General features: G+C 62.6%; 54 protein-coding genes and 2 tRNA genes (1 of these 56 running past the window's edge). 36 read left to right on the top strand and 20 right to left on the bottom strand.

The window, feature by feature from the left end; genetic code table 11:
• Positions 1-384: 384 nt before the first annotated feature.
• The 5 genes from Q0248_RS07065 (at position 385) to serS (ending at position 4,112) form a co-directional block, all read left to right on the top strand.
• The gene (locus Q0248_RS07065) at positions 385-1,128 is read left to right on the top strand and encodes a hypothetical protein (RefSeq protein ID WP_299321043.1); all 744 of its coding nucleotides are present in this window, start codon (positions 385-387) and stop codon (positions 1,126-1,128) included.
• A gap of 176 nt (positions 1,129-1,304) precedes the next feature.
• Positions 1,305-1,958, top strand: a complete 654-nt coding sequence (locus Q0248_RS07070) for a hypothetical protein (RefSeq protein WP_299321045.1) — start codon at positions 1,305-1,307, stop codon at positions 1,956-1,958.
• 105 nt (positions 1,959-2,063) lie between these two features.
• A complete protein-coding gene (rplU, locus tag Q0248_RS07075) occupies positions 2,064-2,381 on the top strand; it encodes a 50S ribosomal protein L21 (protein WP_211788446.1) in 318 nt (105 codons plus the stop codon).
• A gap of 35 nt (positions 2,382-2,416) precedes the next feature.
• The gene (rpmA, locus tag Q0248_RS07080) at positions 2,417-2,674 is read left to right on the top strand and encodes a 50S ribosomal protein L27 (protein ID WP_211788445.1); all 258 of its coding nucleotides are present in this window, start codon (positions 2,417-2,419) and stop codon (positions 2,672-2,674) included.
• A 154-nt stretch (positions 2,675-2,828) separates the two neighbouring features.
• Positions 2,829-4,112: a serine--tRNA ligase gene (serS, locus tag Q0248_RS07085; RefSeq protein ID WP_299321047.1), complete on the top strand. Its 1,284-nt coding sequence runs from the start codon at positions 2,829-2,831 to the stop codon at positions 4,110-4,112.
• 227 nt (positions 4,113-4,339) lie between these two features.
• On the opposite strand, the gene rpoN is transcribed toward serS, so the two are convergent.
• The 4 genes from rpoN to Q0248_RS07105 form a co-directional block, all read right to left on the bottom strand.
• Positions 4,340-5,794 (bottom strand): RNA polymerase factor sigma-54, encoded by a 1,455-nt coding sequence (rpoN, locus tag Q0248_RS07090; protein WP_299321048.1) that lies wholly within the window; start codon positions 5,792-5,794, stop codon positions 4,340-4,342.
• Positions 5,795-6,373 carry a cob(I)yrinic acid a,c-diamide adenosyltransferase gene (locus Q0248_RS07095; protein ID WP_211788442.1) on the bottom strand — a complete coding sequence of 193 codons (579 nt, stop codon included), beginning with the start codon at positions 6,371-6,373 and terminating at the stop codon, positions 5,795-5,797.
• 322 nt (positions 6,374-6,695) lie between these two features.
• Complete coding sequence (locus Q0248_RS07100) at positions 6,696-7,496, bottom strand: MBL fold metallo-hydrolase (RefSeq protein ID WP_211789578.1); 801 nt, start codon at positions 7,494-7,496, stop codon at positions 6,696-6,698.
• Positions 7,497-7,524: 28 nt separating this feature from the next.
• Entirely contained in the window at positions 7,525-8,613 is a 1,089-nt protein-coding gene (locus Q0248_RS07105; protein WP_299321049.1) for an asparaginase, read from the bottom strand.
• A 934-nt stretch (positions 8,614-9,547) separates the two neighbouring features.
• On the opposite strand from Q0248_RS07105, the gene Q0248_RS07110 reads away from it, so the two are divergent.
• From Q0248_RS07110 to Q0248_RS07140, 7 genes are all read left to right on the top strand, one after another.
• A complete protein-coding gene (locus tag Q0248_RS07110; protein WP_299321050.1) occupies positions 9,548-11,617 on the top strand; it encodes an HDIG domain-containing metalloprotein in 2,070 nt (689 codons plus the stop codon).
• A gap of 33 nt (positions 11,618-11,650) precedes the next feature.
• Positions 11,651-12,202 (top strand): shikimate kinase, encoded by a 552-nt coding sequence (locus Q0248_RS07115; protein WP_299321051.1) that lies wholly within the window; start codon positions 11,651-11,653, stop codon positions 12,200-12,202.
• Between the two features lie 167 nt (positions 12,203-12,369).
• Entirely contained in the window at positions 12,370-12,891 is a 522-nt protein-coding gene (locus Q0248_RS07120) for a DNA-binding protein (protein ID WP_299321052.1), read from the top strand.
• 280 nt (positions 12,892-13,171) lie between these two features.
• Positions 13,172-13,630, top strand: coding sequence for a hypothetical protein (locus tag Q0248_RS07125; RefSeq protein ID WP_299321053.1), 459 nt, complete (start codon positions 13,172-13,174; stop codon positions 13,628-13,630).
• A complete protein-coding gene (locus Q0248_RS07130; protein WP_299321054.1) occupies positions 13,627-14,091 on the top strand; it encodes an N-acetylmuramoyl-L-alanine amidase in 465 nt (154 codons plus the stop codon). The genes Q0248_RS07125 and Q0248_RS07130 overlap by 4 nt, the downstream gene beginning before the upstream one ends.
• Positions 14,092-14,093: 2 nt before the next feature.
• On the top strand, positions 14,094-14,303 hold the full coding sequence (locus Q0248_RS07135; protein ID WP_299321055.1) for a hypothetical protein: 210 nt from the start codon (positions 14,094-14,096) through the stop codon (positions 14,301-14,303).
• An 82-nt stretch (positions 14,304-14,385) separates the two neighbouring features.
• Positions 14,386-16,890, top strand: a complete 2,505-nt coding sequence (locus Q0248_RS07140; protein WP_299321056.1) for a glycoside hydrolase family 2 TIM barrel-domain containing protein — start codon at positions 14,386-14,388, stop codon at positions 16,888-16,890.
• Between the two features lie 195 nt (positions 16,891-17,085).
• Here Q0248_RS07140 and mnmD read toward each other — a convergent pair whose 3' ends face one another.
• Genes mnmD through Q0248_RS07155 form a run of 3 tightly spaced genes read right to left on the bottom strand, consistent with a single transcriptional unit; the run spans position 17,086 to position 19,824 of the window.
• Positions 17,086-17,802 carry a tRNA (5-methylaminomethyl-2-thiouridine)(34)-methyltransferase MnmD gene (gene mnmD, locus Q0248_RS07145; RefSeq protein WP_299321057.1) on the bottom strand — a complete coding sequence of 239 codons (717 nt, stop codon included), beginning with the start codon at positions 17,800-17,802 and terminating at the stop codon, positions 17,086-17,088.
• Positions 17,799-18,341, bottom strand: a complete 543-nt coding sequence (locus Q0248_RS07150) for an RNA methyltransferase (protein ID WP_299321058.1) — start codon at positions 18,339-18,341, stop codon at positions 17,799-17,801. Before Q0248_RS07150 ends, mnmD begins: the two co-directional genes overlap by 4 nt.
• Positions 18,342-18,381: 40 nt before the next feature.
• On the bottom strand, positions 18,382-19,824 hold the full coding sequence (locus tag Q0248_RS07155) for an AAA family ATPase (protein WP_299321059.1): 1,443 nt from the start codon (positions 19,822-19,824) through the stop codon (positions 18,382-18,384).
• Positions 19,825-19,968: 144 nt separating this feature from the next.
• Here Q0248_RS07155 and Q0248_RS07160 point away from each other — a divergent pair, with 144 nt between their 5' ends.
• From Q0248_RS07160 to mutS, 5 genes are all read left to right on the top strand, one after another.
• Positions 19,969-20,604, top strand: a complete 636-nt coding sequence (locus tag Q0248_RS07160) for a hypothetical protein (protein ID WP_299321060.1) — start codon at positions 19,969-19,971, stop codon at positions 20,602-20,604.
• Positions 20,604-21,461: a DUF3822 family protein gene (locus tag Q0248_RS07165; protein WP_299321061.1), complete on the top strand. Its 858-nt coding sequence runs from the start codon at positions 20,604-20,606 to the stop codon at positions 21,459-21,461. Before Q0248_RS07160 ends, Q0248_RS07165 begins: the two co-directional genes overlap by 1 nt.
• An 11-nt stretch (positions 21,462-21,472) precedes the next feature.
• Positions 21,473-22,057: an RsmD family RNA methyltransferase gene (locus Q0248_RS07170; RefSeq protein WP_299321062.1), complete on the top strand. Its 585-nt coding sequence runs from the start codon at positions 21,473-21,475 to the stop codon at positions 22,055-22,057.
• 255 nt (positions 22,058-22,312) lie between these two features.
• On the top strand, positions 22,313-22,687 hold the full coding sequence (locus Q0248_RS07175; RefSeq protein WP_299321094.1) for an acyl-CoA thioesterase: 375 nt from the start codon (positions 22,313-22,315) through the stop codon (positions 22,685-22,687).
• Between the two features lie 64 nt (positions 22,688-22,751).
• Positions 22,752-25,415 carry a DNA mismatch repair protein MutS gene (gene mutS, locus Q0248_RS07180; RefSeq protein WP_299321063.1) on the top strand — a complete coding sequence of 888 codons (2,664 nt, stop codon included), beginning with the start codon at positions 22,752-22,754 and terminating at the stop codon, positions 25,413-25,415.
• A gap of 196 nt (positions 25,416-25,611) precedes the next feature.
• On the opposite strand, the gene Q0248_RS07185 is transcribed toward mutS, so the two are convergent.
• The 8 genes from Q0248_RS07185 to murC form a co-directional block, all read right to left on the bottom strand.
• Positions 25,612-26,283, bottom strand: a complete 672-nt coding sequence (locus Q0248_RS07185; RefSeq protein ID WP_299321064.1) for a hypothetical protein — start codon at positions 26,281-26,283, stop codon at positions 25,612-25,614.
• Positions 26,284-26,317: 34 nt separating this feature from the next.
• Positions 26,318-26,974: a hypothetical protein gene (locus Q0248_RS07190; protein WP_299321065.1), complete on the bottom strand. Its 657-nt coding sequence runs from the start codon at positions 26,972-26,974 to the stop codon at positions 26,318-26,320.
• 802 nt (positions 26,975-27,776) lie between these two features.
• Positions 27,777-28,274: a MoaF N-terminal domain-containing protein gene (locus Q0248_RS07195; protein WP_299321066.1), complete on the bottom strand. Its 498-nt coding sequence runs from the start codon at positions 28,272-28,274 to the stop codon at positions 27,777-27,779.
• Between the two features lie 36 nt (positions 28,275-28,310).
• A complete protein-coding gene (locus tag Q0248_RS07200; protein WP_299321068.1) occupies positions 28,311-28,745 on the bottom strand; it encodes a BT0820 family HAD-type phosphatase in 435 nt (144 codons plus the stop codon).
• 57 nt (positions 28,746-28,802) lie between these two features.
• A complete protein-coding gene (ftsZ, locus tag Q0248_RS07205) occupies positions 28,803-30,251 on the bottom strand; it encodes a cell division protein FtsZ (RefSeq protein ID WP_299321069.1) in 1,449 nt (482 codons plus the stop codon).
• A 14-nt stretch (positions 30,252-30,265) separates the two neighbouring features.
• Complete coding sequence (locus tag Q0248_RS07210; protein ID WP_299321070.1) at positions 30,266-31,777, bottom strand: cell division FtsA domain-containing protein; 1,512 nt, start codon at positions 31,775-31,777, stop codon at positions 30,266-30,268.
• Between the two features lie 6 nt (positions 31,778-31,783).
• Positions 31,784-32,962 (bottom strand): hypothetical protein, encoded by a 1,179-nt coding sequence (locus tag Q0248_RS07215; RefSeq protein ID WP_299321071.1) that lies wholly within the window; start codon positions 32,960-32,962, stop codon positions 31,784-31,786.
• Entirely contained in the window at positions 32,959-34,341 is a 1,383-nt protein-coding gene (murC, locus tag Q0248_RS07220; RefSeq protein WP_299321072.1) for a UDP-N-acetylmuramate--L-alanine ligase, read from the bottom strand. Before murC ends, Q0248_RS07215 begins: the two co-directional genes overlap by 4 nt.
• 887 nt (positions 34,342-35,228) lie before the next feature.
• On the opposite strand from murC, the gene Q0248_RS07225 reads away from it, so the two are divergent.
• From Q0248_RS07225 to Q0248_RS07260, 8 genes are all read left to right on the top strand, one after another.
• Positions 35,229-35,318: transfer RNA gene (locus Q0248_RS07225), tRNA-Ser, on the top strand.
• Between the two features lie 20 nt (positions 35,319-35,338).
• Positions 35,339-35,411: transfer RNA gene (locus Q0248_RS07230), tRNA-Phe, on the top strand.
• 193 nt (positions 35,412-35,604) lie between these two features.
• A complete protein-coding gene (gene proS / locus Q0248_RS07235; RefSeq protein WP_299321073.1) occupies positions 35,605-37,083 on the top strand; it encodes a proline--tRNA ligase in 1,479 nt (492 codons plus the stop codon).
• 18 nt (positions 37,084-37,101) lie between these two features.
• A complete protein-coding gene (gene queF, locus Q0248_RS07240; protein WP_211788420.1) occupies positions 37,102-37,575 on the top strand; it encodes a preQ(1) synthase in 474 nt (157 codons plus the stop codon).
• Entirely contained in the window at positions 37,572-38,456 is an 885-nt protein-coding gene (locus Q0248_RS07245) for a diacylglycerol kinase family protein (protein WP_299321074.1), read from the top strand. Before queF ends, Q0248_RS07245 begins: the two co-directional genes overlap by 4 nt.
• A gap of 64 nt (positions 38,457-38,520) precedes the next feature.
• Positions 38,521-38,730: a hypothetical protein gene (locus tag Q0248_RS07250; RefSeq protein ID WP_211788418.1), complete on the top strand. Its 210-nt coding sequence runs from the start codon at positions 38,521-38,523 to the stop codon at positions 38,728-38,730.
• Positions 38,727-39,167 (top strand): nucleoside deaminase, encoded by a 441-nt coding sequence (locus tag Q0248_RS07255; RefSeq protein ID WP_299321076.1) that lies wholly within the window; start codon positions 38,727-38,729, stop codon positions 39,165-39,167. Before Q0248_RS07250 ends, Q0248_RS07255 begins: the two co-directional genes overlap by 4 nt.
• A 143-nt stretch (positions 39,168-39,310) precedes the next feature.
• Positions 39,311-39,868, top strand: a complete 558-nt coding sequence (locus tag Q0248_RS07260) for an HD domain-containing protein (RefSeq protein ID WP_299321078.1) — start codon at positions 39,311-39,313, stop codon at positions 39,866-39,868.
• 768 nt (positions 39,869-40,636) lie between these two features.
• Here the strand turns inward: Q0248_RS07260 and Q0248_RS07265 are convergent.
• From Q0248_RS07265 to yihA, 5 genes are all read right to left on the bottom strand, one after another.
• Complete coding sequence (locus Q0248_RS07265) at positions 40,637-41,317, bottom strand: hypothetical protein (RefSeq protein WP_299321079.1); 681 nt, start codon at positions 41,315-41,317, stop codon at positions 40,637-40,639.
• Positions 41,318-41,419: 102 nt separating this feature from the next.
• Positions 41,420-43,201, bottom strand: a complete 1,782-nt coding sequence (locus Q0248_RS07270) for a 5'-nucleotidase C-terminal domain-containing protein (protein WP_299321080.1) — start codon at positions 43,199-43,201, stop codon at positions 41,420-41,422.
• Between the two features lie 5 nt (positions 43,202-43,206).
• A complete protein-coding gene (gene metG, locus Q0248_RS07275) occupies positions 43,207-45,264 on the bottom strand; it encodes a methionine--tRNA ligase (RefSeq protein WP_299321081.1) in 2,058 nt (685 codons plus the stop codon).
• Positions 45,265-45,342: 78 nt separating this feature from the next.
• Positions 45,343-46,386: a UDP-glucose 4-epimerase GalE gene (galE, locus tag Q0248_RS07280; protein ID WP_299321082.1), complete on the bottom strand. Its 1,044-nt coding sequence runs from the start codon at positions 46,384-46,386 to the stop codon at positions 45,343-45,345.
• Positions 46,387-46,400: 14 nt separating this feature from the next.
• A complete protein-coding gene (gene yihA / locus Q0248_RS07285; RefSeq protein ID WP_299321083.1) occupies positions 46,401-47,000 on the bottom strand; it encodes a ribosome biogenesis GTP-binding protein YihA/YsxC in 600 nt (199 codons plus the stop codon).
• 225 nt (positions 47,001-47,225) lie between these two features.
• Here yihA and Q0248_RS07290 point away from each other — a divergent pair, with 225 nt between their 5' ends.
• From Q0248_RS07290 to Q0248_RS07340, 11 genes are all read left to right on the top strand, one after another.
• Complete coding sequence (locus Q0248_RS07290; protein WP_299321084.1) at positions 47,226-47,783, top strand: AraC family transcriptional regulator; 558 nt, start codon at positions 47,226-47,228, stop codon at positions 47,781-47,783.
• A 92-nt stretch (positions 47,784-47,875) separates the two neighbouring features.
• Positions 47,876-50,107, top strand: coding sequence for a heavy metal translocating P-type ATPase (locus tag Q0248_RS07295; protein WP_299321085.1), 2,232 nt, complete (start codon positions 47,876-47,878; stop codon positions 50,105-50,107).
• 410 nt (positions 50,108-50,517) lie between these two features.
• On the top strand, positions 50,518-50,847 hold the full coding sequence (gene rpsF / locus Q0248_RS07300; protein WP_211788408.1) for a 30S ribosomal protein S6: 330 nt from the start codon (positions 50,518-50,520) through the stop codon (positions 50,845-50,847).
• Positions 50,848-50,872: 25 nt separating this feature from the next.
• Positions 50,873-51,142, top strand: a complete 270-nt coding sequence (gene rpsR / locus Q0248_RS07305; RefSeq protein WP_299321086.1) for a 30S ribosomal protein S18 — start codon at positions 50,873-50,875, stop codon at positions 51,140-51,142.
• A 61-nt stretch (positions 51,143-51,203) separates the two neighbouring features.
• A complete protein-coding gene (rplI, locus tag Q0248_RS07310; protein ID WP_299321087.1) occupies positions 51,204-51,725 on the top strand; it encodes a 50S ribosomal protein L9 in 522 nt (173 codons plus the stop codon).
• A gap of 179 nt (positions 51,726-51,904) precedes the next feature.
• Positions 51,905-53,212, top strand: coding sequence for a sigma-54 dependent transcriptional regulator (locus Q0248_RS07315; protein ID WP_299321088.1), 1,308 nt, complete (start codon positions 51,905-51,907; stop codon positions 53,210-53,212).
• The gene (gene lptE / locus Q0248_RS07320) at positions 53,199-53,732 is read left to right on the top strand and encodes an LPS assembly lipoprotein LptE (RefSeq protein ID WP_299321089.1); all 534 of its coding nucleotides are present in this window, start codon (positions 53,199-53,201) and stop codon (positions 53,730-53,732) included. The genes Q0248_RS07315 and lptE overlap by 14 nt, the downstream gene beginning before the upstream one ends.
• Before the next feature lies 1 nt (position 53,733).
• Positions 53,734-54,579 (top strand): hypothetical protein, encoded by an 846-nt coding sequence (locus Q0248_RS07325; protein ID WP_299321090.1) that lies wholly within the window; start codon positions 53,734-53,736, stop codon positions 54,577-54,579.
• Positions 54,580-54,597: 18 nt separating this feature from the next.
• A complete protein-coding gene (gene secG, locus Q0248_RS07330) occupies positions 54,598-54,969 on the top strand; it encodes a preprotein translocase subunit SecG (RefSeq protein ID WP_299321091.1) in 372 nt (123 codons plus the stop codon).
• Between the two features lie 168 nt (positions 54,970-55,137).
• Positions 55,138-55,497 carry a 50S ribosomal protein L19 gene (rplS, locus tag Q0248_RS07335; RefSeq protein WP_211788401.1) on the top strand — a complete coding sequence of 120 codons (360 nt, stop codon included), beginning with the start codon at positions 55,138-55,140 and terminating at the stop codon, positions 55,495-55,497.
• Between the two features lie 184 nt (positions 55,498-55,681).
• Positions 55,682-55,790, top strand: partial view of a PCMD domain-containing protein gene (locus tag Q0248_RS07340; protein ID WP_299321092.1) — the 5' end (the start) only. The gene runs 788 nt beyond the window's last position; the window shows 109 of its 897 coding nt (coding positions 1-109); the start codon lies at positions 55,682-55,684; its stop codon lies off the right edge, out of view.

The raw sequence follows: 55,790 nt of genomic DNA on the forward strand, positions 1-55,790 counted from the left end.
CCCGCCGCCTCCCCCCCCCAAGCCCTTCGCCCTTAGTCCCTAATACCCGCGGACACTCCCCGCCCAGCTCCCCGCTGCTCCTCCCCTTACGCCCAAACCCTCCCTCCTCGTACGCCCAAGGCCTCCCGCCCCTTATCCCTTAGCCATCCTTAGGGATATCCCTCAGGGCGCTGACTGATATCCTTCACGCCGCTGAGTGACGTCCGTCAGCGCCCTGACTGCTATCCATCAGCGAGCCCCGCCCCTAGGTGGTAAGGCGCAGAGCGTAGCCGTACAGTGCACTTAGGAATGGCCGTGTACATAGGTTATATGGATGTGTTCGGTAAATTGTACCTTTGCTTTTAACCATTTCGGATGTATTATTTTGGCCTAATAGATTAAGGTATGAATGAAGATATGAGCCAAGCTTTTATAGTCAGAGCATCAGAGGTGCTAGGAGATACAGCTAGCGGGTTGTCCTTGCCTGAGATATGCAAGCTTTGTCGAGGGTATGCGGTGAAATATAACCGAAATATCCCGTACCCTGTGCCTACTAGTAATGATGGAGAAGCTCGCCTCCCAAATAAGAGGACAGCTCTTCAAAAGAACTTGGAGAGCTTTTTGCCTAGGGAACAATACGTTATTATTCGTGATTTGTGTAATCTCAAGAAGTTTGAGACTAATGAAGCCGTACGAGAGCTGAGGAGCTTGTTAGGTAATGACTATAAACACCTAGCTCCTGATGATGAAGATACCGTTGAGGTTATTCAAGAGGCCCAGCATTGGTTAAAGAAGTACTCTGACGCATTTAGACACTACGATGCAGCCTCTTGGAAGTATCGGAGTCAAGATAGAGAGCTCTATCGTAATGCCCTAGATGACTTAAGGCTGTCATTAGAAGTGCTTCTCAAAGAAGTCCTGGAAAATGAGAAGTCATTGGAGAATCAAGCGTCTCCTCTAGGGTCGTTCGTTCTGGCTAAGGGTGGATCAAAAGAATTCTCTAACGGGCTATGGAAGGTGCTTGAGTGGTTTTCCAAGTACCAGAATGATCGGGTCAAGCACCGCCAGAACTTCGTGGAAGGAGAAGTTGCTTTTATTTTTGAACTTACTGTGGCTTGTATGAGGCAAATTGTTCGACTCGATTCATAGCGAATCTTAGAGCTTCAAGGAGGCTTTGCCTAATAAACCGAGTGCTATATCGAGGAGCATAAGGTTAAAGCCTGATGACCCGTGTGAAAGGGCTGGATGTGCTTAGTAATAATCTCCAGCGTAGTGCTGTGGGGTGCGGTAGGAGTATAAAGAATGGAGATCTTGATAGTAGAGCGATGGAACTAGCTTGTATTATGGAGCTAGCTCGGGCCTTAGCCGAGGAGAGCGATCGGGTAGAGCTGTACCCGCAGTATGGACGGCTCGTTATCCTCAGGAACATCGGGAAGATCCTCGGCGCCTGCGATAGGCAGTACGTCGATTTCCTCTGCCTCAGCAATGGCATGAGGGCCTTTGGTCATGAGTTCTACGGCTTCAAGTCGCAGGAGCTGCGGCCCTATCTGCACGATCATATGTGCGACCTTTGGGCCTGGGACTTTATGCTGAGCTCGTCCTTTTGGGGCTTCTCGTCCTCCCCTTACGGGTTCAAGTGGGGCTACCTAGCCAAGGTCGACAGCGCGGGCAACCATTATATCGGGGCGTACGACCTCGCTCGGCCTAGGGAGGTCCTCCTCGTCGCCTCGTCCTTCAATATCTTCCTATGGAAGTTCCTCTCGGGGCTCCAGGCGGCGCTCCGTAGGGGCGAGGAGCCCCCTCGCTTCGAGGCCTCGTGGTTCCGTGAGGAGGGCGAGACCTATGTCCATGACGCGGAGCTCTTTGCCTCCGAGGAGGCAAAGAGGGATTTCGCTACCTTCGGTGAGTGGCGCTGCGGCTGGCTTTGGTCCTTGCTGAAGGATAGCTGTGGGCGTGTGTCTTGTGTATCTGTGCGATAATGTGTATCTTTGTGCGCATTTCCTATGCAAGGTACACGGACGAAGCACGTCACCGAGATCGGGGGCGACACCTTGCGGGGCTAATCTTAATTAGTATAAAGTACAATGTACGTCATCGTAGACATCCAGGGACAGCAGTTCAATCTTCAGGAAGGCCGTCGCCTGTTCATCCATCACGTCAAGGGCGCCGAGGCCGGTGCTACTGTAGAGTTCGACAAGGTCCTGCTCATCGAGAAGGACGGTCAGTTCACCGTAGGTACGCCTACCGTAGCCGGTGCTAAGGTCGTGTGCGAAGTACTGACGCCGCTCGTCAAGGGCGACAAGGTGCTCGTCTTCCACAAGAAGCGTCGCAAGGGCTATCGCAAGCTCAATGGCCACCGCCAGCAGTTCAGCGAAGTCGTCGTGAAGGAAATCGTAGGCTAGTAAATAAGTATCACCGCATTAGTTAGACAAGGACAATGGCACATAAAAAAGGTGTAGGTAGCTCCAAGAACGGACGCGAATCAGAAAGCAAGCGACTTGGTGTAAAGCTCTTCGGTGGTCAGCATGCCAAGGCTGGTAACATCATCGTGCGCCAGCGCGGCACGCAGCATCACCCCGGCGCAGGCGTGGGTATCGGTAAGGACCACACGCTCTACGCCCTCGTAGATGGTACGGTCGTCTTCACGCGCAAGAAGAACGATCGCTCCTACGTCTCGATCCAGGCAGAGGCCTAAGGACGAGACCCCGACGTCCCCCAGGGGACGACCAGCTACCCTCCCGAGGTGGGATCATCCCGCCTACAGAGAGATATAGGTAACGAGAGAGCTTGCTCCGAGGGCCATAGTCCTTGAGGGCAAGCTCTCCTCCTTTAATAGACCCAAGAGAGAGATGCTTACCATCAAGCGAATCAAGGAGCAGACGGAGGACGTCCTCCGCCTCCTACAGAAGAAGCACTTCGAGGCACGCGAGTACATCACTGAGGTGCTCGACCTCGACGAGCTGCGCCGCCGCACCCAGCAGGAGCTCGACGCGAGCCTGGCGCAGCAGAATGCCATCGCCAAGGAGATCGGTGCCCTGATGAAGCAGGGACTGAAGGATCAGGCCGAGAAGATACGCGCCCAGGTCGCCGACCTCAAGCAGCTTAGCCGCCAGCTCGAGGAGAAGAAGAACGAGGCCGAGGCTCGCATCCGCGAGATCCTGCTGCAGATCCCTAATCTCCCCGCCGAGATCGTCCCCGAGGGCGCGACGGCCGAGGACAACGTCTGCGTCAAGATGGGCGGGCACAACCCTGAGCTGCCTGCCGATGCCGCCCCCCACTGGGAGCTGGCGAAGACCTACGACCTCATAGACTTCGAGCTCGGCGTCAAGATCACGGGCGCGGGCTTCCCCGTCTACAAGGGCTATGGGGCACGCTTGCAGCGCGCGCTCATCAACTTCTTCCTCGACAATGCCCGTGAGGCAGGCTTCACCGAGGTGCAGCCGCCCTACGTCGTCAATGAGGACTCGGGCTACGGCACGGGTCAGCTCCCCGACAAGGAGGGGCAGATGTACCACGTCGGCGTGGATAACCTCTACCTCATCCCCACGGCTGAGGTGCCTGTGACCAATATCTACCGCGACGTCATCCTGGACGAGAAGGACCTGCCCGTACGCAATACCGCCTACTCGGCTTGCTTCCGTCGTGAGGCTGGCTCCTACGGCAAGGACGTGCGCGGACTGAACCGTCTGCACCAGTTCGACAAGGTCGAGATCGTCTGCATCGACAAGCCCGAGCGTAGCTACGAGCGTCTGGACGAGATGGTCGCCTACGTGGAGACCCTCGTGACGAAGCTGGAGCTGCCCTGGCGTATCCTGCGCCTCAGCGGTGGCGACATGAGCTTCACCAGCGCGCTGACTTACGACTTCGAGGTCTTCTCCGCCGCGCAGCAGCGCTGGCTGGAGGTCAGCTCGGTGTCCAACTTCGAGAGCTATCAGGCCAACCGCCTGCGCCTGCGCTACCGCGATAGCGAGCAGGGCGTACAGCTGGCACACACGCTCAACGGGAGCGCCCTGGCCCTCCCCCGCATCGTGGCCGCCCTGCTGGAGAACAACCAGACGCCCGAGGGCATCCGCATCCCCGAGGTGCTGAGACCTTACACAGGCTTCGATCTCATCCCGCTGCCCCAGAAGTAGCGCCCGAGGCTTAGCCTTCTATAGCACAAGCCCCACCGAGAGGCTCCAGCACTAGCTGGGGTATCTCGGTGGGGCTTGTGTCCTTTGTGGGGTGGGGGCGAAGGGGCTCTGCTTGTCCGCTCTGCGAGAGTGGAGGAAGCTCAGAGGAGCCGCTCAAGAAGCCGCGATGCGGGGCGGGGAAGCTGGAAGGCGGGCTTGGGGAGTAGGGAGTCTGGGCTAGTGCCGAGCTAAGAGAGCTGGCGGCGTAGGCGTGCGATAGGCAGTCGAAGCTGCTCGCGGTACTTGGCCACCGTGCGGCGGGCTATGGGGTAGCCCTGGGCGGCCAGCTGCTGTGTCAGCTCCTCGTCCGTCAGCGGCTGGCGCTTGTCCTCGGCCTCGATGAGCGCGGCTAAGGCCTGCCGCACCTCACGCGTGGAGATGCTCTCGCCCTCCTCCGTGGTGATGCCCTCGCCGAAGAAGAACTTCAGCATGTAGATACCGTGGTCGGTCTGCACCGACTTGCTGTTGCTGACGCGCGAGATGGTGCTGATGTCGAGCCCCGTGGCCTCGGCGATGTCGCGCAGCACCATAGGCTTGAGGTCGCTCACCTCGCCCGAGAAGAAGAAGTCACGCTGGTGCTCCACGATGGCCATCATCGTGCGGCGCAGCGTCTGCTGGCGTGTCTCGAGGGCCTCGATGAACCAGCGTGCCTGCTCGACCTTGTGCTTGAGGAAGGTCATCGCCTCGCGGCTCTGGCGGCTCTGACCTGCCTGGTCGCGGTGCGACTCCAGTAGCTCGAGGTAGGTGGGGCTCAGGCGCAGCGGGACGATCTCGCGCTCCCCGACGAGCGAGACCAGTAGTTCGCCGTCGCGCTCGGTGACGATGAAGTCGGGGGTGAAGTGCGCGAAGCGTGCGTCTGCGTCGTCCCCGAGCCCGCTGGCTGGGCGTGGGCTGAGGCGCGCGATGAAGGCGTAGAGCTCCGAGAGACGCTGCTCGTCGATACCTAGGGCCGAGCATAGACGGTCGAAGCGCTTATTGACGAAGTCCTCGTAGTGCTCGCGGATAAGTCGGTCAGCCGCCCGTGAGAGCTCGTCCTCGGGCAGGCGCTGCAGCTGCAGCAGTAGGGCCTCGCGGAGATCACGCGCCCCTACGCCGGGCGGGTCTAGGGTCTTGACCAGAGCGATGAGCTCTTCCAGCTCCTCGGCTCGGGCGTCAATGCCCGCCTTGAAGAGTAGGTCGTCCTGCAGCTCCTCCACCGAGCGCGTCAGGTAGCCATCGGCATCGATGCTGCCCACGATGTAGCGGGCCAGCTCGTAGCGGCGACCCTCGAGCTCGGTGACCATAGAGAGCTGCTCCAGCAGCTGCTCCTCGAGGCTGGGCGCTCCAGCGGCGAAGGGGATCTCCTCACGCACTGACTGGCGCTCCTGCAGCTCGCGTAGCTTGTACTCGGGGATATCGTCCTGGGCGTATTCGCCCAGCTCCCAGTCCTGGTCGGTGGCACCGTCCTCGTCGCCCTCGTCCGCGCCGCTACGCTGCTCCTCCTCGGGGTAGTTCTCCTCGAGGGCGGGGTTCTCCTCCAGCTCCTGCTCGATACGGGTCTCCAGCTCGAGGCTCGTGACCTCCAGCATCTTCACCGCCAGCAGCTGGGCAGGGGTGAGCCCCTGGGTCTGCTCTAGGCGCTGGGTCTGCTCCAGTCCTGCCATCTAGTCGGCGTCGTCGTGGTCGTAGGTCCAGACGATCTCCTGCCCTTGGGCGCGGAAGACCTCCTTACGTGCTAGGGCAAAGAAGTAGTCGCTGAGGCGATTGACGAAGCGCAGGACCTCGGGGGCTAGGGGATGCTCGCTGTCGAGGCGGTAGATGAGGCGCTCGGCGCGGCGGCAGACGGTGCGGCAGACGTGCGCCGCGGCGGTGATATGTCCGCCCGAGGGGAGGATGAAGGCCTTGATGGGGGGCACGAGGTCATCGAGACGGTCGATCTCACGCTCCACCTTGGCTACGGCGCGCTCGGTGACGCAGGTCACCTCGTGGAGCTCATCCTTGCTGGTGTCGGTGGCCAGGTAGCCGCCGACGGAGAAGAGCTTGTGCTGTAGCCAGTAGAGGAAGCGGCTATCGGGCTCCTCGAGCTCGTAGGCCAGCAGGACGCCGACGAAGCTATTGAGCTCGTCGATGGTGCCGTAGCATTCGAGTCGGAGGTCATACTTGGGGACGCGCTGTCCGCCGACGAGGGAGGTGCGGCCCTTGTCGCCGCCCTTCGTATAGAGCTTGTACTTCTCTGTGTCCATAGTGCTGTGTCGGGTGTGGGGCTGCTGGGGGCAGCCCGGGGTGAGGATGCTGTCTACGTGCTGCGCACCAGGGGCGCAGGCTGGGGCGTCTCGTTGCGGCGGGGATGGTACCCTGCTGCGGCGGGCGCTCATTAGATATAACTCGCGCGGTGCCCCTTGGGTTTGCTCGAGGGTGCTCGGGCTGGAGCAACAGCGTCGCGGCGGTGGGGCGAAGAGGCGGGAGAAGCGCGCTCGGGCGGGCTAAGGCTGGGTGCGGGCTGGCGGCCGAGGGGCAGGACGAAGGGAGGCCTTAGCCGTGGAGGAAGGGGGCACTAGCGGAGGGCTAGGGCTCCAGTAGGTACATCGGGGAGGGCGCGGTGCGGCGCAGCGCCGTGAGGCTAAGGTCCTTCCCGACGCGTATGCCCTCGCTGAAGAGGCGCTGCTCGATGCTCTTCCAGCAGAGCTCAGGGTGGTTGTTGTCCTTGCTTAGGTGGCAGAGCCATACGTTGCGCATCTCGGGGTGGTAGCAGCGCGCTAGGACCTCAGCGGCCTCCTCATTGGAGAGGTGGCCCAGCGGACTGGCTACGCGCTCCTTGAGGAAGGGGGGATAGCTGCCCGTGCGGAGCATCTCGCTGTCGTAGTTGGCCTCCAGCACGACGTGCTGGGCGGCGGCGATGTAGCGCTCGATGACGGCGGTGGGGTGGCCTACGTCAGTAGCGAGGGTGAAGCGGAAGTCCTCGCCGCGGGTGATGTGATAGCCTACGTTCTCCGCGCTATCGTGCGGCACGGGGAAGGCTTCGATGGAGAAGCCCGCCAGCTCCAGCGGCTCGTGGATGGCGAGCTCACGGCGCGAGGCCCCGAGCGGCTCCTGTACGAAGCGGCTGCGGGTGATGCTGTCGTGCACCAGGGTCGTAGCGTAGACGGGGAGGTGGTAGACCGCTCCCAGCACGCCTATGGTGCGTATGTGGTCGGCGTGGTCGTGCGTCACCAGCACGCCACGTATATGGCCGTCCTCGAGGCTGATACCCTCGGCGGCTAGGCTCTTCTTGATGCTGCGTATAGGGATGCCTGCATCCAGCAGCAGGCCGCCCGTCTCGTCCCCGAGGTAGTAGCAGTTGCCACTGCTCCCACTCCCCAGGCTCATGAATCGTATCACTTGCTTCGTCTCTCCTTTAGCGTCTATAGATATAGGTCTCACGACCGAAGTCCTCGGCTGTCGCCTCGAGGGTCATCTCGCCCCGCAGTGGCAGGGCCATCCGCTGCTTGACCTCCTCGGGGCTGTAGCCGCGACCGAAGAGGTACATCAGCTTCGTCAGCGCACTCTCCGTGGTGCTGTCCCGTCCGCTCACCAGTCCCAGACGCTGCAGCAGCATCCCTGTCTCGTAGCGCATCATGTCCACATAGCCCGTCACGCACTGCGTCACGTTGACGATGACTACGCCGCGCGCCACAGCCGTCTCGAGCGCCTCGAGGAACCATGGGAGCATCGGCGCATTGCCACTGCCGAAGGTCTCCAGCACGACCCCCTTGAGCGAGGGCAGGCTGAGTAGCGACTGCACGACCTCGCGGGTGATGCCTGGGAAGAGCTTGAGCACCGCCACATTGGGGTCGAAGGAGCGGTGCGGCCTCAGGGTCTGCCCGAGGGCATCGCGCTTGATGGCTGCATCGTGGTAGCGGATCTCAATGCCGGCGTAGGCTAGGTGGGGATAGTTGTAGGAGTCGAAGGCGCTGAACTGATCGGCGCTGACCTTGCTGGTGCGATTGCCGCGCATCAGGTAGTTCTCGAAGAAGAGCGCGACCTCGGGCACGCGTGGCTGCCCTGCCTCGTCGCGTGCGGCGGCGATCTCGATGGCGGTGATGAGGTTCTCCTTGCCGTCGGTGCGGAGCTTCCCGACGGGGAGCTGCGAGCCGGTGAAGACCACGGGCTTAGCCAGCCCCTCGAGAGCGAAGCTGAGGGCGGAGGCGGTGTAGGCCATGGTGTCCGTCCCGTGGAGGATGACAAAGCCATCGTAGCGGTCGTAGTGCTCAGCGATGATGTCCACCAGGCGCGTCCAGTCCTCGGGCGCTATGGCCGAGGAGTCCAGCGGAGGGGTGAAGGCCACGCTGGAGATGTCGCAGCCGAGGCGGCGTAGCTCGGGGACGTTGTCCTGTAGATAGGCGAAGTCGAAGGGCTCGAGGGCCCCCGTCGTGGGGTTCTCGACCATGCCTATAGTCCCTCCGGTGTAGATGAGGAGGATGGAGATGCGTCGTTCGGTGGCCATAGTGTATCGCTTAGAGGAGCACTCGTGTCATGCTTTGGGCCAGCTAGGGGGCTAACCCTCCCTACAAAGATAGCAAAATAGCAGGCGCGGTCGTACTGCTGTGCGGAGCCTTGCGGCGCCTCTCCTTGGGGTGGGGGACAGCCCCCTCCTTGCTCGGGTGCAGGGTGCCTCTACGGGGGGAGCCTTTCGCATGGATATCCCTCAGCTATGCTGACGGATATCCCTCGCTGCGCTGACGGCCGTCCCTCAGCGGGCTGACTGATATCCCTCAGGGCCGCTCCCCCTCGGGGCGCGTCGTGCTCCGCCCCTCACCGCGCCTGCTCGGCGGAGGTGGCTGCGTCAAGAAGCCCGCAGCCTATTCTCCGTTCTCCGATAAGGGCAAAGGGTCTAGCCAGCCCCTACAGGGGCGACCCATAAAGCGTTCGTAGTGCCCTTGCTACACCACTCCGCCCTCGCTTATGGGTGTTTTGAGGGTCGCCCCTGTAGGGCTCTATACCTATTTGTCTAGCCTACCCAGGGTTTGGTCGCCCTTGCAGGGCTACGCCCCCTGGGCTTTGGAAGGGGTCGCCCCTGTAGGGCTCTATACCTCTTTGTCTAGCCTACCCAGGGTTTGGTCGCCCTTGCAGGGCTACGCACCCTGGGCTTTGGAAGGGGTCGCCCCGCTGGGGCTTCTCCTCCTTGTCTAGCCTACCCAGGGTTTGGTCGCCCTTGCAGGGCTATGCCCCCTAGGCTTTGGAAGTGGTCGCCCCGCTGGGGCTTCTCCTTCTCGTCTGCTCAAAGTATAGGAGGGAAGAGGCCAAGCCTTGTCTTAGGTCTCTGGGTAAAGCTCAAGGAGTCCCCCTCCTATCCCTAATCGATGCGATGCGTCCGTCCTAGGCTCGGCGGGGGCTCGGGGGCTTTTGCGTATCTTTGTCTAAGACCTAATAGCTTAGATATGCTGAAGTTCCTCAAGGATAATAAGGCACTCTACCTCCACATGCTCCACGTGCTGGCGATCTTCTTCGTCGGGGCGCTCGTGGCGAGTATCAACACCTCGCCCAAGGAGGGCTATGTGCCTAACTACCCCTCCCTCAAGGCCGACCAGCCCTGGGGCGAGCGGCCTCTGGTAGCCCCCTTTGAGTTCCCCGTCCTCAAGACGGAGGAGCAAATGAAGATGGAGCGGGACAGCGTGGAGCGCATCATCCCGCCCACGTGCCGCATGGATGAGAACGTCATGCCGCGCATGATCAATCAGCTGCACGACCAGTACAAGGAGCTGGCAGCGACCGTCCCCGAGAGCTACTACCTCTTTCTGCAGCAGCAGCTCAAGAAGTACTACGCCTTCGGGATCATAGACAGCAAGACCCTCGACGAGCTGCACCTCGATCGCCGCCTCGAGGTACGTATGCTCGGCAGCGGGCAGACGGGCACGGGCTGGACGAACGTCCCTGTGGCACGCCTCTACCGCCTGAGTGAGGTCTACAAGCTCATCATCGACGAGGCTACACGGCAGGGGCTGAAGCCCGAGCTGCTGCGCCAGCTGGAGATCACGCAGTATCTGCAGCCCAATGTGAGCTATGCCGAGGCCGAGACCAAGCGCATGCTCGCCGAGGCCCTCTCGAGCCTGGCGACCTCGACGGAGCGCTACCAGCAGGGGCGCCGCATCATCGACCAGGGGGAGGTGCTGACACCCTATACGCTCAATGTCATCCGCTCGCTCAATGAGGAGTACAAGGCACGTGTCGGGGAGAAGACCAGCTTCCTACAGCTGCCGCTGCTGGGCTACTTCTTCTTCCTCTTCACGGCGCTGGCGATCTATCTGGTACTCTTCTACCGCGAGTTCACCGAGGCGACGAAGAATGTCGTCCTGGTCGTACTGAGCATCCTCACCTTCATCGGGCTGACCAAGCTGCAGGTGGCGCACGTCGACTGGTTCAGCATCGAGGTCATCCCCTACGTGATGATCATCCTGCTGCTGCGTACCTTCTTCGCCAGCCACATGGCACTGACGACCTACGTCATCACAATCCTTGCGGTAGCTTACTTCACCCTCGACCCGCTGAACTTCATCTTCGTGCAGCTCCTGGCGGGCTTCTCGGCGATCTTCACCCTGCAGAGCCTCTCCAACCGCGGGCAGCTGATCCGCGCTGCCTTCTCGGTCTATCTCGTCTACATCCTCTCCTCGATGCTGGTCGAGTGGCTGACCAAGGACACGATTACCACCGACTACTGGATGAAGCTGCTGTACTACGGGATCAACCTCGTCTTCTTGATGTTCACCTACGTGCTGGCCTTCCTCGTGGAGCGTGCCTTCGGCTACGTGTCCAATGTGCGCCTGGTGGAGCTGAGCGATACGGCCATGCCGCTGCTGCGCGAGCTCTCGGAGATCGCGCCGGGGACCTTCCAGCACTCCTATCAGGTCTCCATCCTAGCACAGGCCGCCGCCACGCGTATCGGGGCCGATACGCAGCTGATCCGTGCTGGGGCGCTCTACCACGATATAGGCAAGATGCTGCACCCTGAGTTCTTCACCGAGAACGCCCCGTCCAATAGCCCCCACCGCCTGCTCTCGGCCCACGAGAGTGCCCGCGTGATCATCCGCCACGTCACCGATGGGATCATCCTCGGGCAGAAGAGCTCGCTGCCGCCGCAGATCATCGACTTCATCCGCACGCACCACGGGCGCAGCACGACACGCTACTTCTACAATACCTATTGCAATGAGCACCCTGGTGAGGAGGTAGACCCCGAGCCCTTCACCTACCCAGGGCCCAATCCCCAGACCAAGGAGCAGGGGATCCTGATGCTCGCCGACAGCGTCGAGGCTGCCAGCCGTAGCCTCACCAGCTACACCGAGGAGGGCATACGGCAGCTGGTGCAGCGCCTAGTCGACGGCATTGTCGCCGAGGGGCTGCTGGAGGATACGCCCTTGACCTTCCGCGACATCCGCGAGATCAAGGAGGTCTTCATCCTCAAGCTCATGACCATGTACCACGCGCGCATCGCCTACCCCGACAAGCGCTAGAGCCCTAGGCTGAGCACAAGCGACTGATAGATCATGTATAGGGCCATCTTCCTCCTCGGCTTCATGGGCTCGGGCAAGAGCACCGTGGGGCGCCAGCTGGCCGACGAACTCGGCTGGCAGTTCGTCGACACCGATGTCTTCATCGAGACGCGCTGGCGGCAGCGCATCACCGATATGTTTGCCTCGGTGGGGGAGGCGGGCTTCCGCAGGCGCGAGCGCATGGTCATCGAGGAGCTGATGACGATGGAGGATACCGTCTTCGCCACAGGGGGCGGCCTGCCCTGCTACGGCGATACGATGGAGCTACTGCGGGATGCGGGGGTGACGATCTACTTCCGCTGTAGTCCCGAGGTGCTGGTGCAGCGGCTAGAGCTCTGCAAGCGTACCCGCCCGACCATCCGCGACAAGAGCGGAGCGGAGCTGGAGGCCTTCGTGCGTACGACGCTCCTAGAGCGTGCGCCCATCTATACGCGCGCGCACTATACCTATGATATAGACGAGATCGTGAGCCCGAGGATGGAGCGGGACTTCGCCCGCCAGCTCGCGGCTGACCCTCGCCTACGTCAGCCCGTGCTGGAGGGCTGATCCCAGCGCGGCACGAGGCCTGAGGGCTAAACCTTAGAGGCTGAGGCCGCTAGCTCCATGAAGAGCCGTGATGAGGGGGGATCCCCTAGAGGAGGAGCTACCTTTGCAGTGTCCTCAGAGGGACTGAGGGCAATACAGTTTATTCACCTTTTATACTCCTCTACATCATGGCACAGACACAGCCACTGACCTACGTCCTGAAGACACACGTCGCCAAGCTCGGCAAGCACCAAGGCAAGAAGGTGGTGCAGGCACACCCCACGCACCGCCAGACGGTCTCCTTCGAGCGCTTCTGTACGCTCGTCTCAGGGCACTCCACCTTCAACTACATGGAGGTAGCCTCCATCCTCAACCTCTCGGCCGATATGGCGCGTGACCTGGTAGCCAACGGCTCCAGCGTCGAGTACGGACGCCTCGGCTTCCTCCAGCCCTCGATGCGCAGCGTGCAGGTACCCGAGGGCGAGGCCTTCGACGCGGCCAAGCACATCAAGAGCGCCCGCGTCGTCCTGCGCCCCAAGCAGCGCTACTTCGACCTCAAGGGCATGCGCTACGAGCGCTTCTCGCTCCAGCCTGCGAGTCCTAGCACGGCGCCTAAGACCAAGCAGCCCAAGAAGGCCGAGGAGGGACATGGCGGCTCCTCCGAGTCCTCGGGCCCTGGCAGCACGGGGGGGCACAATAGCGGCCTCTAGCCCGAGGCGCAGCGCGCTGCAAGGCACTCCCTACAGCCCTAGCTAAGTCTGGCGGCATCCTCCCCTCTTGTGGGGCTGGGTGCCGCCAGTGCTTTGGTAGCGGTCGGGGCGGGACGTCGGGGCAGCTGAGCTCCCTAGTGCGGGGGCTTATGCCTCGGACTAATGGACTTAGCCCGCCTAGCGTACTGGAGCAGGGGGTGGGAGGTACGTGCAGCCGTACCTTCGCAGCGGTCTCCAGAGGATGGAGGCCTATTATACTCACTCTATTACCCCTATATCTATGATGTACTATGTAGCCTGCGGGCTCGCCCTGGTGGCGACGCTCGGCAGCCTGGGCTGTAGCCCTAGGATCAAGCGGCAGGAGCTCAGCACCGAGGCCCAGCAGCTCCGCCAGTCCGCCCTCCAGAGTCAGCTCATTGAGGAGGAGCTGCTGCTGGAGCTCCCCGATAGCCTTGACCTTGTGCCGCCGCTCGCCTCACGCTCCCTTCCCTTAGCCCTCGGAACCAGCTCCCCGACGTCTACCCGCTCCCCGCTCCCCCAGGGGCGCCTCTACTATCGTCGCCGTACGCGTGCCGCGCAGCAGCAGGAGGCCTCCGCCACGACCCAGCACGTGACCCAGCAGCAGCTGCGCCAGGAACCACGACGTGCACTACGGCCCTTGCTCCTCCCTCTAGGCCTCGCCCTCGGGGCTGGGCTCGGGGCTTATCTTAGCTATAGAGTACGGAGGGCGCTCAGATGAGGACGACGGACATCCGCTACATCGTCCTGCACTGCAGTGCCACGCGGAGCACGCAGGACTACAGCCCCGAGGCACTGGAGCGCGACCACCGCGGGCGCGGCTTCCGCGGTATAGGCTACCACTACTACGTGCGCCGCTCGGGCGAGGTCATCCCCTGCCGCCCGCTGGATCAGATCGGCGCCCATGTGCGCGGCTACAACGCCTGCAGCTGGGGCATCTGCTATGAGGGAGGCCTCGACAGCACAGGGCGGCCCGCCGACACGCGCACGCCCAAGCAGCGGGCGAGCCTCCTCCGCCTCCTCGCGCAGCTCAAGGGCTACGCCCCCCAGGCCCGCATCCTCGGGCACAGAGATCTCAGCCCCGACCGCAATGGCGATGGGCGCATCACGCCCGAGGAGTGGCTCAAGAGCTGTCCTTGCCTCGAGGCAGAGGACGAATACGCCCCACTTAATAAGGTATAGCTATGGAAGCACCACGACCCCAGGACGGGCGCCACCGCGTGCAGCTGTGGATGGCCTGCCTGCTCTGCACCTTCGGCATGGCGCTGCTGGGAGCGGCCTTCTTCACCAGCCCGCCAGGGGAGATTCACTCCAGCGTGCTGGTGGCCTACGGCGAGGTGATGACCTTCGCAGGGGCGCTCTTCGGCATCGACTACCACTATCGGGGGCGCTAGGCACGGGTACTTTCCTTATCTTTGCGCTGGGCCCCGCCGTGAGCCCATAGATCGACTAACTCACCATTAAATAATAGCTCCGATGAAGAGACGACTCGTCTGCTCCCTCCTGGTAGGGGCAGCCCTCAGCCTCCCAGCTCTAGCCCAGCGCACGACGACGCAGCTGGAGCAGGGCTGGCGCTTCTCCCGCGAGGATAAGCCCGGCACTGCAGCCGCCAACTTCGACGACCGCAAGTGGTCGCAGGTCACCGTACCCCATGACTGGGCCATCTACGGACCTTTTAGCTTTGAGAACGACAAGCAGCACCTAGCGATCACGCAGGATGGTCAGAAGGAGGCGATGGAGCACGCTGGCCGCACGGGGGGACTGCCCTTCGTCGGCGTGGGCTGGTATCGCCGCGAGCTGGAGATCCCCCGCGATCTGGGGCAGCGCCGCGTACGCCTGACCTTCGACGGGGCGATGAGCCACGCGCGGGTCTACGTCAACGGGCAGGAGGTCGGCTACTGGCCCTACGGCTACAATAGCTTCTACTTCGACATCACCGACTACGTGCGCCCTGGGCAGCGCAATGTGCTGGCCGTGCGTCTGGACAACAAGCATGAGAGCAGCCGCTGGTACCCCGGCGCAGGGCTCTACCGCAATGTGCACCTCACCATCACCGAGCCCATACACTTCTCCACCTGGGGAACGCAGATCCTGACGCCTCAGGTGAGCAAGGACTACGCCCGCGTCGAGGTACGTACCCGCCTCAGTGGCCTTGGGACGCTCCGCTCGGGCAAGCTCGACCTCGAGGCCGAGCTCCTCTCTCCCGAGGGTAAGGTCGTGGCACGTGAGCAGCGTGCAGGCTACTTCGGCCCCGAGAGCGTGGACTCGGTCTTCCGTGTGGGCTTCGACCTCAAGGCCCCCCGCCTCTGGGACATCGGCCAGCCGCAGCTCTATAAATATGTAGTGAGCGTCCGTCACGAGGGCAAGCTCCTCGACAGGGACACGGTGCCCTTCGGCGTGCGCTCCATCGAGCTCAAGGCGGGCGAGGGCTTCTTCCTCAACGGCCGTAAGATCAAGTTCCAGGGCGCCTGCCTGCACCACGACCTCGGTCCGCTGGGTGCAGCGGTCAATGAGGCCGCCATGCGCCGCCAGATCCGCATCATGCAGGACATGGGCGTCAATGCCATCCGCACCTCGCACAACATGCCCGCCCCTGAGTTCGTCCGTCTCTGCGACGAGATGGGGATGCCGCTGATGGCCGAGAGCTTCGACTGCTGGAAGATGCCTAAGGTCCCCAACGGCTATAACCTAGACTTCGATGAGTGGTACGAGCGTGACCTGGTGAACCTCATCCACCAGTACCGCAATAGCCCCTCCGTCATCATGTGGAGCATAGGCAACGAGGTGCCCGAGCAAGGGTACGCCGTGGGCACGCAGCTGGCCTACCGTCTGCAGGCGATCTGCCACCGCGAGGATCCCACCCGCCCTGTGACCAACGGTATGGATAATCCCATAGCGGTGCTGCGTACGGGCATGGCGGGTACGCTCGACGTGCCGGGCTTCAACTACCGCCCCTTCCTCTACGACACGGCGCATAAGGTACTGCCGCAGGGCTTCCTCCTCGGATCGGAGACCTGCTCGACGGTCAGCTCGCGCGGGGTATACAAGTTCCCCGTCGTGCGCAAGTCCATGGCCAAGTACCCCGACCATCAGTCCTCAAGCTACGACGTAGAGCACTGCGGCTGGAGCAACCTCCCCGAGGACGACTTCATCCGCCAGGAGGACAACGACTGGATGATGGGCGAATTCATCTGGACGGGGATCGACTACCTCGGCGAGCCTACGCCTTACTACAGCGAGTGGCCCAGCCACTCCTCACTCTTTGGGGCTGTCGACCTGGCGGGACTGCCGAAGGACCGCTTCTACCTCTACCGCAGCCATTGGAACAAGGAGGCCAAGACACTGCACGTACTGCCGCACTGGACTTGGCCTGGACGCGAGGGCGAGACGACGCCCGTCTTCGTCTACACCAGCTACCCCGAGGCCGAGCTCTTCATCAACGGCAAGAGCCAGGGCCGACAGAAGAAGGATCTCGGCGTCAAGATCGCCGACACGGAGAACGATCAGAGCCGCCGCGACTTCGTCCGCCAGCGTCGCTATCGCCTGATGTGGATGGACGCTAAGTACGAGCCCGGGGAGATCAAGGTCGTCGCCTACGATGCTGCAGGTCGCCCCGCCGAGGAGCAGATCGTCCGCACGGCGGGCAAGCCGCACCACCTCGAGCTGGTCGCTGACCGCAGCACCATCGCTGCCGACGGCAAGGATATCTCCTTCGTCACGGTGCGCGTAGTGGACAAGGACGGCAACCTCATCCCCGACGATGGGCGCCTCCTGAAGTTCTCCGTCTCGGGTGCCGCCAGCTTCCGCGCCGCCGCCTCGGGCAACCCCGCTTCGCTCGATGCCTTCCACCTGCCGCAGCACCACGCCTTCAGTGGTCAGCTCGTCGTGCTGGTACAGGGCGGTACGAAGGGCGGCAGCGCGACGCTCAAGGTCAGCGCTAAGGGCCTCCCCACCGCCAGCCTGCAGCTTCAGGTCAAGTAGGCCGAGCTTATTCACCTATATAAGGCCAGCGACTCGACTCCCTAGGGAGCCGAGGCGCTGGCCTTTTTTGTTTGCTGCTGATGGGCGCGGGAGAGGAGGGGCGGGAGGCGCTGTGGCCTCCTCGCTGGCGCGGCCCCTCGCTGCTGTTGCGGTCTTCTTGCTGCGCGGGCGGTCTTCTTGCTGCGCTGGATGTGCCTAGCGGGCGGTGGCACGGAGCACCTCGCGCTTGCCGGGAGGGCCAGGGAGACGCTCGACCGAGAAACCCGAGCGCTCCAGACGGCGGCGCACCTCACCCTTGGCGCAATAGGTCGTGAGGATCGCCCCTGGGCGGCAGCAGCGCCGTAGCTGGGCGAAGAGCTCCTCACGCCACAGCTCGGGCTGGCTCTCGGGGGAGAAGGCATCGTAGTAGACGAGGTCAAGCGCGGAGGGGAAGGGTAGGGCATTAAGGTCGCCCGAGATCTTGTGCAGAACGAAGTAGCGGCTCAGCGTGACGTCTTCGTCCCAGGCCGCCTCGTGCAGCCGCATCAGGGTGCTGTGGCTGTCCTCAGCACCGCCCGCTGTGGATAAGGCGTCCGCTGTGGATAGCTCGTAGTGCAGCTGGCGGTAGAGCTCGGCGGGGATGGGGTAGCGCTCTATGCTGTAGTAGTGGATAAGTCGGTGGCTACGCTCGGCCTCCATCCAGCTGAGGAGGGCATTGAGCCCTGTGCCGAAGCCGACCTCGAAGCAGCGCAGCGCCACCGCCTCGGGCTCCGCCCAGTGCTCGAGCCGCTGCCTTAGCCCGAGACCGAGGTAGATGTAGGCGCTCTCCTGCACAGCGCCGTGCGTGGAGTGGTAGTGCTCGCCGAAGCGCGGCGTGTAGAGCGTGAGGCTGCCGTCCTCGGTCGTCTCGAGCTGGGGGATCGTCTGGCTCATCGGTCAAGCTGGGGGAAGAGTGGGTGGGCGAGCTGCCAGAGGGCGATGCCTGCGGCGACGCTCACGTTGAGCGAATGCTTGGTGCCGTACTGCGGGATCTCGAGGCAGTGGTCGGCAGCGGCGACGACCTCCTCGGCCACGCCCTTCACCTCATTGCCCAGCACGAGGGCGTAGCGTGCTCCAGGCTCGGGGACGAAGCGATCGAGGTGGAGGCTCTCATGGGCCTGCTCGAGCGCGAGCACCGTGTAGCCCTCCGCCTGGAGCTCGCCGACGACCTCCAGCGCGCTGCTGCTGTAGCGCCAGGGCACGCTGTCCTCGGCACCGAGGGCGGTCTTGTGGATGTCGGGGTGGGGGGGCTGTGCGGTGATGCCGCAGAGGACGAGCCCCTCGATGCGGAAGGCGTCGGCGCTACGGAAGATAGAGCCGATGTTGTTCATGCTGCGTATGCTGTCCAGGACGAGGATGAGGGGCAGCTTGGCGCTCGTGCGGTAGGCGTCGGCGCTGAGGCGCTCCATCTCGGTGATCTTGAGTTTGCTCATATAGCTTGGTGGGTCGTGTCGAGTCGAAGGGGAAGCGGGCTTAGTCCACGAGCTCGGGGGCGAAGCCCAGGAGATACACGCGGCTGGTGGCGCGCGTCAGGGCGGTGTAGATCCAGCGGGCCATGGAGCGGTCGAGGGGTAGGTAGCGCCCCGCAAGGCTCAGGTCGACGAAGACGCAGCGCCACTGTCCGCCCTGCGCCTTGTGCGCCGTCACGGCGTAGGCGTACTTGACCTCGAGGGCGCCCCAGAACTTATCCCGACGGATCGCCCTGCGCCGCTCGACCACGGAGCTGATGTGGGCGTAGTCGGCTGAGATGCGGTCGAAGAGCTCCTGCCGCTGCTCGGCGCTGCGCTGCGGGCTGGGGTCGGTGAGGGCGCTTACTAGGAGCCGTACCTCCAGCTGCTCGTCGCGGTCGGGCAGGTAGACGAGGGCGTCGGCAAAGTCCAGCTCGTACTCGTGCCAGTAGCGTAGGACGCGGCGCAGCTCGATGACCTCACCGTTGGCGATGAAGTCGGAGTGATCTCGGAGGCGCGTATAGTGGTAGTTGTTGCGCGCCACGATGAGGCGCTCCCCGGGGACGAGCTGCTCCTCGTAGTAGAGGAGCTCGCCGCGGATGGCTTGGTTGCACTCCAGCGCGAGGCGGTTGGAGGGGCAGATGACGAGCGTCTCCTCCCTGCCGTAGCGCTGGTAGGCCTCCTCGAGGTCCTCGAAGAATTCGCCTGGCTCTACGGGGTAGATGCCGCGCCAGTCCTCTGTCTCTAGGTGTATGGGCAGGTAGTCCTCGGGCTCGCTGTCGCTGTACTCGTCGATGAGGTCGCGCAGAGCAGTGGCATTATGCAGGATGCCGCCCTGACGCTGGCGTACGACCTGCCGCAGCTCGGCGCCGTAGACGGTGAGGCCGTAGCGCCCCGAGAGCACCTCGGGGTCGAGCGCCTCGCTCAGCTCCATCCCCACGGGCGGTAGCTGTGCCGTGTCCCCGACGAGCAGGAGGCGGCTGCCCTCGCTGCCGAAGACGTAGGCCAGGAGGTCATCTAGGAGGTTGCCCGAGCCGAAGGGACTGTATTCGCCCGAGCTGCCCGAGATCATCGAGGCCTCATCCACGATGTAGAGGGTGGGGCGCCGCTCGGGGCTCGAGGAGGCCAGCTGGAAGGTGCCGCCCTCCTCCTGCATCTGGCTGGATGCGCGGTAGATGGTGCGGTGGATGGTGGCGGCGCGGCGTCCCGTAGCTGCGGCCAGCACCTTGGCGGCGCGCCCCGTGGAGGCCATCAGCTCGACCTGCAGGCCTGAGGTGATGGCGGCCTCCGTGATCCAGCGCAGGAGGTAGGTCTTCCCCGTCCCCGCATAGCCTCGCAGGAGGTAGACGGTGTAGGGCGAAGGGTCATCGAGGTAGTCGATGAGGGCTGTGATGGCCTCCTCTTGATCGCCCGTCAGCGGTAAGTCGCTGCCCCGAGCCAGCAGATCTGAGAGCGCTGTATACGGCATGTGATAATAATTTCTATCTTTGTTGCTGTGAAGTTAGTGCATTTGGCGCACATACGCCTAGGAAGAGCCTCGACGAGGTGCTCGTCCTAGGGGGCGTGGGTCGCACGCTAGTCTAGACTAAATTAAAAACTACTATACAAGGAAATGAAGAAGGTTATCCTCATCATCGTAGCCGTAGCTGTACTGGCTCTGGCCTACGTCACTGTGCAGAGCGTCCTGGCTCCTGTGAGCTTCGACAAGAAACAGCAAGAGATCGAGCTGGTACTGCAGAAGCAGCTGAAGAAGATCGCTACCTACGAAGACGCCTACAAGAGCGTGTACGACAAGTATGCCGACAAGGACGAGCTCGTGAACTTCCTCAACAACGGTCGCGTCTTCTACATCCGTGCCGAAGGTGACTACACCAGCGCCATGCGCGACCAGGGCCTGTCCGAAGAGGATGCTGCTCGTCGTGGCCTCATCCGTCGTGATACGATCTGGGTCAGCGCTAAGGACTCGCTGCTCAAGGACGGCACCGACCTGGCTAAGCTCTTCTCCATCCCAGGCTCTGACTCTACGATCCAGGTCGTAGCTGGTACCATCGAGCAGGAGGTAGGGGACAATAAGGTCGAGGTCCCAGTCTTCCAGGCATCGGCTAGCTACCAGAGCTATCTCGGTCGCCTTGGCAATGATCGCCTCGTCAAGGAGAAGATCGAGAAGGCCAACAGCAAGGCCAACGCCTTCGCTGGGGTACGTGTCGGCTCGCTGACCGAGGTTAAGACCAACGGTAACTGGGAGTAATGACTCAGGAGCCCAGCAGCTCACCCCTCACGGCTGCTACGGCAGCAGACTATAGCCTGTCCATCCGACCCGCGTCGGGTGGACTTGCTTTTTGTGTCCAGCGCCGTGGCTCTGTCCCCGAGCTCGTCGAGCAGGGCTTCCTCGTCAGCCAGCGTCCCGAGGCGCGGCTCTACGAGCAGCTCGAGGAGCTCTACTACCAGAGCGAGCTCCTCAGCTACCCCTACGGCGAGGTCGTCCTCTATGTCGAGCCGCAGCGCTGGTGCCTCGTGCCTACCGAGCTCTTCCGCCCAGGCAGCGAAGCCCTCTGGCTGGATGCCGCGACCGAGCCCACGACTGCGGGCGGAGCCGAGCAGCGCCAGCAGCTCCTCTCCTGGACGCAGCCCGACTCGGTGCAGACCTTCGTCTTCGCCTGGGATGCCGAGGCCTATCACTTCCTCCGACGTACGCTCCTGCTGCTGGAGCCGCGTCCTTACTTCGCCCTGCCCCTCTCGGCGCACCGACAGCTGTCGCGTGCTAGCCGCTCGCCCGAGGTGCTGCTGCTGCTGCGCTCGGGCCAGCTGGAGCTCTTCCTCCTGCGCGAGGGCGAGCTCCTGAGCTGCGGGCACTACCCGCTGGTCGGGATGCAGGAGGCGCGCGTCGTGGCGGAGGAAGCGGCCTTCTACCTCATCAGCTACTGGCGTCACCACGCCCTGGAGGGGCAGACGGCGGGCCTCACTATCGGCTACCCCGAGGAGGGCGATGCTGCCACCTGCCACCTGCTGCACGAGGCTGCCGAGCTCCTAGCGGGCATCCTACGCCCCCATATCGGGCAGCTGCAGCTCGAGGCCTATCGCTCGACCAGCCTCGTCCCACTCTAAGATCATCAGCTATGCGCATCATAGGCGGGAAGTACAAGCGACGCCGCTTCGACGTCCCTAAGAGCTTCAACGCTCGTCCCACGACAGACTTTGCCAAGGAGAATCTTTTCAATGTCCTGCAGCAGTACCTCGACCTCGAGGGGCTCACGGCGCTGGATCTCTTCAGCGGTACGGGCAGCATCGCCCTCGAGCTGCTGAGCCGCGGCTGTAGCCGTGTCGTCGCCCTCGAGCAGCGGCGCGAGCACGCGCTCTTCATCCGCAGCGTGGTGCGCGAGCTGGGTGAGGAGCGCAGCCTGCAGGTGCTACAGGCCGATGTCTTCCGCTATCTGGCGACTGCCAAGGGCGGCGCGCAGTACGACTTTATTTTTGCCGACCCGCCCTACAAGCTCAGCGAGATTGCGACGCTCCCTGAGCTCATTCACGACTCAGGGCTGCTGCGTGCGGGGGGAGTCTTCGTCGTCGAGCACCCCGCGCAGTACGACTTCAGTGCCTTGCCTTACTTCAGTGAGCGCCGCATCTACGGCTCGGTGAACTTCTCCATCTTTGCCCTCGAGGACCCCGAGGAGGCGGAGGAAGACAGCGCCGAGGAGCCTTAGCCTAGGCCCGCCTAAGGAGCTCAGCGTGCCGAGCGCCCTCGCTTAGCCTCGCTGACTGATATCCCTCAGCGGCCTCAGGGCCGTCCCTCAGCGCGCTGACTGATATCCCTCAGCCTCCTGACGGATAGCTCGCATGCGGCCTCAGCCTTATCTCTCTTTGCCAGCGCCCCTAGACATGAGGGGCGCTGCCGCACTGGGGGCATTATTCATCTCTAGATACAGATACGAGCAGTGGACTACATCTATAGTCTCGATATGAAGGTGCGTGACTACGAGTGCGACCTTCAGGGCGTGGTGAACAACGCCAACTACCAGCACTACATGGAGCATACGCGCCATGAGTTCCTCGAGAGCCTCGGGGTCAACTTCGGCAAGATGCACGAGGACGGACTGGATGCCTTCGTCACCAAGGTGAGCATCTCCTACAAGAAGAGCCTGCGTAGTGGAGACCACTACCGCTCGGCGCTGCGCTGCGCTATGCGCCCGCCCAAGCTCGTCTTCTACCAGGACATCCTCCACACCGATGGTACGCTCGCCGCGCGCGGCGAGGTCGAGTGCGTCGTCGTGGACCACGGCCGTCTGACGCGTGGCGAGTTCTTCGCCGAGCTGCTCAAGGACTACCTAGGCTAAGCCGCGCCCTTACTCCTTTCCCCGCCTCCACCTCCCCTTATCCTCCCTCCAGCCCAGTACGACTATGGCCAAGAAAATCGCTGAGACGCCCTTGATGAAGCAGTATCAGGAGATCAAGAGCAAGCACCCCGACGCGATCCTCCTCTTCCGCGTGGGGGACTTCTACGAGACCTTCAGTGACGACGCCATCGCTGCCGCCGAGATCCTCGGCATCACGCTGACGCGCCGTGCCAATGGCGCCGCGATGTACGTCGAGCTGGCGGGCTTCCCCCACCATGCTCTGGACAGCTACCTGCCCAAGCTGGTACGCGCTGGCCGCCGCGTAGCCATCTGCGACCAGCTGGAGGACCCCAAGCTGACCAAGAAGCTCGTCAAGCGCGGCATCACCGAGCTCGTCACCCCAGGCGTCGTGCTCGGGGACAATGTGCTGAAGAATAAGGAGAATAACTATCTGGCCGCGCTCTACCTCGAGCCCGAGGCGGAGGGCGCGCTCTCGCTGCTGGACATCTCGACGGGTGAATACTTCGTCTCGGAGGGGCGCGCTGACTATCTCGACAAGCTCCTCTCCTCCTACCAGCCCAAGGAGGTGCTGGTCGACCGACGCTACCGCGCGCTGCTCGACCAGCGCTTCAGCTACCGCGGCTTCGTCTACGAGGTGGAGGACTGGACCTTCGCCCTGGAGAACAATAGGCGCAAGCTCCAGCAGCAGTTCGGCCTGCAGAGCCTCAAGGGGCTCGGCCTCGAGCACAAGCCGCGCTCCATAGCCGCCGCGGGTGCCATCCTCAATTACCTCGAGCTGACGAGCCACACCGAGCTGGGGCACCTCACCACCCTCAGGAGCATCGAGCGCCTGGAGACCATGCGCTTGGATAGCTTTACCTTCCGCAGCCTCGAGATCCTGCAGCCGATGAATCGGCAGGAGGGCAAGAGCCTCCTCGACGTCCTCGACGCGACGCAGACCCCCATGGGCGGGCGTATGCTGCGCCGCTGGCTCTCCTTCCCGCTGCTGGAGCTCAGCGCGATCCAGCAGCGGCAGCGCGTCGTCTCGCAGCTCTACCATGAGGCCGAGCTCCGCCGTAGCATCGCCGAGCTGCTGCGCGGGATCGGTGACCTGGAGCGCCTGACGGCCAAGGTCGCCGTCGGGCGCATCTCGCCCCGCGAGGCGCGTATGCTGGCCACGACGCTCGCCACCTGCGAGCAGCTGCGTAGCCTCACCAGCCTCGTCCCTTGCCCTGAGCTCGTGGCGCTCACCGAGGCCATCGACCCCTGCCCCGAGCTGCGTGCTGACCTGGAGCGCACGCTGACGGCCGAGCCCCCCGCAGCCCTAGGCCGCGGCGAGGTCATCGCCCCAGGTATCTCCCCCGAGCTCGACGAGCTGCGCCGCCTCTCCTCCCACGGCAAGGAGTACCTGCTGGAGCTGCAGCAGCGCGAGAGTGAACGCACCGGCATCCCTTCGCTCAAGGTGGCCTATAATAATGTCTTCGGCTACTACATCGAGGTACGCAATACGCACCGCGACAAGGTCCCCGAGGACTGGACGCGTAAGCAGACGCTGACCTCGGGCGAGCGCTACATCTTCCCCGAGCTCAAGGAGTACGAGGAGAAGATCCTAGGGGCGGAGGACAAGATCTCCAGCCTCGAGGCGCAGCTCTATACGGCGCTGCTGCAGCGCATCGCTCGCTACATCCAGCCCCTGCAGCAGGACGCGCAGCAGCTGGCGCGCCTGGACTGCCTCACGGCACTGGCGGAGACGGCCGTCACGCACCGCTACGTCTGCCCCGTCGTGGACGAGGGGACGCGCATCGACATCCGTGCGGGGCGCCACCCCGTCATCGAGGAGCAGCTCCCCTTCGGGCAGAGCTACGTCCCCAATGACGTCCTGCTGGACCAGCAACAGACGCAGATCATGGTCATCACGGGGCCTAATATGAGCGGTAAGTCCGCCCTGCTGAGGCAGACGGCACTCATCACGCTGCTCGCCCAGATCGGTAGCTTCGTCCCCGCCGAGGCCGCCCATATAGGTATCGTAGATGGTATCTTCACCCGCGTCGGAGCCTCGGACAACATCTCCCGCGGCGAGTCCACCTTCATGGTCGAGATGCAGGAGGCGGCGAGCATCCTCAATGGTCTGACCGACCGCAGCCTCATCCTCTTCGACGAGCTCGGCCGTGGTACCAGCACCTACGACGGTATCTCCATAGCCTGGGCCATCATCGAGTATCTGCACGACAACCCTGTGGGCAGACCCAAGACACTCTTCGCCACGCACTACCACGAGCTCAACGATCTGGAGGGACGCCTGGAGCGCGTCAAGAACTTCAACGTCTCAGCGCGTGAGATCGAGGGCAAGATGCTCTTCCTCCGTAAGCTCGTCCCTGGGGGCAGCGAGCACAGCTTCGGGATCCAGGTCGCCCGCCTCGGGGGGATGCCGCAGTGCATCACCGAGCGCGCTAGCGAGATCCTCGAGCAGCTCGAGACGGCGCATATCCACGAGGAGACGGGGCTCGGTGCCGAGGTTCGGGTGAAGCGCGCCAAGGCACCACAGCCTGCTGCCAACGCCGCCGCTACCCGCGTCGAAGGCGTGCAGATGAGCTTCTTCCAGCTGGATGACCCCGTGCTCTCCGACATCCGCGACCGGCTGCTGGAGGTCAAGATCGAGCAGCTGACGCCCCTCGAGGCCCTCAATAAGCTCAGCGAGATCCAGTCCTTGCTCAAGGTCCCCAAGTAAGCCTCCAGTATAACTGCCCTACGCCTTAGAAAGCAAAAACGATAGCCCCCAAGTCCGCACACTGACGGACTTGGGGGCTATCACTTTAGCTTTTGGAGGCTTTCGCTTTTGGGGTCTATAGTGTTGCATTTCCAGCTTGAAGAACCCACACTCGAAGCGTAGGCGTGCTGCGTCAGCAGGACCTCAGCCGTATCAGCTACCTCCCCGAGAACCCACACTCGTAGCGCACGTGTGCTGCGTCGGGATGCATGGTGTCAATATAGATGACGAGGACGATGCGGTACTTATAGTAGCGCTGCTCCTTGGGCTCGTACTCCACGGCGTAGAGGTTGGGGTGCTGGTAGCGGTACAGCTCGCCGATACCATAGATTAATATCCCATTGGGGTGCCTCGGTCGAGGTAGACGATAGGGCTTAAGGAACTTGTCGATCTGCTTCATGGGGATGAAGTGTAGCGCCTTGTACTCCTCGGCGCTAATCTCTACAGCAGGATACTTGTAGTAGAGGTAGTACCAGTCATCTTTTGTCGCGTTGATATGCCAGCACCGTGGAGTATAGACAAAGTAACTCTGACAGGAGTACTTGATGAGCTTAGCGCTATCCTGTGGGTACTTTTGAGTTTCATCATATTTTGCCCAGATAGGGAAGTCTCTAGGGCGCACTTTTGTTTCATCGGGTACGATCTTCCCTAGCTTGATGTAGCGTATAGGCCCAACGGGCAGAGGGACAGGCGTCTGTACATATTTCTCGTACACCGTGTCGGGGATTAGTCTGTGTTCCCGCTCCATTTCGCCAAGACGTATCTGCCCGAGCGCGTTACCGCAAGTCACCAGCATCGCGCCGAGCGCAAGGATGTGTTTAGCCTGCATATTATTATAGAGATTTCCATTGGAGAAGTCGCTGCTACTCCTCGAAGTGTAGGCGGGCCGCGTTGGGATGCATGGTATCAATGTAGATGACGAGCACGATGCGATACTTGTAGTAGCGCTGCTCCTTGGGCTCGTACTCCACGGCGTAGAGGTTGGGGTGCTGATAGCGGTACAGCTCGCCGATACCATAGATTAATTTCCCATCGGGGTGCCTCGGTCGAGGCAGCCGATAGGGCTTAAGGAACTTGTCGATCTGCTTCATGGGGACGAAGTGTAGCGCCTTGTACTCCTCGGCGCTAATCTCTACAGCAGGATACTTGTAGTAGAGGTAGTACCAGTCATCTTTTGTCGCGTTGATATGCCAGCACCGTGGAGTATAGACAAAGTAACTCTGACAGGAGTACTTGATGAGATTAGCGCTATCCTGTGGGTACTTTTGAGTTTCATCATATCTTGCCCAGATAGGGAAGTCTCTAGGGCGTGCCTTCTTCCTCTCGAGAATAGGCCAAGCCTTAAGATAGTACATAGGCCCGACAGGCAGAGGGACAGGCGTCTGCACATAGCTCTCGTACACCGTGTCGGGGATTAGTCTGTGTTCCCGCTCCATTTCGCCAAGACGTATCTGCCCGAGCGCGTTACCGCAAGGCGCCAGCATCGCGCCGAGCGCAAGGATGTGTTTAGCCTGTATCATCTCTAGAAGTAACATTTAATATAGTGAGCGGCTATCATCCCATGCGCTGCATCCTTGCATCCGCAGTTGGCGAAACTCTTGCAGGCTTAGAGGCTTGCTCTCTGAGCCCCTGTCGTCCCCCATACTCGTGGTGCGGGCTGCGTGCAGCGGGCTGGGCTCCTCGGCTCGAGTGCGCCCTGTAGCGATGTTCATGCCTTTTATATTTATAGCTGTGTAGCTCCTTAGGGGCAGGGGCTCTAGGTGCCTCTGCCCTAGTTGGGTAGTAGTCTGTCACAAAGTTAATCTTTCTGCTGGATAAGGATGCGCATCGCTCCTCGGGCGTGAATGCCCGCTGGGTATCCGCTCCCCTCCCTATCGGTGTGCTCCTCTCGTGTGTGCGATGCTGGGCACGCTCCCCTACATGGGTCAGCGTCGTCAGCTCCGAGCAGAGAAGGCTGAGCTACGCTCAGGTGGAAGCGGATGGCCCCAGGGGAGTCCGCAGCTGTAGCCCTATGCCCTCAGCGCTCTGACCGATATCCCTCGGGAGGCAGACTGCCGCCCATCAGGGCGCTGACTGATATCCCTCAGAAGGCCTCCCCCTATGGGGCTACATCGCTGCGGCTGGCCTTGCCCTCCTCGTGACAGCTAGGCCTCACTACCCCAAAAGGAAAGGAGCGCTATACCGTCTCCCCTCGGCCCGTAGGCTGGGGGAGCAGGTATAGCGCTCCTTCTGTTTGCTTGGGTAGCTCCCTCTCTCGGGGGCTTTGCCTCGCTGGGTTAGGTCCTCGGGCTGTCGCTACGAGGTATTCCCGCTCGGAGATGGCTACTCAAGGAGGACGTGGGTAGCGTCCTCGATCTGTGCGATGCGCCCAGTCAAGACAACCGTCTTGCGCTCGCGGCGGTCATGCGAATAGACGTTGGAGTTGATGAAGGCCTGGCAGGTGCGTGCCTTGAGGTCAAGCACCTGGCTGATGGTCGTCCCATCGGCCTCCACCCAGTTCACGAAGAAGATATGAGGCTCGATATGCTGTGCATGATACCTATCCTCGCCCTCCTTCTCGCCGTGGACAGAGTCCCGCGAGAGCCAGTGTAGGTGACGGTCCGAGAGGTACTCCACGATGGAGCTATTCCCATCGAAGGAGAAGTGTAGGCGCTTCCCCACGAGCGTCGTATCACTGCTCTGTGGGGGCTCAGCGGCCACGGTATCTGTGAGCGTGGGCTCTGGCTCGACGGTGGGCTGCTGCTCCGTGCTCGTCCCCGTGGGAGCGTGGCAGGCGCAGAGCCCAAGGGCCAGGGCTAAGCTCGAGAAGAGTCGTCGCATAGCCTGAATCTAAATAGTAGATGAATACAAGGCGGACTACTTCGCCCCGAAGATACGGGCGAAGAAGCCAGGGCGCTCGCGCTCCGTCACCTCTCCGCTGGTCAGGAGCCCCCAGTCGGCCTCCAGAGCCTTGCCCTCGCTGATGCGGTGGTAGATGGTGCCCCAGTCAGGGAGGCCGCCGAAGCTACGGTCATCGATGAAGAGATCGGCCTTGAGCTTGCGTGAATAGCCTTCCCCCGTGCTGTCCTCCTCGGGGAAGTCACGGTTGATGGCGTAGAACTCTACGCCTCGGGCACGGCACCACTCGACAGCCTCGTCGAGCAGCTCGCCTTCGCGCACTGTCCAGAGGATAAGGCGGTGCCTATCCTGGATCAGCATACGCAGGGTAGAGGTGGCAAAGGGGATCTCTTCCCCAATCTTGGGATAGCGATGGCGTACAATGGTGCCATCGAAGTCCACAGCGATGATCATATACGGTAGATGTGAATAAAAAGGGAGGGTACGATTACCTGTCTGCTGCTGAGCCTCCTAGAAGCGGATGACCTGGGACTCGTCGTCCTCGGCTGGCTGCTCCTGGGGCTGGGCATCACGCGCGGCCTCGCTGGGCACGGCGGATACCGAGGGTCGATCCTGGGCCTCGGCCTCTGGGATCGAGCTGTAGGCGCTCTGCGGCTGCCAGGCGGCAGCGGCGAGCGTGTCGCTACTCTGGGTAGCGATGCGCACAGGACGAAGCTCGTCCTGCTCCGTGCGCTTGCGGTCGAAGATGGTACGGTCGCGCTTGAGCGGTGACTGCTCCTCGAGGATGAGGATGAGGTCCTCGTCGTCGAGCTCTGCAAGGCGTAGGTAGAGGGGAGCTGCCTGACGGTTGGAGACCGCCTTCTTGCCGTAGATCTCGGCGATGCGCTTGTCCTCCTCCTTCTGTCGCTTGGCAGCGTCGGCAGCCTCGAAGCTATGGCTGTCGGTCTTGCTCACGAAGTCGTTGTAGTCATCCTCATTGTAGTCGAAGCCCGAGGCCAGGATGGTCACGGCCACCTGATCCCCTAGGTCGTCACGCGTGGCATAGCCCCAGATGACGCGCACCTGGTCACTGAAGCGCTCGGTGAAGAGGCGTACCTCCTGGAGCTCGCCCGTGCTGAGTGGGCTGCTGCTGCTCTGGTAGACGTTCAGCAGGAGCTTGTTCGCCAGGTGGACATTCTTATTGTTCAGCAGCGGTGAGCGTAGGGCCTCCTCGATGGCGCGGGCGATACGCCCCGTACCTGAGGCCATACCCGTATTGATGACGGCCACGCCCCCAGCCTTGAGCGTCTCCTCGACGTCGGCGAAGTCAAGGTTCATCTTCCCCGCGATGTTGACGATGTCGGAGATCCCGCGCGCCGCCCAGCTCAGGGTGTTATCGGCCATCTCGAAGGCCTTGTCGAGCTCGAGATTGGGGTAGACCTCCAGTAGGCGCTCGTTGTTGATCACCAAGAGGGCGTCCACGTGCTTGCGCATCTCGTCGACGCCGCGCAGGGCCTGGAGGATCTTCTGCTTGCCCTCGAAGAGGAAGGGAATGGTGACGATGCCCACTGTCAGGAGCCCGGCCTCCATGGCGACGCGCCCTACGACGGGGGCTGCCCCCGTACCTGTGCCGCCGCCCATACCTGCGGTGATGAAGACCATGCGCGTATCGTCGCCCATCATCGCGCTGCGGATCTCGTCGACGCTCTCCTCAGCTGCCTCGCGAGCTACCTCGGGGCGGTTGCCCGCGCCGAGCCCGCGGGTGCGGTTGGGCCCGAGCAGCACGCGATGCTCTACACTATTATTGGAGAAGGCCTGCCTATCGGTATTGCACACCAGGAAGGATACCCCACGCACAGCGCCCTGGCTGTGCATCATACTCACGGCGTTACCACCGCCCCCGCCTACGCCTACGACCTTGATTAGCTGGGGGATTGTATTCTCTTCGTACATAAAGTCTATGCTACCACGTTCTGTCATACCTCGGCTCGCTGCTAGCGGTGGATCTCACCGTCGTCCTCATCCTCATCGTCATCCTCTGGGTGCTCCTCGGGGGCAAGGGCCTTGGTTAGCTTGCCCCATACGTTGGAGAGCCACTGCGAGGTGCTGCCGCCCTTCTTGCCTGTGCGTTCCTCGGTCTCTTCGTGCTCCTCGGCCTCCTCGAGGTAGTTGCTCAGCTTCTGGTCGAGGGGCTCGAAGGTAAAGTCGTCGGCCGCGCGCTGCGGCTCCTCGGCGGGGGCTGCATACGGCGTCGTGGCGGTAGGAGTGGGCTCGGGCTCATCCTGCATGAAGGTGTCGAGGTCGCGCAGCTGGTAGCTGACGCCCGACTTCTGCGCCCACCACGCGAGCGCCAGCTCGGACATGTAGTCGCCGAGGTAGTTGATGCCGCCCGTGGAGCCGTCCTGCTGCAACTCCAGCCGCTCGTCGTAGACCTCACGGCGGAGCGTGCCGCGGCGGTACTCGAAGTTGAGCTGCTCGAGCGTCTCATAGAAGAAGTGCGTGCGCGTGACGCCGCCTGCGAAGACCAGTCCGCGCGAGACGTTGGCCTCGTTGCCCGACTCGTGGATGAGGTGGACACAGTTCCACAGCAGCTCCCGCACACGGGCGTCGACGAAGCGATTGAGCTCCAGGCGGTCGATGCGGATCGCCTTGCCGCTCTCTGGGCTCATGCGCTCGATGATCTCGCCGCGAGGGATGGAGGTGTCCATAGAGCCTTCGCTGATCTTGAGCAGCTCGGCGTCCTTCTCCAGCAGCGGGGTGGGGAGGCTGGTGAGGTCACGCGTGACGCACTGCCCGCCCAAGGGGATGATGAAGAGCCCCTGCAGGAGGCGCTCCTTGTAGATGGCGATGGAGGTGGTGCCTCCGCCCATGTTGATGTAGGCACAGCCCAGGGCACTCTCCTCGGTGGTGAGGGTAGCGCGTGCCTCGACGAGCGGTGCGGGGAGGGTGCCCAGCAGCTGGAGCTCGAGGCGTGCGATGAGCTCCTCGATATGTGCCAGGATGTTCTGCCGCACGACGATGACCTTGTACTGAGCCTCGATGCGACGACCCATGACGCCGCGGGGGGTATACTCACGGCGGCCGTCCACGAGGTAGCGCGGGTCGGTGATGGCGAGGATGCGCTGCCCCTCGTAGTGGGCCTGGTCTACCTGCTCACGTAGGGCCTCGAGGTCGGCCTGCTTGATCTCGCGGGGCTCGGAGCCCAGCTGGAGCGAGGCGGTGAAGGTCTCGGAGTGCATGCTGCGGCAGTCGAGCCCGACGTAGACGCCCTGGATGGAGGCATCGTCAGAGAGGTGGCTCGTCAGCTCGTCGACGATCTGAGTGATGTAGCGTGCGGCAGCGTCCATATTGTGGATACAGCCCTGACGTATCGCGCCCGCGGCGGGGACGCGGCAGGCGTGGATAGGGCGTACACGGCCATCGCTGTGCTTGCGCGCTAGGATACCGGAGAGCCAGCTGCTCCCGATATTGATCACGACAAAGATATCTTCTCTTCCTTCGTTCATATCGTCTTAGTGCTTGGGTTGCTTTGCTGTGGGCTTCTGCTTGCTGTGCTTGGTGTGGGGCTCTGCCGAGGGCTTCTTGGGCTCCTTGGTGGGGGCCTTCTTGGTGGGCGCTGCGGCGGGGCTCTTCTTAGGCTCCGCCTTGCGGGGCTCGGCCTTGGCGGACTGCTGCTTAGGTGCGGAGTCTTTCTTATGCTCGGGCTTAGCCTCCTTCTTGGGCTCCTTGCGAGGCTCCTTTTTCGCTTCTTTCTTCGCCTCCTTCTTGGGCTCCGCCTTGTGTGGCTCGGCCTTCTTGACTTCGCTCTTCTTGGGCTCGGCCTTGGTGGGTGCGGGCGTCACGACCTGGGGTGAGGCGGCGGTGCTAGGCTGCTGGTGGCTGGCACTCGGGCTGCGGCGCTCGCCCTCCTCGTCCAGCTCCTCCTCTAGGGCAGGGTAGCGCTCGGCGGCTACCACCTGCCCCTCGTAGTCGAGCTTGACGTAGCTGAAGGCGTTCATCCCACGGCGAGGCAGGACGCTCGCGGCGAAGATACGCCATTTGCGCAGCTTCTCGGCCCAGTTGCCGCCCTTGCCGAGGATGAGCTCTGTGGTGCCTACGCGGGGGATCATCACGATGCCGCGCTGGGGCGAGACCTGCAGCTGGCCGTAATAGTCGCGGTAGTAGCTGTCAGCCTGGAGCGTGCAGAAGAGATCATAGACCTCCTGTCTGGCGTACTGCTCGCTGAGGGTGCCTGTGACTAGCGGGAGGTAGGAGGCGAAGTGCGTCGAGCCCTTGATGATGCCGCGCCCCTCGGTGACGTAGTAGCTCGCTCCTCGGTCGTCGATGACGAGGAAGTAGGGGTTCTTCTCCTCGACGCGGATCTTGACCGAGTGCGTGGCGGGGGCGACGTAGGCCGATACCTTATCGTAGATCCCGAGCTCGGTGAGGCTGCGCTCGATGCGCCTGAGGTCGATGGAGTCGAGCTTCTGCCCCTTGAGACGGATGCCCCGACGGCTCAGCTCGCCGATGACCTGCTGCTCGGTGAGGAAGCGTGGGCTGCTCGCGCCGCGGCTGGAGACCTCGACGACGATGTTGCGGCAGGCTTCGCTCGAGATGCTAGGCCCAGGGTTGAGGACGAAGTAGACGAGCGCCCCCAGTAGGACGAGCGCTAGCAGCGCGATGAGTATGTTCTGTATCCAAGCGCGCTTCATAGCTGCTGCTCTAGCCAGTGGGCTACCTGGGGGACCAGGCGGTCTATATCACCCGCGCCGACCATCAGCGTGACCTCGGGCAGGATGCCGCGCGCCTCGAGGAAGGGCAGCAGCTCCGTCTTGGGCAGGACAGCCAGTGGGGGGCGCTTCATCGCCTGAGCGATCAGCTGGCTCGTGACGCCCTCTATGGGGCGCTCGCGGGCAGGGTAGATGTCCAGCAGGATCACCTCGTCCAGCTGGTCGAGGCTGTGGGCGAACTCGCGGTAGAAGTCCTGAGTACGGCTGTAGAGGTGCGGCTGGAAGATGCCGAGGATGCGCCTGTCGGGGTAGAGTTGACGTACCGAGCGGATGCTGGGATCAAGCTCCCCAGGGTGGTGGGCATAGTCGTCGATGAGCACGCAGCGGGGTGTATTGACCACGCGGTCGAAGCGGCGGTACACGCCCTGGAAGGAGGCGATGGCCTCCGCGAGCTCCTCGAGGCTAGCGCCACAGAGGTAGGCTACGGCGAGGGCTGCCACGGCGTTCTCCACATTGACTAGGAGGGGCACGCCGAGCTCTACGCGCAGGACGCCGCCCGCACGCCCCTCGAGGGCAGGGTAGTGCCAGTCGAAGAAGAGACGCCCCTCGGTGATCTCGACCGCGTCGTAGCCGAAGTCCACGCGCTCACTGACGTTGCCGTAGCGGTAGAGGCGTGTCCCCGGCTGTAGGTGCGGGGTCAGCGCGATGCCCTGACGCATCACCAGCGCACCCTCGGGGTCGATGAGGCTGGTGAAGTGCTCGAAGCTCTCGCGGTAGGCCGCAGGCGTGTGGTAGATGTCCAGATGATCGGGGTCGGCCGAGGTCACGATGGCCATGTAGGGCGCTAGGTGATGGAAGGAGCGGTCGTACTCGTCGGCCTCGATGACGGCGTAGTCGCTGTGGTCGCTGATCAGGAGGTTGGTGCGGTAGTTGTTGGAGATACCGCCGAGGAAGGCGTGACAGCCCACGTGGCTCTGGTGCAGCAGGTGCGCCAGCATGGTGGAGGTCGTCGTCTTGCCATGTGTGCCCGCGACGCAGAGTCCGCGCTCGCGGCGGGTGAGCTCACCCAGCAGCTCGGCGCGCTTGATCACACGATTGCCCTGAGCGCGGTAGTAGCATAGCTCGCTATGATCCTGCGGTATGGCTGGGGTGTAGACGACGAGGGTGTCCCGCCCGCGCCAAGCCTCGGGGATCAGCTCCACGCTGTCCTCGTAGTGTATGGCCGCACCCTCCTGCTCGAGGGCCGCTGTGAGCGGTGAGGGGGTCAAGTCGTAGCCGGCGATGGCGTCGCCCTTGCTGAGGAAGTAGCGGGCGAGGTTGCTCATCCCTATTCCTCCTATACCGATAAAATATAAGTTCATACGCAGTACTACTTTTCCTTATTTATACAAAGATACAAAAGTTATAGGCAGGAGCGTGGGGACCTTTGTCCGAGCGCTCCGTCCTCCCTAGTCCCTGCCTCCTGCCCTCCCTTGTGTCTAAACATTGTGATGGTCTAAGGCGCTCATATTCTAGGCTTAAGTCGTTGAGCTCCGCCTGCAGCCTAAGGGGGGGTAGTGGCTAAGTCGGGACGCAGCCGCGCCCCTCCTCGGGCAGAGCTGCGAAGGAAGTCTACCCACCTCGTGCCCCTCCTCGGGTAGAGGCACGAAGGAAGTCTGCCCACGTTGCAATCCTCCTCAGACAGAGTTTCCAGCCAAGTCCGCCCGCGCTGTGCCCCAAGTCCGCCCGCGTTGTGCCCCAAGTCTGCCCAGGCAAAGTAATATAATAATCAGCCGTCCCCCTTATCCCTCAGCGCGCTGAGGGATAAGGGGGACGACGAGAAGTAATATAATAAATCCCGCTCCCCCTTAGGTCTCCCTCTCCCGCCTCCTTGCTCAGCGCTTGCTACCCCTTAGCTCGGAGCTAGCTCCGCCTTTGGTTGTGCTACCCTTCGCTTTACAAAAGGCCATTGCCTCATACAGGTAGGTATCTTCTTCATAGGAGCTACTTAATAATGTACGCGCGCGAAGAGGGGAGGACTCGTCGGCTTGGGGTGGGGTATTGTAACTTGATCTTGGGGCTGTGTGGTCACGCTGTGCGCCTTGGCGAGGCTTGCCGATCAGGGCTTCGCTTGTACTTCGGTGGGGGCTGCTCGGAGCTAGGGGAGGGAGCTTGGCTGGCGGGGCCGTCGGCAGGCCGAGAGCAAAGTATTTGCATAAGTCGAAAAAGCGTATTATCTTTGCAGTGCAATTCAGCAGCAGAATGCGATGGAAGTGTGGGTGAGTGGCTGAAACCAGCAGTTTGCTAAACTGCCGTACGGGCAACCGTACCACGAGTTCGAATCTCGTCGCTTCCGCCACGGATTGCAAACATTGCGATGGTGCCATAGCTCAGTTGGTAGAGCAAAGGACTGAAAATCCTTGTGTCCCCGGTTCGATTCCTGGTGGCACCACAGAAGGGCAAGTGTCTCATGACGCTTGCCCTTTTGCTTTGCCGAGGGCTGAGGCGCGCCGAGACTGTGGCTCTAGCCGCCCTTCGCCTCCCTCCCCCGAGGCTGGCTGCAGCGCCCTAGCACGCTAGGCCTCCCCGAAAAGTCGTACCTTTGTCCCTCAAGATAATAGCGATACAAGGCATCAATACCGATAATGGCAAAAGAACTCAAAGAACTCACCTCGCGTAGCGTCGACTACTCGCAGTGGTATCAAGATCTCGTCATCAAGGCCGACCTAGCCGAGAGCAGCGCCGTACGTGGCTGCATGGTCATCAAGCCCTACGGCTATGCGATCTGGGAGCGCATGCAGCGCCAGCTCGATGATATGTTCAAGGAGACGGGGCACTACAACGCCTACTTCCCCCTCTTCATCCCCAAGAGCTTCCTCAGCCGCGAGGCTGACCACGTGGAGGGCTTCGCTAAGGAGTGCGCGGTCGTCACCCACTACCGCCTCAAGACGAGCCCCGACGGTGGGGTCGTCGTCGACCCCGAGGCCAAGCTGGAGGAGGAGCTGATCGTACGCCCCACCTCCGAGACCATCATCTGGAATACCTACAAGGGCTGGATCCAGTCCTATCGTGATCTGCCCATCCTCTGCAATCAGTGGGCGAACGTCGTGCGCTGGGAGATGCGTACGCGCCTCTTCCTTCGTACCGCAGAGTTCCTCTGGCAGGAGGGGCATACGGCGCACGCCACGCGTGAGGAGGCCGAGGAAGAGGCTATCCGCATGGTCAACGTCTATGCTGACTTCGCCCGTGACTTCCTCGCCGTACCCGTGCACGTAGGGGTCAAGAGTGCCAACGAGCGCTTCGCTGGGGCGGTCGAGACCTATACCATCGAGGCGCTGATGCAGGATGGCAAGGCGCTGCAGAGCGGTACCTCGCACTTCCTCGGGCAGAACTTCGCCAAGGCCTTCGACGTGACCTTCACGACCAAGGAGGGCAAGCAGGAGCTCGTCTGGGCTACCTCCTGGGGGGTCTCCACGCGTCTGATGGGTGCGCTCATCATGGCGCACTCGGACGATAACGGCCTCGTCCTGCCGCCCAAGCTCGCCCCGCATCAGGTCGTCATCGTACCTATATATAAGAGCCTCGAGCAGCGCGACGAGATCACGGCGCACATCCAGCCCCTGCTCTCCGAGCTCAAGGCCAAGGGCATACGCGTCAAGTACGACGATGCCGACAACAAGAAGCCCGGGTGGAAGTTCTCCGAGTACGAGCTCAAGGGCGTACCCGTGCGCCTAGCACTCGGTGCTCGTGACCTAGAGCAGGGCACCGTCGAGGTAGCGCGCCGCGACACCCTCACCAAGGAGACGCACGCCCTCGAAGGCATCGCCGACTACATCGCCCAGCTGCTCGAGGAGATCCAGCACAACATCTATCAGAAGGCCCTCGACTACCGCGAGTCCCATACCATCAAGGTGGACAGCTACGAGGAGTTCAAGGAGAAGATCGAGGAGGGGGGCTTCATCCTCGCCCATTGGGACGGCACGCCCGAGACCGAGGAGCGCATCAAGGCCGAGACTAAGGCGACCATCCGCTGTATCCCGCTTGAGGGCGACAAGACCCCCGGCGTCTGCATGGTCACGGGCAAGCCCTCCAAGCAGCGCGTCCTCTTCGCACGAGCTTATTAACCCCTTAGCCCCTATCCTATGGCCAGCATACGTGACGGCGAGAACGAACTCTCGCTCCTCGGCTCCAAGACCACGGTCTACAGCCAGGACTACGCCCCAGAGGTCCTCGAGGCCTTCACCAACAAGCATCAGGAGAACGACTACTGGGTGCGCTTCCATTGCCCCGAGTTCACCAGCCTTTGCCCCATCACCGGTCAGCCCGACTACGCGACGATCTACGTCAACTACATCCCAGACGTGCGTATGGTGGAGAGCAAGAGCCTCAAGCTCTATCTCTTCAGCTTCCGTAACCACGGCGCCTTCCACGAGGACTGTGTGAACATCATCATGAAGGACCTCATCAAGCTGATGGATCCTCGGTACATCGAGATCGTGGGGGACTTCACGCCCCGCGGCGGGATCAGTATCCTGCCCTACTGCAACTACGGTAGGCCAGGGACGAAGTATGAGGAGCTGGCTGCCCAGCGCCTAGCTACACACCCCGTGAGATGAAACGAGCATTAGCAATCATCAATCCTATATCGGGGACGGGCTCCAAGCGCTCCGTCCCCGAGCTCCTAGGGCGTGCCTATCAGGACACGCCCTTTGAGCTTTTCTTCACCTACACTCGGGAGGCGGGGCATGCCGAGGAACTGGCACGTCGTGCGGCTGCTGAGGGCTACGACCACGTCCTCGCCGTCGGTGGAGACGGTACGGTCAATGAGGTCGCACGCGGCCTGCTGCATAGCTCCACAGCCCTAGGGATCATCCCCAAGGGATCGGGCAATGGGCTGGCACGCACGCTGGGCATCCCGATGAATGCCGAGCAAGCGATCACCGCTCTGGTAGGGGCACAGCGTGCCAGCATCGATGCCTGCCAGGTGGGGGATCGTCCCTTCTTTTGCACCTGTGGGATGGGCTTCGACGCTGCCGTCAGCTGGAGCTTCGCCGAGGCAGATAGGCGTGGGCCGATGACCTACCTACAGACGATGGTCTCCGAGTACCGTAGCTTCAGCCCCGACAGCTACCGTGTGACCCTCGATGAGGGCGAGCCCTTCGAGACGGAGGCCTTCGTCCTCGTCCTAGCCAATGCCTCGCAGTATGGCAATAATGCCTACATCGCTCCCGCGGCTGACCTATCGGATGGGCTCATTGATCTGGCGATCATACGCCCCTTCCCCGTCCTAGAGGCCGCCGTCGTGCTCGGTGACCTCATGCTAGGCCGCCTCGAGGGCAACAAGCACTACGAGACGCTGCGCGCCCGCCGCGTCCGTATCGAGCGCAGCGCGGCTGGCCCTGTGCATCTCGACGGGGAGCCCTTCGAGCTGGGCGCTACCCTCGAGGTCGAGGTGCTGCCGCTCGCCCTTCAGGTGCTTCTGCCGCCGCAGTCCTAGTCACGTTCTCCCTTTCCCTCCCCCTTATCCCTGCTTCTTCCCCCCCTCCTTTCCCCTCTTCATCATGCGCCCTCCGAAGAAAGAGCGGCTGCGCCGCACCCGCAGCCTGACCGTCCTGCTCAACGAGCGGGAGTACAAGGCTATACAAGACCATTGCCGTGAGCGTAAGGTCGCCTGCCGCTCGGAGTGGGTGCGCCTGACGCTGATGAAGGAGATCTTCCACGAGCACATGCTGCACGCCCCGACGCTCTTTACCGAGGAGGAGATGCGATGAGCCAGCAGGAGGATGAGCGCTATATGCGCCTAGCGCTCGAGGAGGCGCAGCTGGCCTATGAGTCGGGTGAGATCCCCATCGGGGCGGTCGTCGTCTGTGACGACCGCGTCATCGCTCGGGCGCATAATGAGGTCGAGCGTCTCAGCGACCCGACGGCTCATGCTGAGGTGCTGGCGGTGACGGCTGCCACGCAGTATATGGGGAGCAAGTTCCTCGGGGACTGCCGCCTCTACGTGACGATCGAGCCCTGCACGATGTGCGCGGGTGCGCTGCACTGGGCGCGCCTCAGGGAGGTCATCTATGGGGCAAGTGAGGAGAAGTTCGGCTACCAGCGCTACGCCCCCGAGATCTTCCCCCGCGCGACGAAGGTGCGCGGCGGCGTGCTCGCCGAGGAGGCGCGTGCCCTGATGCAGTCCTTCTTCCGCGCCCGTCGCTAGCGGCCTAGGGGAGAGGTCCCGCCCTACGCCCCGCGGCTACTCTCAGCGAAGTCCCGAGCCTCCTGGCCAGCTGCTCAGATCTAATCACGACCTTAGCCGGAGGCCCTTCCCCCTATCCCTTGATTCAGCCCCCACGCATACGTATGAATACCCTAGAGCTCATCCACCGCTACTACACCCCAGGCACCGAGCAGGAGGAGATCCTGCGCCGCCATAGTGAGGACGTCACCCAGCTGGCGCTGCGCCTGGTGGACGCTCATCCCGAGCTAAACCTCGACCGAGCCTTCGTCGCCGAGGCGGCGATGCTGCACGACATCGGCATCTACCTCACCGACGCCCCCGGCATCCATTGCACGGGGGAGGCACCCTATCTGCTCCACGGCTATCTCGGGGCCGAACTGCTGCGCTCACTTGGTCTGCCGCGCCACGCTCGTGTCGCCGAGCGCCACACGGGCAGCGGCCTGACCCGCGAGGAGATCGCCGCCCACGCGCTGCCCTTACCCGAGGGCTGCTATATGCCCGAGACGCTGGAGGAGCAGGTGATCTGCTATGCGGACAAGTTCTTCTCCAAGACCAAGCTCGGGCAGCAGAAGAGCCTAGAGAAGGTGCGTAAGGGCTTCGCCAAGCATGGCGAAGCAGCGCTGGAGCGCTTCGACGCGCTGCACGAGCGCTTTGGTGCGGGGCTGGACTTCATCGTCTAGCGTCTAAGACGCCCTGAGCAAGCAAGCCCATCGGGGCGCGCTGCAGGTAGGAGGCTACTTGCGGCGCGCCCCGACGGGCTTTTTGTGTCTTGGCCTTGGCGAAGCGCTAGCCTAAGCTCGCGAGGAGCGGCCAAGCGGAAGCAGAGCGAGGCAACAGCCTCATCCGACCCTATGTGAGGGACATCCCTCAGCTCCTTGACTGCTATCCCTCAGGCGGCTGACTGCCGTCCCTTAGTGGCCTGACTGCTATCCCTCAGGAGCGCCTTCCCTTAGCTGTAGCCTTGGCTGGGCTGTCGTCGCTCTATTGCCCGAACTGAGGCCTCATCCAACCTAGGTAAAGGAGCACCATACTTTGGCCTCAGCCATGGGAGGGCGGACGAGCTTAGTTCGCCTTTCCTGCTGGCTTATTTAGAGGAATAGGATAAACCTCAGCGGGGCGATCCCATCAAAGCCCAGGGTGCGTAGCCCTGCAAGGGCGATCAAACCCTGGGTAGGTAGAGGTATAAGGAACAGAGCCCTACAGGGGCGACCCTCAGGATCTTCGTAGCATCGTAGTCGCACGATGCAAACTTCTCGCTTGATCATCCTGAAGATCGCCCCTGTAGGGCTCGTTGCGTATTTGGTATGCTTTTACCCAGGGTTTGGTCGCCCTTGCAGGGCTACGCACCCTGGGCTTTGATGGGATCGCCCCGCTGGTGCTTGCACGGCCGCTTTTCCTTGGCTAATCGAAGTATATGCTTGGGGGGAGTAGCTCGGTGGTGGGGAGCTTTAGTCGCTGGTCTGCTCCCAGCTGAGGAGGACGCGCAGGGAGGAGGCGCTCAGACGAAGGTCACGTAGCGCCTTGCGTAGAGGAGGCAGAGGTGGCTCGCTGCCGAGGTGATGCAGGTAGCGGAAGAGTTCTTCGGCCGAAGGGTAGCGCGGGCTGTCGTCGTAGCCGCGCTTGAAGCCCATCCGCAGCCCCTCCTGCATGAGGCAGCACTGCGGCAGCTCGGCGATGAGGGGGAGCGGGAGGCCCTGCCGCTCGGCTTCACTCTGGAGCTGCCTGAGGTGGTAGGCTAGGTGATGCCCCACGAGCGTGAGCTGAGGCTGCAGCACGCGGCTCAGCCGCTCGAGGGCTTCGCTCGGGGCGATGGCTTCGGCTCGGTAGCAAGGCTCGGAGACCTGCTGGAGCTGGCGAAGCGCCTCGCTGCGCTCGCCCGTCTGCTGGAGCATGTAGCTCTCCTCACGGAGGCACTGCCCCGACGCGTCCAGCAGCTGCCAGCCGAGGGCGAAAAGAGGGGAGACGAAGTCCCCATCCGCATCTTCCTCGTCGATCAGCTCCATCGCCTCGGTGTCCAGTACAAGGTAGCGGGCCTCCCCCGAGTGGGGCTGTGGAGGGGCTAGCTCAGCTGCGACCAAACGAACGATCCCCGAAGCGGCAGCCGCTCGGCTGCGCTTCAGGGATTGCATTTCTTGACGGAGGCTCTGCTGCGTCCTTAGTCTCGTCCCGAGCTGCCGCACCAGCAGCAGAAGGATTAGGAGGATTAGACCAAGGAGCAGTAGCATGGCTCGCTAGTGCTGCTCGCGGGGGAAGAGGAAGCGGCGGTCGCGTACGGCGGCCTCCTTAGCCCAAGCCTCGGGCAGGAACTTCCAGTTCTCGGGATTCACGGGGCGCACGCTGCGGTGGCGGCGGAAGAACTCCGCCAGGTGGTAGACCTGGTCGTGGGAGGTGGCGTAGACGATGCGCTTCGGCAGCTCCTCCTTGGGGATGCCAGCGCCCGTGGTGAGCATGCCGCCCGCACCGCCTGCACGATAGGAGTTCACCGCCACACGGTAGCGGCGCTCGAGGTCGAAGGGCTCGCTGTGCCCCGTCAGCCTAAGGATGGTCACGCGCTGACCCTCGGGCTTGGTGAGGTCGACGAGGTAGTCGATGCCCTGAGCGGCACTGTAGTTGAAGGTCGGGACAGCTGTCTTGTAGTGGTCGCTCTCCTTAGCCCCAGGGCGTAGACGGATGAGGTGATCCTCGGCCGAATGCATCTCTGCGGCCCAGCCTGCGTAGGAGTGCTCGAGGTAGCCCTTGATCTCGCGCCCCGTCAGCTCCATGGCGTAGAGGTAGTTGGAGAAGGGGCAGAACTTGAACAGGTCACGCATGTAGACCTTGCCCGCAGGCAGCACGGCGCTCGGCTTGAGCGGGGCGGCGAAGGAGATCTCCGCCTGCACGTTCTCCAGCTGCATGCGGTGGATGATGTCCATGTAGGGCGAGGTGCCGAAGAGGGCATCGACGCCACGTACCTCGGCCTCCAGCGTACCGACTTCGCTGGCGAGGTAGTCCTTGACGGCACGCTCCTCACGGGCGAAGGCCTGGAGGAAGGCTGGGTCTGGAGCTACGCCTTCGAGGGAGATGAAGCTGGGGCGGAGCTCCTTGGCGATGACCTTGCCGCCCTGCTTGCGCACCGTGATCTGGATGTCGGAGACGCGGTCGAGGTGGTTGGCAGGGTTGATCAGGAGGACGGAGTCGTGGCTACTGCCCTTGGGATGGAGCCAGGTCAGCTCCTTGCGGTGGTCGTGCCCCACGAGCAGGAGGTCGATGCCTGGGACTCCTTCGCCTAGAGCTCGGCCAGCGTTCTCGAGGTAGTCGGGATTGTCATTCTCCAGCCCCGAGTGCATGAGTACGACGAGGAAGTCAGGGCGCTCAGACTGCTGGATGCGCGGGATCCAGTAGCGTGCCGAGACGAGGATATCGTCGAAGTGTAGGCCCTTCCACAGATGCTCGGGTACCCACTGCGGGATGGCGGGCGTGGTGAAGCCGAGGACGGCGATGCGCAGGCCTGAGCGCTCGAAGATCTGGTAGGGCTTGAAGTAAGGCTTGCCCGTCCGATCCGAGATGATGTTGGCACCGAGGAGAGGGAACTTGCACTCGCGCGCCCAGCGATCGAAGACCTGATGCCCAGGCTCGATGTCGTGGTTGCCCATCGCTACGGCGTCGTAGCGCAGGTAGTTCATCGAGGTGGCGATGAGGTGAGGCGTCACGCTGTCTACGTAGTTGTAATAGTAGGCGGGGGGCTCGCCTTGCAGGAGGTCACCCGCGTCCAGCAGCAGGGCCTCGGGCGACTCGCGGCGCACCTGCTGCATGACGGTCGAGAGGCGTGCCATGCTGCCCGTGCCGGGGCGGTCGTTGAGGAAGTCGTAGGGGTAGACGTTGCCGTGGATGTCGCTCGTGTGGATGATGCGCAGCTGGTGCACGCTGGGCTTGCTGCCGCTGGTGTGGCGTCCCTGGGCCTGGGCCTCAGCGCCCCAGGAGAGGGCGCTGAGGAGGCAGACGAGGGTGAGGAGGCTACGGAGGCTCTTGATCATAGCTCTTACTTGATGGGGCTACCAGGGGCGACGAGCTCGGCGGGCGTGACGAGGCGCAGCTGCCCTGTCGTGTAGTCCTCGGTGGAGAGGATCATGCCCTGGGACTCGATGCCGCGGAGCTTGCGTGGGGGGAGATTGGCGATGAAGCACACCTGACGGCCTACTAGCTCCTCGGGAGCGTAGTACTGAGCGATGCCCGAGACGATGGTGCGACCACCGAGGCCGTCGTCGATGCGGAACTGTAGGAGCTTGTCTGCCTTCGGCACCTTGGTGCACTCCAGCACGGTACCTACGCGGAGGTCGAGCTTGGTGAAGTCGTCGAAGCTGATGTCCTCGGCTACCGCAGGGGCGGGCGTAGCTGCGGCCTCGGCTGCGGCGTTGGCCTCCTTGGCGGCCTGCAGCTTGGCGATCTGCGCCTCGATGACGGCGTCCTCGATCTTCTCGAATAGGAGGCTAGCCTGTCCCAGCTGGTGGCCGACGGGGAGGAGCTCGCTACTGCCGAGCTCGGCCCACTCGGGCTGCTCGATCTGGAGCATCTCGCGGAGCTTGGCGCTGCTGTGAGGGAGGAAGGGGGCGAAGGCCGTGACAAGGTTCGCCGTGATCTGCAGCGAGATGTTGAGGATGGTCGCTACGCGCTCCATGTCGGTCTTGGCGAGCTTCCAGGGCTCGGTGTCCGCCAGGTACTTGTTCCCTAGGCGGGCGAGGTTCATAGCCTCCTTGAGGGCCTCGCGGAAGTGGAAGCTGTCCAGCTCGCGCTCTATGGCCTCGCGGACCTCGGAGAGGCCTCGGAGCGTCTCGCGGTCGAAGTCGGTGAGTGCCCCGCGGGCAGGGACCTTACCGTCGAAGTACTTGTCTGTCAGCACGAGGGCACGGTTGACGAAGTTGCCGAAGACGGCTACGAGCTCGTTGTTGTTGCGTGCCTGATAGTCGCGCCAGGTGAAGTCGTTGTCCTTCGTCTCGGGGGCGTTGGCCGTCAGCACGTAGCGCAGGACGTCCTCCTTACCGGGCAGCTCATCGAGGTACTCGTTGAGCCAGACGGCCCAGTTGCGACTGGTGGAGATCTTGTCCCCCTCGAGGTTGAGGAACTCGTTGGCAGGCACGTTCTCGGGCAGGATGTAGCTGCCCTCAGCGCGGAGCATGGCGGGGAAGACGATGCAGTGGAAGACGATGTTGTCCTTGCCGATGAAGTGCAGCAGGCGCGTGTCCTCATCCTTCCACCACTGCTCCCAGCTCTCGGGCAGCAGTTCCTTGGTATTGGAGATATAGCCGATGGGCGCGTCGAACCACACGTAGAGCACCTTACCCTCAGCTCCCTCTACGGGCACGGGGATCCCCCAGTCGAGGTCGCGGCTCACGGCGCGGGGCTGCAGGCCGCCGTCCAGCCAGCTCTTGCACTGGCCATAGACGTTGCTCTTCCACTCCTTGTGCCCCTCGAGGATCCACTCCTTGAGGAAGGCCTCATGTCGGTCGAGCGGCAGGTACCAGTGGCGGGTCTTGCGTAGCTCGGGCGTGGCGCCAGAGATGGCACTGCGGGGCTGGATGAGGTCGGTGGGGCTTAGTGTGGAGCCGCAGCGCTCGCACTGGTCGCCGTAGGCGTGCTCGTTCTGGCAGCGGGGGCAAGTCCCGGTGATGTAGCGGTCAGCGAGGAACTGCTGTGCCTCGGGGTCGTAGTACTGCTCGCTCTCCTCCTCGATGAACTCGCCCTTGTCGTAGAGCTTGCGGAAGAAGGCCGAGGCATGCTCGCGGTGCGTGGCACTGGTGGTGCGGCCGTAGATGTCGAAGGTCATCCCGAAGCGGGCGAAGGAGTCGCGGATGATGCCGTCGTAGCGGTCGACGACGTCCTGCGGACTGACGCCCTCCTTCTTGGCCTTGATGGTCACGGGCACGCCGTGCTCGTCGCTGCCGGAGACGAAGAGCACCTCCTCGCCCTTGAGCCGGAGGTAGCGGGCGTAGATGTCGGCAGGGATGTAGACCCCTGCGAGGTGCCCGATGTGTACGGGGCCGTTGGCATAGGGCAGGGCCGCGGTGATGAGGGTACGCTTATAGTTCTTCTTATTGTCCATCTATCGTATATCTATACACGGCACACGTGAGGACAGGTCATCCCTATCCCCACGTGTGTCCATGCGTTCGTTAGGCTATTACTTCTTCTCTGCCAGGCGCAGCTGCCAGGCCCATGCCGAGCGCAGCGTGTCGCCTAGGGTCTCCTTGGCCTCCCAGCCGAGGACGGTATTGGCGTGCTTGGGGTCGGCCCACACCTGCTCGATGTCGCCCTCGCGGCGGCCTACGATCTTGTGTGGTACCTTGACGCCCGTCACGGCCTCGAAGGTGCGGATCAGCTCCAGGACGCTGACGCCGCGACCCGTGCCGATGTTGAAGGTCTCCAGGCGCTCGCTGCCCTTGCTGTCGTCGAGGATGCGCTCTACGGCGCAGACGTGGGCCTTCGCCAGGTCTACTACGTTGATGTAGTCACGGATGCAGCTGCCGTCGGGCGTGCTGTAGTCGTCGCCGAAGACGCTCAGCTCCTGGCGGATGCCTGCTGCCGTCTGGGTGAGGTAGGGGATGAGGTTCTGGGGGACGCCGTTGGGGAGCTCACCGATCAGCGCGCTGGGATGGGCACCGATGGGGTTGAAGTAGCGCAGGCGTATGACCTTGTAGGGGGCGCCAGCGTAGACGACGTCGCGCAGGATCTCCTCGTTGATCTGCTTGGTGTTGCCATAGGGCGAGAGGGCCTCCTGGATGGGGGCGTCCTCGGTGACGGGCAGGTGCTCAGGGGAGGGCTGTCCGTAGACGGTGCAGGAGCTGGAGAAGACGATGCCGCGCGTGCCGTGGCGCTGCATGGTCTCCAGCAGGACGATCAGCGAGAGGAGGTTATTGCGATAGTAGAGTAGCGGCTTCTGTACGGACTCACCTACGGCCTTGCTAGCGGCGAAGTGGATGACGCCCTGGATGCTGGGGTGCGCAGAGAAGATGCGCTCCATCGCCTCAGCATCGTTGCAGTCAGCCTCGTAGAAGGTGGGGCGTACGCCCGTAATGGCTTCGATACCGTCGAGGACGTCGGCACTGGAGTTGGAGAGGTTATCTATGCTGACGACTTCGTAGCCTGCCTGGATGAGCTCCACGCTGGTGTGTGAGCCGATGTAGCCCGTCCCGCCCGTGACGAGGATCGTTCCTTTAGTTGCCATAGTAGTGTGTGCTATTATTGTAATGTATGGTTGATGCTATCGATGTAGTCCAGCAGCTCCTCGCGTCCGAGGCGCTCCTCGCTGGAGGTGACGAAGATGGGAGGCAGCTCCTCCCACTGCTCTAGGAGCTTTGCCTTGTAGGCTTCCACATTGGCTGCCAGCCTACCCTTGCTCAGCTTGTCAGCCTTGGTGAAGACCAGGGCGAAGGGTACGCCGTGCTCGCCGAGCCAGGAGACGAACTCGAGGTCGATCTTCTGCGGCTCGTGGCGGCAGTCCAGGAGGACGAAGAGCGAGACGAGCTGCTCGCGCTCCAGCACGTAGTCCTCGATCATACGCTTCAGCCCCTCGCGGCCGTCCTTGCTGAGGCGTGCGTAGCCGTAGCCGGGGAGGTCCACCAGAAGCCAAGCCTCGTTGATGAGGAAGTGGTTGATGAGCTGGGTCTTCCCTGGCTTCTGCGAGGTCATGGCGAGGCCTTTCTTCCCCGTGAGCATGTTGATGAGGGAGGACTTCCCGACGTTGGACCGCCCGATGAAGGCATATTCGGGCAGGCGACTGTCGGGGCACTTACGTACCTGGCTGTTGCTGATGACGAAGGTGGCGCTCTTGATGATCATTACGCTTGGGGGTGCTATTCCTTTGGGACAAAGATACGTCATTGCCGTTACATAGGAGCGGGGCGCCTTGGTGCGCACCCTAGCCTCCCCTCGTACGCGCGCCTATATACTATGGTGTAGCGGCGGGGCGAAGCTCAGCCGCACGGCCTCTGTGCTGGGGCTGTGGGGCGAGGAATGCCTACCTTTGAGGAGAGCCCGCGTGGGGCTCCTAAGCTAGATAAACCTATGATTACGATTAAGAATATGGTCTGTCGCCGCTGCCTCTGGGCCGTGGAGGAGGTCTTCCGCCAGCAGGGTATAGCCCTGCGTAGCCTAAGTCTGGGGCAGGCCGAGCCCGTCGAGGAGCTCAGCCCCGAGCAGCTTGAGAAGCTCGGGGAGGCCCTCGGGGCGCTGGGCTTCGAGCTGCTCAGCGACCGCCGTAGTCGCCTCGTGGAGCGGATCAAGGCCGCCATCATCGAGCTGGTGCAGCGCCCCGAGGGGCTACCTGCCCTACGCCTCTCCAGCTACCTCAGCGAGCGCCTCGCCTCGGACTACAGTGCCCTGTCCAAGCTCTTCTCCGAGGTCGAAGGCATCACCATCGAGCACTACTACATCCTCCAGCGTATCGAGCGGGTCAAGGAGCTGATCGTCTACGACGAACTCTCCATCAGCGAGATCGCCTACCGCATGGGCTACTCCAGTGCGGCCTACCTCAGTAGCCAGTTCAAGCGCATCACGGGGATGTCGCCCCGCGCCTTCCGTGAGCTGCGTGCCTCCCCGCGTAGGCCGCTGGATGAGGTGTAAGTATTCTCCCGAATATCGTAAGGCACAGCTTAGCTCGTCTCCTTACCTTTGTCGACACAGGTAAGTCAAACATTCAAATCCCCTATACTCCTATGACGAAGCAAAGCTATCCACTCCTCGGGATGAGCTGCGCCAGCTGCGCCGCCCATGCCACCAAGGCGCTGGAGGCGCTCCCAGGCGTCGCCAGTGCCGCCGTTAGCCTCCCTACCGCCTCCGCCCTCATTCAGTACGACGAGACGCTCTGCACGCCCGAGCAGCTGCAGGCGGCTGTAGCCGCCGTCGGCTACGAGCTGCGTATCGACCCGAGCGAGGAGGAGCAGCTGGAGGAGCTCGCCGAGCACGAGCAGCGTAGCCTCAGGCGTCGGACGGCGCTCGCCGTCCTCCTCTCGCTGCTGGTGATGACACTGATGATGCTCCACCACGGCCACCCTATGGGACGCGTGGAGGCCCTCGTGAGCGCGCTGGCTACGGGCGTGGTGCTGGGCTATGCGGGGTGGGACTTCTACCTCCGTGCCTGGCGGCAGCTACGTGCCCGCGCTGCGGGGATGGACCTGCTGGTCGCCCTCAGCACGGGGGTAGCCTATAGCTACAGCCTGGTGCAGCTCGCCCTCGCCCTCCTCGGGGGGAAGGAGGAGGCGCTACAGCACCTTTACTTCGAGGCCGCCTCGATGACCATCGCCTTTGTGCTGCTGGGCAAGTACCTCGAGGCCCGCGCCCAGCAGCGTACACAGCGCGCCCTAAGGGCCCTCATCCGCAGCGGGGTCAAGGAGGTGGACGAAGTGCAGCCCGACGGCAGTACCCGCCGACTACCGCTCGGGGAAGTGCATCCTGGCATGGTACTGCGTGCGGCACCGCACACCCTCTTCGCCGTCGATGGCCGCGTCCTCTCGGGTGAGTCCTACGCCGAGGAGCAGCTGATCACGGGCGAATCGCTGCCCGTGACCAAGGCCCCTGGCGCCCAGGTCTGGGCGGGCACGCTCAACGGCTCGGGCACCATCGACTACCGCGCCGAGGCCGTGGGCGGGCAGACGGTCGTGGCGCGCATCGTACGCCTCGTCCAGGAGGCTGGCGCCTCTCGTGCCCCGATCCAGCGCACGGTCGATCGGGTGGCTCGCATCTTCGTCCCCGTCATCGTGCTGCTGGCGCTGGTGACGCTCCTTGGCTGGGGCCTCCTCGGCGGCGTGGAGGGCTGGGGGCGCGGCCTCACGGCGGCGCTCACCGTCCTCATCATCGCCTGCCCCTGCGCCCTAGGTCTGGCTACGCCTACGGCTATCATGGTCGGTATCGGCCGTGCAGCTGAGGAGGGCCTGCTGATCCGCGATGCCGAGACCCTCGAGGCCGCGCTCGGGATCGATACCCTCGTGCTGGACAAGACGGGCACGCTCACCGAGGGACGCCCCGAGCTCAGGCAGATCCATTGGCTCGACGGCGAGGGGCAGGGTAGCCCTCAGCTGCGCCTCATTCTCTCCGCCCTCGAGGCACGCACCTCCCACCCGCTGGGGGCGGCCGTCGTCCGAGGCCTAGCGCCCAGTCTACCGCGGCTCGTGCTGCGTCCACTGCAGCTGACGGCAGTCAGCGAGCGCGCTGGGCGCGGCCTAGAGGGCACGGTCGCCGGGACGCGCTACTTCGTCGGGAGCCGCCGCTACATAGAGGAGCAGGGCATTACGCTTGCCCCCGAGCTGCAGCCCCTGCTGGAGGCTGCAGCCGCCGAAGGGCTGACGACGAGCTTCTTCGCTCGGGAGGGTGAGCTGCTGGCACTCCTGCAGCTCTCTGACATGCTGCGCCCCTCGGCGGCCTCCGCGCTGGCCGAACTACGCCAGCAGGGCAAGCGCCTCGTCCTCCTCACGGGGGACAATGAAGCCGTTGCCCGCAGCGTCGCCGCCCAGCTCGGGATCGACGAGGTCGTGGCCTCCGTCCTCCCCGAGGGTAAGGCGGACTATGTCGCACGCCTCCAGGCCGCAGGGCATCGGGTGGCGATGCTCGGCGATGGGGTCAACGATGCCGCGGCCCTGGCGCGCGCTGACCTGAGTCTGGCGATGGGGCAGGGGAGTGATCTGGCGCTGGAGACGGCGCAGGTGACGCTGCGCGGGAGTGATCTGGCGAAGCTGCCGCTGCTCTTCCGCATCGCCCAGCGCACGCTACGCACCATCCATACCAACCTCTTCTGGGCTTCGGTCTATAACCTCCTAGCCGTGCCGCTGGCTGCAGGGGGCCTGTATCTGCTCGTTGGGCGGCAGCTCGATCCCATGCTGGCGGGTGGGCTGATGATGCTCAGCAGCCTCAGCGTCGTCCTCAATAGCCTGCTGAGCCGCCGCGGGCGCTAGGGAAGGGCGCACCCCAGCGCTGCGCCTTGGTCTCCGTCTGTATGGAGCACTCCCTACCTCTCTATATATAAGGATAAGCCCTAGGGGAGGGCGTCACCTGCACCTGCAGCAGGGACGCCCTCCCCTAGGGCTTTTGGCTTGCTCGTCTCGAGCGTCTAGGTAGCCTTGTTCCGCCCTCTCGTGCGCTTCGGCCTATCTGTGGGCGCCGTGAGGAATATCAGTGGGCACGCTGACGGACGTCCCTCACGGCACCCACTGACGGCAGTCACGAGGCTCATGGGTATCCGTCAGCAGGCCTCCTCCTTAGGTCGCACCTTCCTCTGGCGGAGGTCGCAGCAGCCTTCTTGGCTAGTACGCAGATAAGTATTATCTTTGTAGCCGATATTTTTAACTCTATAACAGACAGAGCAATGAATAACTACGAAACCGTTTTCATTCTTACTCCCGATTTATCTGAAGCTCAGGTAAAGGAAGCGGTCGCTAAGTTCGTCGACATTCTCAAGGCCGAAGGCGCAGAGATCGTCAACGAAGAGAACTGGGGCATCAAGAAGCTTGCCTACAGCATCAACAAGAAGACCACGGGCTTCTACCAGTTCGTCGAGTTCAAGGCACAGCCTACCGTGATCGCTACGCTCGAGACGCAGTTCCGTCGTGACGAGAACGTCCTCCGCTTCCTGACCTTCCGCCAGGATAAGTTCGCCGCTGCATACGCAGAGAAGAGAAGAAGCCGCAAGGCATAACCCCTAAAGAAAAGGAGACCAAGAAATGGCTGCACCATCAGAAGTACGCTATCTGACCCCACTGAACCTCGATAGCAAGAAGAAGAAGTACTGCCGCTTCAAGAAGAGCGGTATCAAGTATATCGACTATAAGGATCCCGAATTCCTCAAGCGCTTCCTCAACGAGCAGGGTAAGATCCTTCCCCGTCGTATCACGGGTACGAGCCTCAAGTTCCAGCGTCGCGTAGCTCAGGCTGTCAAGCGCGCTCGTCACCTGGCTCTGCTGCCCTACGTGACGGACAACATGACGAAGTAGTCCCAGCGGCAACTCGTCATCATCCCTAAGTAAAGAATAAACCCAGAGGAGACAGAATACAATGGAAGTTATTTTGAAAGAAGACGTAGTCGGTCTCGGCTACAAGGACGATATCGTCACAGTGAAGAACGGCTACGGTCGCAACTTTCTAATCCCCACAGGTAAGGCGATCATCGCTACGGAGTCGGCTAAGAAGATCCTAGCTGAGAACCTCCGCCAGCGTGCCCACAAGATCGCTGCCATCAAGAAGGAAGCTGAAGAGCGCGCTACCAAGTACCAGGGCGTACGCCTCTCGATCACGGCCCACACCAACGTCGCTACGGGCGCCCTCTACGGCTCCGTCACGGCTGCCGAGATCGCCGAAGCGTTGCTGGCTAAGGGTCTGGAGACCGAGCGTAAGCACATCTTCATCAAGACCATCAAGGAGGTCGGTAACTACGTCGCTACCGTGCGCCTGCACAAGGAAGTGGCTGTAGAGATCCCCGTCGAAGTCCTCTCCGATGCACCCCTCGCGGTGGAGAAGAAGGAAGAGGCTCCTGCTGCTGAGGCTCCCGCAGCCGAGGAGGCAGCAGCTGAGGCTTAGTCCTCCGCCCTCCTTAGGGTGGCTGTCCTCAGCCGTCCTACATATATATACGTCCCCACACCCTGCCCCTCGTGCACGGTGTGGGGACGTCGCTATTCTGTCCGACCCGACGGCCGAGCTAGCCGCTTCGGCTAGTCTTGCGTATCTTTGTAGTTCCAAAGGATAAGCCCTACAGCCAGATGAGTATAGATATTCAGCAGATCAAGCACCGCTTCGGCATCATAGGCAATAGCCCGCTCCTGGAGCACGCGCTACGCACGGCAGTGCAGGTAGCCGCTACCGATATGTCCGTCCTCGTCATCGGGGAGAGCGGCGTAGGGAAGGAGAACTTCCCCCGGATCATCCATCAGTCGAGCGCACGCAAGCACGGCCCCTACGTGCCGGTCAACTGCGGGGCTATCCCTGAGGGGACGATCGACTCCGAGCTCTTCGGCCACCTCAAGGGCTCCTTCACGGGCGCCATCAACGACCGTAAGGGCTACTTCCAGGAGGCCGGCGGCGGGACGATCTTCCTCGACGAGGTGGGCGAGCTGCCCCTCTCGACGCAGGCGCGCCTGCTGCGCGTGCTGGAGACGGGCGAGTTCATCCCCGTCGGTGCCAGCCAGGCACAGAAGACGGACGTACGCATCGTCGCCGCCACCAACGTCAATCTACAGGAGGCCGTGGCACGTGGACGCTTCCGCGAGGACCTGCTCTTCCGCCTCAATACCGTCCCCATAGAGATACCGCCCCTGCGCGCGCGTCCCGAGGACATCCCCCTGCTCTTCCGCTTCTTCGCCTCCAAGAGCGCCGACCAGTACCACATGCCGCCGCTCAAGCTCACCCCCGAGGCCGCCGAGCTGCTCCAGGGCTACCGCTGGCCGGGCAACATCCGTGAGCTGCGCAACCTCACCGACCGCATGAGCGTGCTGGAGGAGGAGCGTCTGCTGACGGCCGAGGTCGTGCGTGGCTACCTGCCCCGCGCCGTGAGCGAGGACTATCATCCCGCGTTGCGCCCCATGGAGAGCCGCGAGCAGCAGAGCTTCGCCAACGAACGTGAGATCCTCTACCAGGTGCTCTTCGATATGCGTCAGGATATGGCCGAGCTGCGCAAGCTCGTCTCGGGCATCATGCAGGGCGACATCCCTGTAGGGCATCATCCCGCTGGGGGTGCCGACTACGCCGACCTACGTGGGGGCTACACGGCGGCGGGCCTCCGTCCGCCCACGAGCGAGGGTGCGGTATCGCTCCTCACGCACCCCACGGGGAGCTTCGGCCGCGAGGAGCCGCTGGTAGCGCTGCCCCACCACGACTTCCCCGCAGAGGAGCACGTGCAGGAGTACATCGTCGAGGAGCCCCTATCCCTCGAGGAGAACGAGCGCCGCATGATCGCCGACGCCCTGCATCGCCACAAGGGACGCCGACGCCAGGCCGCCAAGGAGCTCAAGATCTCTGAGCGCACGCTCTATCGTAAAATCAAGCAATACGCACTGGATGAACAGCATTAAGCAGCTCAAGGGCTGGCTACTCGGGCTCGTGCTCCTCGTGGGGCTCCTGACGGCGCTCGTCGGCTGCAGCATCAGCTACAGCTTCAACGGCGGGGCCATCGACTACACCCAGATCCGCACCATCACCATAGGCGAGGTGCTCAACAAGGCGCCCATCATCTACCCGACGCTGGCCCCGACCTTCACCGAGCGCCTCAAGGACCAGTACGTCACCCGCACCCGCCTCTCGCTGGTACCTCAGGCGGGTGACCTCGAGCTGCACTGCACGGTCACGGGCTACGACCTAACGCCTATGGCCATCAGCCAGGACAACTTCGCCGAGCGCACCATCTTCACCGTCACGGTGCAGGTCAAGTACATCAATCGCGCCAACGATAAGGAGAGCTTCGACCGCAGCTTCAAGGCCTATCGCGACTTCCCTCGTACGCAGCCCTTCGTCGCCGTGCAGGACGACCTCCTGCGCGAGATCATGGACGATCTGATCAAGCAGATCTACAACGCCACGGTAGAGAACTGGTAGCATGACCCGCGACGAGCTCTATAGCTACCTCCGTGATCCGCGGCAGCTTAGCGCCGCGACCCTCGAGCCCATACGTCAGCTCTCGGAGGCCTATCCCTACTGCAGCACCTTCACCTTCCTCTACCTATACAATCTCTCCGTGGCGGAGGACGTGCGCTACGCCAGCGAGCTGAGGCGCTTGGCGGTACTGCTGCCCGACAGGGAGCGCCTATTCCGCCTCGTCGAGGGCGATAGGCTCAGCGTCGAGCTGCCCGAGCCTGAGGAGCCCGCGACCGATAGCTTCGATCTGATCGATCACTTCCTCGACGCCGCACTGACCTCGGGCGAAGACCTCCCCACGGGTCTGCAGCTGGAGACGGCCGCCCTGCGTGAGGAGTACTTCGCAGGCGAGGAGGAGCTGAGCGAGACGGCTGCCCTCAGCGCGCTGCTCCCCGAGCGTGCGCCCGCTGAGTCCGCCGCCTCTGCTACCTCCAGCCCGCTTGAGGATGCCCTTCGCACCTCTTCCTTAGAGGCAGCCTCGACCGCTTCCGCGGCTACCGCACCGATCGCTTCCGCGGCTACTCCCTTGGGGGCTGAGCCTGCCGCGCCTTCCGCCCGCGCTTCCTCGCCGCAGCCTAGCTCCTCTACTTCGACCGAGCCGTCCACCCGCCCCTCCCTAGAGGCCGAGCTGGAGGAGTCGCTGCTCTCCGAGACCCTCTCCAAGATCTACATCCAGCAGCAGCACTACGACAAGGCGCTGCGCATTATCCGCGCCCTCAGTTTGAATTATCCAGAGAAAAATCGTTTCTTTGCAGACCAGATACGCTTCCTAGAGCGCCTGATAGCGAATAACAAAAGCAAGCAATAATAAGAAGACTAAGACGACATGTTCACCCTAATCACTGTCCTCATCCTCATCGCATCCCTGGCCCTGGTGCTGCTCGTCATCGTGCAGAAGTCCAAGGGTGGCGGCCTCGCTTCGCCCTTCGCCTCATCCAATAATATCATGGGCGTGCGCAAGACCACGGACGTACTGGAGAAGGCTACCTGGTGGCTCTTCGGCGCCATCACCGTCCTCTGCGTCGCCTCCACGCACTTCCTCGGTAGCGGTGCTACCGCCGAGAGCAAGACGCAGCAGACCCTCGAGCAGAACGCAGCCAAGGCTCCAGCGCCCACGGCTCTGCCCAACCTCGGTGGCGGCACGGCCCCTGCAGCAGGGCCCGCTCAGCAGGCTCCCGCAGGGCAGCCCGCCCAGTAGCGCACTGCGCCATTCCCCATTTCTAGACGAGCCAAGTGACTGCAGCCGCGGTCACTTGGCTTTTTCTTTGTACCTTTGTGGCGCTTTGCGCAATCTCTGTCAGGAAAGCTCTGAGTGGCCTGTTATATTGCGTTTAGAATAGTACTAATCAAATAAGCCAAAGACAAGATGGATTTCATCAAGATCGTCAACGACGCATTCAGCACCGGCAAGAGCCACCCCAGCTTCCGTAGCGGGGACACGATCACCGTAGACTACCGCATCAGTGAAGGTGGTAAGGAGCGTATCCAGCGCTACCGCGGTGTCGTCATCCGTATCAGCGGACACGGGGATAAGAAGCGCTTCACCGTACGTAAGATCAGCGAAGGTGTCGGCGTAGAGCGTATCTTCACGCTCGAGAGCCCCTTCATCGACAAGATCACCGTCGAGAAGCTCGGTAAGGTGCGTCGCGCTAAGCTCTACTACCTCCGTGCCCTCACGGGTAAGAAGGCTCGTATCAAGGAGCGTCGCGTAGCCATCGAGAAGTAGTCTTCGCCCCGCAGTGGGTGTCTGACGAAGCTCGTCCAGCATACTAGCCATAGGATCGCCTAGCGACCCTATGGCTAGTCGCTTATTAGTCCCTAGCTAAGTCCCGCCACCGCTAAGGCGGACAGTCCCAGCTCTGCGCGAGCATAGCCCCGGCACTTAGCCTCCCCCTTTCATAGCTTTACTGATGACCAAGCACATCCTCCTGCCCCTAGCCCTCACCTTGGCTATGGCTAGCCTCCTCTCTGCCTGCGGCGCTGATCCGCTCGAGGAGAAGGAGATCGCCCTAGCGCGCA

The sequence above is a fragment of the uncultured Porphyromonas sp. genome, from assembly GCF_938046015.1.
GTDB lineage: Bacteria > Bacteroidota > Bacteroidia > Bacteroidales > Porphyromonadaceae > Porphyromonas.

Bases quoted from the DNA above. Each gene is read 5' to 3' on its own strand.
- Q0248_RS07100 (WP_211789578.1), bottom strand. From the start codon at position 7,496: ATGAGCCTGGGGAGTGGGAGCAGTGGCAACTGCTACTACCTCGGGGAC.
- Q0248_RS07095 (WP_211788442.1), bottom strand. From the start codon at position 6,373: ATGGACACAGAGAAGTACAAGCTCTATACGAAGGGCGGCGACAAGGGC.
- rplS (WP_211788401.1), top strand. From the start codon at position 55,138: ATGGATTTCATCAAGATCGTCAACGACGCATTCAGCACCGGCAAGAGC.
- rpsR (WP_299321086.1), top strand. From the start codon at position 50,873: ATGGCTGCACCATCAGAAGTACGCTATCTGACCCCACTGAACCTCGAT.
- Q0248_RS07170 (WP_299321062.1), top strand. From the start codon at position 21,473: ATGCGCATCATAGGCGGGAAGTACAAGCGACGCCGCTTCGACGTCCCT.
- galE (WP_299321082.1), bottom strand. From the start codon at position 46,386: ATGGCAACTAAAGGAACGATCCTCGTCACGGGCGGGACGGGCTACATC.
- Q0248_RS07200 (WP_299321068.1), bottom strand. From the start codon at position 28,745: ATGATCATCGCTGTGGACTTCGATGGCACCATTGTACGCCATCGCTAT.
- rpoN (WP_299321048.1), bottom strand. From the start codon at position 5,794: ATGGCAGGACTGGAGCAGACCCAGCGCCTAGAGCAGACCCAGGGGCTC.
- proS (WP_299321073.1), top strand. From the start codon at position 35,605: ATGGCAAAAGAACTCAAAGAACTCACCTCGCGTAGCGTCGACTACTCG.
- metG (WP_299321081.1), bottom strand. From the start codon at position 45,264: ATGGACAATAAGAAGAACTATAAGCGTACCCTCATCACCGCGGCCCTG.
- lptE (WP_299321089.1), top strand. From the start codon at position 53,199: ATGAACAGCATTAAGCAGCTCAAGGGCTGGCTACTCGGGCTCGTGCTC.
- Q0248_RS07160 (WP_299321060.1), top strand. From the start codon at position 19,969: ATGAAGAAGGTTATCCTCATCATCGTAGCCGTAGCTGTACTGGCTCTG.
- Q0248_RS07210 (WP_299321070.1), bottom strand. From the start codon at position 31,777: ATGAACGAAGGAAGAGAAGATATCTTTGTCGTGATCAATATCGGGAGC.
- queF (WP_211788420.1), top strand. From the start codon at position 37,102: ATGGCCAGCATACGTGACGGCGAGAACGAACTCTCGCTCCTCGGCTCC.
- rplU (WP_211788446.1), top strand. From the start codon at position 2,064: ATGTACGTCATCGTAGACATCCAGGGACAGCAGTTCAATCTTCAGGAA.
- Q0248_RS07215 (WP_299321071.1), bottom strand. From the start codon at position 32,962: ATGAAGCGCGCTTGGATACAGAACATACTCATCGCGCTGCTAGCGCTC.
- Q0248_RS07175 (WP_299321094.1), top strand. From the start codon at position 22,313: ATGAAGGTGCGTGACTACGAGTGCGACCTTCAGGGCGTGGTGAACAAC.
- Q0248_RS07155 (WP_299321059.1), bottom strand. From the start codon at position 19,824: ATGCCGTATACAGCGCTCTCAGATCTGCTGGCTCGGGGCAGCGACTTA.
- Q0248_RS07165 (WP_299321061.1), top strand. From the start codon at position 20,604: ATGACTCAGGAGCCCAGCAGCTCACCCCTCACGGCTGCTACGGCAGCA.
- Q0248_RS07315 (WP_299321088.1), top strand. From the start codon at position 51,905: ATGAGTATAGATATTCAGCAGATCAAGCACCGCTTCGGCATCATAGGC.
- Q0248_RS07135 (WP_299321055.1), top strand. From the start codon at position 14,094: ATGGAAGCACCACGACCCCAGGACGGGCGCCACCGCGTGCAGCTGTGG.
- Q0248_RS07260 (WP_299321078.1), top strand. From the start codon at position 39,311: ATGAATACCCTAGAGCTCATCCACCGCTACTACACCCCAGGCACCGAG.
- Q0248_RS07250 (WP_211788418.1), top strand. From the start codon at position 38,521: ATGCGCCCTCCGAAGAAAGAGCGGCTGCGCCGCACCCGCAGCCTGACC.
- Q0248_RS07185 (WP_299321064.1), bottom strand. From the start codon at position 26,283: ATGCAGGCTAAACACATCCTTGCGCTCGGCGCGATGCTGGTGACTTGC.
- rplI (WP_299321087.1), top strand. From the start codon at position 51,204: ATGGAAGTTATTTTGAAAGAAGACGTAGTCGGTCTCGGCTACAAGGAC.
- yihA (WP_299321083.1), bottom strand. From the start codon at position 47,000: ATGATCATCAAGAGCGCCACCTTCGTCATCAGCAACAGCCAGGTACGT.
- serS (WP_299321047.1), top strand. From the start codon at position 2,829: ATGCTTACCATCAAGCGAATCAAGGAGCAGACGGAGGACGTCCTCCGC.
- Q0248_RS07195 (WP_299321066.1), bottom strand. From the start codon at position 28,274: ATGCGACGACTCTTCTCGAGCTTAGCCCTGGCCCTTGGGCTCTGCGCC.
- mnmD (WP_299321057.1), bottom strand. From the start codon at position 17,802: ATGAGCCAGACGATCCCCCAGCTCGAGACGACCGAGGACGGCAGCCTC.
- secG (WP_299321091.1), top strand. From the start codon at position 54,598: ATGTTCACCCTAATCACTGTCCTCATCCTCATCGCATCCCTGGCCCTG.
- Q0248_RS07295 (WP_299321085.1), top strand. From the start codon at position 47,876: ATGACGAAGCAAAGCTATCCACTCCTCGGGATGAGCTGCGCCAGCTGC.
- rpsF (WP_211788408.1), top strand. From the start codon at position 50,518: ATGAATAACTACGAAACCGTTTTCATTCTTACTCCCGATTTATCTGAA.
- Q0248_RS07325 (WP_299321090.1), top strand. From the start codon at position 53,734: ATGACCCGCGACGAGCTCTATAGCTACCTCCGTGATCCGCGGCAGCTT.
- Q0248_RS07150 (WP_299321058.1), bottom strand. From the start codon at position 18,341: ATGAGCAAACTCAAGATCACCGAGATGGAGCGCCTCAGCGCCGACGCC.
- Q0248_RS07245 (WP_299321074.1), top strand. From the start codon at position 37,572: ATGAAACGAGCATTAGCAATCATCAATCCTATATCGGGGACGGGCTCC.
- mutS (WP_299321063.1), top strand. From the start codon at position 22,752: ATGGCCAAGAAAATCGCTGAGACGCCCTTGATGAAGCAGTATCAGGAG.
- Q0248_RS07130 (WP_299321054.1), top strand. From the start codon at position 13,627: ATGAGGACGACGGACATCCGCTACATCGTCCTGCACTGCAGTGCCACG.
- Q0248_RS07190 (WP_299321065.1), bottom strand. From the start codon at position 26,974: ATGATACAGGCTAAACACATCCTTGCGCTCGGCGCGATGCTGGCGCCT.
- Q0248_RS07115 (WP_299321051.1), top strand. From the start codon at position 11,651: ATGTATAGGGCCATCTTCCTCCTCGGCTTCATGGGCTCGGGCAAGAGC.
- rpmA (WP_211788445.1), top strand. From the start codon at position 2,417: ATGGCACATAAAAAAGGTGTAGGTAGCTCCAAGAACGGACGCGAATCA.
- murC (WP_299321072.1), bottom strand. From the start codon at position 34,341: ATGAACTTATATTTTATCGGTATAGGAGGAATAGGGATGAGCAACCTC.
- Q0248_RS07105 (WP_299321049.1), bottom strand. From the start codon at position 8,613: ATGGCCACCGAACGACGCATCTCCATCCTCCTCATCTACACCGGAGGG.
- Q0248_RS07290 (WP_299321084.1), top strand. From the start codon at position 47,226: ATGATTACGATTAAGAATATGGTCTGTCGCCGCTGCCTCTGGGCCGTG.
- Q0248_RS07110 (WP_299321050.1), top strand. From the start codon at position 9,548: ATGCTGAAGTTCCTCAAGGATAATAAGGCACTCTACCTCCACATGCTC.
- Q0248_RS07120 (WP_299321052.1), top strand. From the start codon at position 12,370: ATGGCACAGACACAGCCACTGACCTACGTCCTGAAGACACACGTCGCC.
- Q0248_RS07255 (WP_299321076.1), top strand. From the start codon at position 38,727: ATGAGCCAGCAGGAGGATGAGCGCTATATGCGCCTAGCGCTCGAGGAG.
- ftsZ (WP_299321069.1), bottom strand. From the start codon at position 30,251: ATGACAGAACGTGGTAGCATAGACTTTATGTACGAAGAGAATACAATC.
- Q0248_RS07270 (WP_299321080.1), bottom strand. From the start codon at position 43,201: ATGATCAAGAGCCTCCGTAGCCTCCTCACCCTCGTCTGCCTCCTCAGC.
- Q0248_RS07070 (WP_299321045.1), top strand. From the start codon at position 1,305: ATGGAACTAGCTTGTATTATGGAGCTAGCTCGGGCCTTAGCCGAGGAG.
- Q0248_RS07140 (WP_299321056.1), top strand. From the start codon at position 14,386: ATGAAGAGACGACTCGTCTGCTCCCTCCTGGTAGGGGCAGCCCTCAGC.
- Q0248_RS07265 (WP_299321079.1), bottom strand. From the start codon at position 41,317: ATGCAATCCCTGAAGCGCAGCCGAGCGGCTGCCGCTTCGGGGATCGTT.
- Q0248_RS07125 (WP_299321053.1), top strand. From the start codon at position 13,172: ATGATGTACTATGTAGCCTGCGGGCTCGCCCTGGTGGCGACGCTCGGC.
- Q0248_RS07065 (WP_299321043.1), top strand. From the start codon at position 385: ATGAATGAAGATATGAGCCAAGCTTTTATAGTCAGAGCATCAGAGGTG.